The 57,671-nt window shown below is 47.6% G+C and carries 49 protein-coding genes, 1 tRNA gene and 3 rRNA genes (2 of these 53 cut by a window edge); 28 read left to right on the top strand and 25 right to left on the bottom strand.

Annotation, left to right across the window (positions count from 1 at the left end):
• A protein-coding gene (gene glyQ / locus AC5YB3_RS11680; RefSeq protein ID WP_006083814.1) for a glycine--tRNA ligase subunit alpha crosses the window boundary here: on the bottom strand, positions 1-517 show its 5' portion. The gene continues 389 nt to the left of window position 1, outside the view; only the first 517 of its 906 coding nucleotides appear in the window; the start codon lies at positions 515-517; the stop codon falls past the left edge of the window.
• Between the two features lie 117 nt (positions 518-634).
• Between glyQ and AC5YB3_RS11675 the strand changes: the two genes are divergently transcribed.
• A complete protein-coding gene (locus AC5YB3_RS11675) occupies positions 635-1,237 on the top strand; it encodes a DNA-3-methyladenine glycosylase I (RefSeq protein ID WP_006083813.1) in 603 nt (200 codons plus the stop codon).
• 201 nt (positions 1,238-1,438) lie between these two features.
• On the opposite strand, the gene AC5YB3_RS11670 is transcribed toward AC5YB3_RS11675, so the two are convergent.
• From AC5YB3_RS11670 to fadB, 6 genes are all read right to left on the bottom strand, one after another.
• Positions 1,439-4,627 carry an amidohydrolase family protein gene (locus AC5YB3_RS11670; RefSeq protein ID WP_494527155.1) on the bottom strand — a complete coding sequence of 1,063 codons (3,189 nt, stop codon included), beginning with the start codon at positions 4,625-4,627 and terminating at the stop codon, positions 1,439-1,441.
• A gap of 264 nt (positions 4,628-4,891) precedes the next feature.
• Entirely contained in the window at positions 4,892-5,338 is a 447-nt protein-coding gene (locus AC5YB3_RS11665) for an MOSC domain-containing protein (protein ID WP_311891274.1), read from the bottom strand.
• A gap of 47 nt (positions 5,339-5,385) precedes the next feature.
• Positions 5,386-5,631, bottom strand: a complete 246-nt coding sequence (tusA, locus tag AC5YB3_RS11660; protein WP_259512326.1) for a sulfurtransferase TusA — start codon at positions 5,629-5,631, stop codon at positions 5,386-5,388.
• A 170-nt stretch (positions 5,632-5,801) separates the two neighbouring features.
• Entirely contained in the window at positions 5,802-6,965 is a 1,164-nt protein-coding gene (locus AC5YB3_RS11655) for a diguanylate cyclase domain-containing protein (RefSeq protein ID WP_006083809.1), read from the bottom strand.
• A 243-nt stretch (positions 6,966-7,208) separates the two neighbouring features.
• Positions 7,209-8,372, bottom strand: a complete 1,164-nt coding sequence (gene fadA, locus AC5YB3_RS11650; protein ID WP_006083808.1) for an acetyl-CoA C-acyltransferase FadA — start codon at positions 8,370-8,372, stop codon at positions 7,209-7,211.
• 22 nt (positions 8,373-8,394) lie between these two features.
• Complete coding sequence (gene fadB / locus AC5YB3_RS11645) at positions 8,395-10,545, bottom strand: fatty acid oxidation complex subunit alpha FadB (protein ID WP_494527154.1); 2,151 nt, start codon at positions 10,543-10,545, stop codon at positions 8,395-8,397.
• A 490-nt stretch (positions 10,546-11,035) separates the two neighbouring features.
• Between fadB and pepQ the strand changes: the two genes are divergently transcribed.
• The 4 genes from pepQ to hemG (AC5YB3_RS11625) all read left to right on the top strand — a co-directional run bounded on the left by pepQ (position 11,036) and on the right by hemG (AC5YB3_RS11625) (position 15,062).
• Positions 11,036-12,358: a Xaa-Pro dipeptidase gene (pepQ, locus tag AC5YB3_RS11640; RefSeq protein WP_494527153.1), complete on the top strand. Its 1,323-nt coding sequence runs from the start codon at positions 11,036-11,038 to the stop codon at positions 12,356-12,358.
• Between the two features lie 27 nt (positions 12,359-12,385).
• Positions 12,386-13,000: a YigZ family protein gene (locus tag AC5YB3_RS11635; RefSeq protein ID WP_006083805.1), complete on the top strand. Its 615-nt coding sequence runs from the start codon at positions 12,386-12,388 to the stop codon at positions 12,998-13,000.
• Between the two features lie 77 nt (positions 13,001-13,077).
• Positions 13,078-14,535, top strand: coding sequence for a TrkH family potassium uptake protein (locus AC5YB3_RS11630; RefSeq protein ID WP_006083804.1), 1,458 nt, complete (start codon positions 13,078-13,080; stop codon positions 14,533-14,535).
• A 2-nt stretch (positions 14,536-14,537) separates the two neighbouring features.
• Positions 14,538-15,062 carry a menaquinone-dependent protoporphyrinogen IX dehydrogenase gene (gene hemG, locus AC5YB3_RS11625; RefSeq protein WP_115335900.1) on the top strand — a complete coding sequence of 175 codons (525 nt, stop codon included), beginning with the start codon at positions 14,538-14,540 and terminating at the stop codon, positions 15,060-15,062.
• Between the two features lie 63 nt (positions 15,063-15,125).
• On the opposite strand, the gene AC5YB3_RS11620 is transcribed toward hemG (AC5YB3_RS11625), so the two are convergent.
• Entirely contained in the window at positions 15,126-15,434 is a 309-nt protein-coding gene (locus AC5YB3_RS11620; RefSeq protein ID WP_006083802.1) for an ArsR/SmtB family transcription factor, read from the bottom strand.
• A 200-nt stretch (positions 15,435-15,634) separates the two neighbouring features.
• On the opposite strand from AC5YB3_RS11620, the gene hemG (AC5YB3_RS11615) reads away from it, so the two are divergent.
• The gene (gene hemG, locus AC5YB3_RS11615; protein WP_006083801.1) at positions 15,635-16,186 is read left to right on the top strand and encodes a menaquinone-dependent protoporphyrinogen IX dehydrogenase; all 552 of its coding nucleotides are present in this window, start codon (positions 15,635-15,637) and stop codon (positions 16,184-16,186) included.
• A 70-nt stretch (positions 16,187-16,256) separates the two neighbouring features.
• On the opposite strand, the gene AC5YB3_RS11610 is transcribed toward hemG (AC5YB3_RS11615), so the two are convergent.
• From AC5YB3_RS11610 to def, 5 genes are read right to left on the bottom strand one after another with little or no spacing between them, the layout of a single operon-like run.
• Entirely contained in the window at positions 16,257-17,699 is a 1,443-nt protein-coding gene (locus AC5YB3_RS11610; protein ID WP_006084792.1) for a TrkH family potassium uptake protein, read from the bottom strand.
• 20 nt (positions 17,700-17,719) lie between these two features.
• Positions 17,720-19,129, bottom strand: a complete 1,410-nt coding sequence (gene trkA, locus AC5YB3_RS11605) for a Trk system potassium transporter TrkA (protein ID WP_006083799.1) — start codon at positions 19,127-19,129, stop codon at positions 17,720-17,722.
• Between the two features lie 15 nt (positions 19,130-19,144).
• On the bottom strand, positions 19,145-20,431 hold the full coding sequence (gene rsmB / locus AC5YB3_RS11600) for a 16S rRNA (cytosine(967)-C(5))-methyltransferase RsmB (protein ID WP_259561417.1): 1,287 nt from the start codon (positions 20,429-20,431) through the stop codon (positions 19,145-19,147).
• A 1-nt stretch (position 20,432) separates the two neighbouring features.
• Positions 20,433-21,389 (bottom strand): methionyl-tRNA formyltransferase, encoded by a 957-nt coding sequence (fmt, locus tag AC5YB3_RS11595; protein ID WP_107403103.1) that lies wholly within the window; start codon positions 21,387-21,389, stop codon positions 20,433-20,435.
• 8 nt (positions 21,390-21,397) lie between these two features.
• Complete coding sequence (gene def / locus AC5YB3_RS11590; protein ID WP_071939881.1) at positions 21,398-21,910, bottom strand: peptide deformylase; 513 nt, start codon at positions 21,908-21,910, stop codon at positions 21,398-21,400.
• 125 nt (positions 21,911-22,035) lie between these two features.
• Between def and AC5YB3_RS11585 the strand changes: the two genes are divergently transcribed.
• The 6 genes from AC5YB3_RS11585 to hemF all read left to right on the top strand — a co-directional run bounded on the left by AC5YB3_RS11585 (position 22,036) and on the right by hemF (position 27,052).
• A complete protein-coding gene (locus AC5YB3_RS11585) occupies positions 22,036-23,166 on the top strand; it encodes a LysM peptidoglycan-binding domain-containing protein (RefSeq protein ID WP_006083795.1) in 1,131 nt (376 codons plus the stop codon).
• A gap of 83 nt (positions 23,167-23,249) precedes the next feature.
• Positions 23,250-24,266 carry a DNA-processing protein DprA gene (gene dprA / locus AC5YB3_RS11580; protein WP_494527152.1) on the top strand — a complete coding sequence of 339 codons (1,017 nt, stop codon included), beginning with the start codon at positions 23,250-23,252 and terminating at the stop codon, positions 24,264-24,266.
• A 2-nt stretch (positions 24,267-24,268) separates the two neighbouring features.
• A complete protein-coding gene (locus AC5YB3_RS11575; protein ID WP_006083793.1) occupies positions 24,269-24,742 on the top strand; it encodes a DUF494 family protein in 474 nt (157 codons plus the stop codon).
• A 119-nt stretch (positions 24,743-24,861) separates the two neighbouring features.
• The gene (locus AC5YB3_RS11570) at positions 24,862-25,425 is read left to right on the top strand and encodes a DNA topoisomerase family protein (protein ID WP_006083792.1); all 564 of its coding nucleotides are present in this window, start codon (positions 24,862-24,864) and stop codon (positions 25,423-25,425) included.
• A 126-nt stretch (positions 25,426-25,551) separates the two neighbouring features.
• Positions 25,552-26,118 (top strand): L-threonylcarbamoyladenylate synthase type 1 TsaC, encoded by a 567-nt coding sequence (tsaC, locus tag AC5YB3_RS11565; protein WP_011845357.1) that lies wholly within the window; start codon positions 25,552-25,554, stop codon positions 26,116-26,118.
• Between the two features lie 25 nt (positions 26,119-26,143).
• Positions 26,144-27,052: an oxygen-dependent coproporphyrinogen oxidase gene (hemF, locus tag AC5YB3_RS11560; RefSeq protein WP_006084800.1), complete on the top strand. Its 909-nt coding sequence runs from the start codon at positions 26,144-26,146 to the stop codon at positions 27,050-27,052.
• A gap of 34 nt (positions 27,053-27,086) precedes the next feature.
• Here the strand turns inward: hemF and AC5YB3_RS11555 are convergent, their stop codons facing one another.
• Positions 27,087-27,524 (bottom strand): group II truncated hemoglobin, encoded by a 438-nt coding sequence (locus AC5YB3_RS11555; protein ID WP_006083789.1) that lies wholly within the window; start codon positions 27,522-27,524, stop codon positions 27,087-27,089.
• A gap of 153 nt (positions 27,525-27,677) precedes the next feature.
• Between AC5YB3_RS11555 and aroE the strand changes: the two genes are divergently transcribed.
• Together aroE and AC5YB3_RS11545 are read left to right on the top strand one after the other, a co-directional pair.
• Positions 27,678-28,526: a shikimate dehydrogenase gene (gene aroE, locus AC5YB3_RS11550; protein WP_494527151.1), complete on the top strand. Its 849-nt coding sequence runs from the start codon at positions 27,678-27,680 to the stop codon at positions 28,524-28,526.
• A 5-nt stretch (positions 28,527-28,531) separates the two neighbouring features.
• Positions 28,532-28,807, top strand: a complete 276-nt coding sequence (locus tag AC5YB3_RS11545) for a DUF1488 family protein (protein ID WP_006083787.1) — start codon at positions 28,532-28,534, stop codon at positions 28,805-28,807.
• A 133-nt stretch (positions 28,808-28,940) separates the two neighbouring features.
• Here the strand turns inward: AC5YB3_RS11545 and AC5YB3_RS11540 are convergent, their stop codons facing one another.
• A complete protein-coding gene (locus AC5YB3_RS11540) occupies positions 28,941-29,489 on the bottom strand; it encodes a gamma carbonic anhydrase family protein (RefSeq protein WP_432341853.1) in 549 nt (182 codons plus the stop codon).
• A 587-nt stretch (positions 29,490-30,076) separates the two neighbouring features.
• Here AC5YB3_RS11540 and AC5YB3_RS11535 point away from each other — a divergent pair.
• The 6 genes from AC5YB3_RS11535 (at position 30,077) to AC5YB3_RS11510 (ending at position 36,353) form a co-directional block, all read left to right on the top strand.
• Positions 30,077-31,621, top strand: a 16S ribosomal RNA gene (locus AC5YB3_RS11535).
• 368 nt (positions 31,622-31,989) lie between these two features.
• Positions 31,990-34,892, top strand: a 23S ribosomal RNA gene (locus AC5YB3_RS11530).
• Positions 34,893-35,082: 190 nt separating this feature from the next.
• A 5S ribosomal RNA gene (gene rrf / locus AC5YB3_RS11525) occupies positions 35,083-35,198 on the top strand.
• The 16S, 23S and 5S rRNA genes sit together here with 1 tRNA gene alongside, the layout of an rRNA operon.
• 36 nt (positions 35,199-35,234) lie before the next feature.
• Positions 35,235-35,311 (top strand) — tRNA-Asp (locus tag AC5YB3_RS11520).
• A gap of 309 nt (positions 35,312-35,620) precedes the next feature.
• On the top strand, positions 35,621-35,875 hold the full coding sequence (locus AC5YB3_RS11515; protein ID WP_006083785.1) for a YkgJ family cysteine cluster protein: 255 nt from the start codon (positions 35,621-35,623) through the stop codon (positions 35,873-35,875).
• Between the two features lie 22 nt (positions 35,876-35,897).
• Positions 35,898-36,353, top strand: a complete 456-nt coding sequence (locus AC5YB3_RS11510; protein WP_006083784.1) for an Rrf2 family transcriptional regulator — start codon at positions 35,898-35,900, stop codon at positions 36,351-36,353.
• Here AC5YB3_RS11510 and AC5YB3_RS11505 read toward each other — a convergent pair.
• From AC5YB3_RS11505 to gpmM, 4 genes are read right to left on the bottom strand one after another with little or no spacing between them, the layout of a single operon-like run.
• On the bottom strand, positions 36,328-37,092 hold the full coding sequence (locus AC5YB3_RS11505; protein ID WP_494527150.1) for a divergent polysaccharide deacetylase family protein: 765 nt from the start codon (positions 37,090-37,092) through the stop codon (positions 36,328-36,330). The genes AC5YB3_RS11510 and AC5YB3_RS11505 overlap by 26 nt on opposite strands.
• Positions 37,093-37,104: 12 nt before the next feature.
• Positions 37,105-38,310, bottom strand: coding sequence for a S41 family peptidase (locus AC5YB3_RS11500; protein ID WP_011982005.1), 1,206 nt, complete (start codon positions 38,308-38,310; stop codon positions 37,105-37,107).
• A gap of 32 nt (positions 38,311-38,342) precedes the next feature.
• The gene (locus tag AC5YB3_RS11495; protein ID WP_006083781.1) at positions 38,343-39,476 is read right to left on the bottom strand and encodes a murein hydrolase activator EnvC family protein; all 1,134 of its coding nucleotides are present in this window, start codon (positions 39,474-39,476) and stop codon (positions 38,343-38,345) included.
• Between the two features lie 10 nt (positions 39,477-39,486).
• Positions 39,487-41,031 carry a 2,3-bisphosphoglycerate-independent phosphoglycerate mutase gene (gene gpmM, locus AC5YB3_RS11490; protein ID WP_494527149.1) on the bottom strand — a complete coding sequence of 515 codons (1,545 nt, stop codon included), beginning with the start codon at positions 41,029-41,031 and terminating at the stop codon, positions 39,487-39,489.
• A 267-nt stretch (positions 41,032-41,298) separates the two neighbouring features.
• Between gpmM and AC5YB3_RS11485 the strand changes: the two genes are divergently transcribed.
• The 4 genes from AC5YB3_RS11485 to AC5YB3_RS11470 all read left to right on the top strand — a co-directional run bounded on the left by AC5YB3_RS11485 (position 41,299) and on the right by AC5YB3_RS11470 (position 44,957).
• Positions 41,299-41,733: a rhodanese-like domain-containing protein gene (locus AC5YB3_RS11485; protein ID WP_006083779.1), complete on the top strand. Its 435-nt coding sequence runs from the start codon at positions 41,299-41,301 to the stop codon at positions 41,731-41,733.
• Positions 41,734-42,028: 295 nt separating this feature from the next.
• Entirely contained in the window at positions 42,029-42,514 is a 486-nt protein-coding gene (secB, locus tag AC5YB3_RS11480; protein ID WP_006083777.1) for a protein-export chaperone SecB, read from the top strand.
• Positions 42,515-42,518: 4 nt separating this feature from the next.
• Positions 42,519-43,535, top strand: coding sequence for an NAD(P)H-dependent glycerol-3-phosphate dehydrogenase (gene gpsA, locus AC5YB3_RS11475; RefSeq protein ID WP_006084809.1), 1,017 nt, complete (start codon positions 42,519-42,521; stop codon positions 43,533-43,535).
• Between the two features lie 237 nt (positions 43,536-43,772).
• A complete protein-coding gene (locus AC5YB3_RS11470; RefSeq protein WP_494527148.1) occupies positions 43,773-44,957 on the top strand; it encodes a BaiN/RdsA family NAD(P)/FAD-dependent oxidoreductase in 1,185 nt (394 codons plus the stop codon).
• A gap of 112 nt (positions 44,958-45,069) precedes the next feature.
• Here AC5YB3_RS11470 and AC5YB3_RS11465 read toward each other — a convergent pair whose 3' ends face one another.
• The 6 genes from AC5YB3_RS11465 to AC5YB3_RS11440 all read right to left on the bottom strand — a co-directional run bounded on the left by AC5YB3_RS11465 (position 45,070) and on the right by AC5YB3_RS11440 (position 52,699).
• Positions 45,070-47,040, bottom strand: coding sequence for an RNA/DNA-binding domain-containing protein (locus AC5YB3_RS11465; RefSeq protein WP_012586359.1), 1,971 nt, complete (start codon positions 47,038-47,040; stop codon positions 45,070-45,072).
• Between the two features lie 620 nt (positions 47,041-47,660).
• Positions 47,661-49,022 (bottom strand): TrkH family potassium uptake protein, encoded by a 1,362-nt coding sequence (locus AC5YB3_RS11460; protein WP_259563527.1) that lies wholly within the window; start codon positions 49,020-49,022, stop codon positions 47,661-47,663.
• Position 49,023: 1 nt separating this feature from the next.
• Positions 49,024-49,722, bottom strand: coding sequence for a potassium channel family protein (locus AC5YB3_RS11455; RefSeq protein ID WP_006084814.1), 699 nt, complete (start codon positions 49,720-49,722; stop codon positions 49,024-49,026).
• Positions 49,723-49,768: 46 nt separating this feature from the next.
• Positions 49,769-50,458: a response regulator transcription factor gene (locus tag AC5YB3_RS11450; protein ID WP_494527147.1), complete on the bottom strand. Its 690-nt coding sequence runs from the start codon at positions 50,456-50,458 to the stop codon at positions 49,769-49,771.
• Positions 50,459-51,505 carry a sensor histidine kinase gene (locus tag AC5YB3_RS11445; protein ID WP_259528816.1) on the bottom strand — a complete coding sequence of 349 codons (1,047 nt, stop codon included), beginning with the start codon at positions 51,503-51,505 and terminating at the stop codon, positions 50,459-50,461.
• Between the two features lie 270 nt (positions 51,506-51,775).
• Positions 51,776-52,699 (bottom strand): pirin family protein, encoded by a 924-nt coding sequence (locus tag AC5YB3_RS11440; protein WP_259567333.1) that lies wholly within the window; start codon positions 52,697-52,699, stop codon positions 51,776-51,778.
• 527 nt (positions 52,700-53,226) lie between these two features.
• Between AC5YB3_RS11440 and AC5YB3_RS11435 the strand changes: the two genes are divergently transcribed.
• From AC5YB3_RS11435 to AC5YB3_RS11420, 4 genes are all read left to right on the top strand, one after another.
• Positions 53,227-54,900, top strand: coding sequence for a sensor histidine kinase (locus tag AC5YB3_RS11435; RefSeq protein WP_006083765.1), 1,674 nt, complete (start codon positions 53,227-53,229; stop codon positions 54,898-54,900).
• The gene (locus AC5YB3_RS11430) at positions 54,894-55,625 is read left to right on the top strand and encodes a LytR/AlgR family response regulator transcription factor (RefSeq protein WP_006083764.1); all 732 of its coding nucleotides are present in this window, start codon (positions 54,894-54,896) and stop codon (positions 55,623-55,625) included. The genes AC5YB3_RS11435 and AC5YB3_RS11430 overlap by 7 nt, the downstream gene beginning before the upstream one ends.
• A 107-nt stretch (positions 55,626-55,732) precedes the next feature.
• Entirely contained in the window at positions 55,733-56,977 is a 1,245-nt protein-coding gene (locus AC5YB3_RS11425; protein WP_494527146.1) for an L-lactate MFS transporter, read from the top strand.
• A 134-nt stretch (positions 56,978-57,111) separates the two neighbouring features.
• Positions 57,112-57,671, top strand: the 5' portion of a protein-coding gene (locus AC5YB3_RS11420) for a sulfite exporter TauE/SafE family protein (RefSeq protein ID WP_006084819.1). The gene runs 178 nt beyond the window's last position; the window shows 560 of its 738 coding nt (coding positions 1-560); the start codon lies at positions 57,112-57,114; its stop codon lies off the right edge, out of view.

Genomic DNA, 57,671 nt, shown 5'->3' with positions numbered 1-57,671 from the left:
TAGCCAGACGCTCTAGGCCATAGGTGATTTCACCTGTGACTGGGCTGCATTCGATGCCGCCAACCTGTTGGAAGTAAGTAAACTGAGTTACTTCCATACCATTAAGCCAGATTTCCCAGCCTAAGCCCCAAGCACCTAGTGTTGGTGATTCCCAGTTATCTTCAACAAAGCGGATATCGTGGATTTGAGTATCGATACCCAGCGCTTGCAGTGAGCCTAAATACAGCTCTTGAATATTGTCAGGTGAAGGCTTCAACACGACTTGGAATTGGTAGTAGTGCTGCAGACGGTTAGGGTTTTCACCGTAACGACCGTCCGTAGGGCGGCGCGATGGCTGCACATAGGCACTGCTCATAGGTTCTGGCCCTAGAGAACGTAGGAAAGTTTGTGGGTGGAATGTTCCCGCGCCGACTTCCATATCTAGAGGTTGAACGATTGCACAGCCTTGCTGTGCCCAATATTCCTGCAGGGTGAGAATGAAACCCTGAAATGTTTTTACGTCGTGTTTTGTCGTCATGTCTACTTGTCTACTGCCGTCAGCCTGAATAGAAAATGGGTTCGATTATACCTTGTAGATATCTGCTTATGTAGGTTATTTTTTACCTTCTTAATTAAAACAATAAGGTTATATACCATGGAAGAGATCCGTTGTGGCTGGGTAAGTGATGATCCCTTGTATCGTGAGTATCATGACAAAGTGTGGGGGCGGCCGGTTTATGATCCTAAGGAGCTGTTTGCTAAGTTGTGTTTAGACGGTCAACAGGCCGGATTATCGTGGATTACGATCCTGAAGAAACAGCAAAACTATGAGCAGGCCTTTGCCAATTTTGAACCAGAAGTGATTGCTGGCTTTGATGAGGCGAAAGTGGAGGAACTTATGTTGAATCCCGGCATAGTGCGCAATCGCTTGAAGGTGAACTCTATCATCAAGAATGCCAAAGGATATTTGGCCTATACTGCCGATGGGAAGGATTTCTCTGCATTCTTATGGAGCTTTGTTGGGGGTAAGCCCATAGTGAATCAGTTTACTGCTATGTCGCAGGTTCCAGCACAAACGCCAGAATCTGAAGCCATGTCAAAAGCGTTAAAGAAGCTTGGATTTAATTTCGTCGGCCCAACAATTTGTTATGCCTTTATGCAGGCGGTGGGTATGGTGAATGACCACCTTGTAGAGTGTATTTCCTACCAGGCCTGTGTTGATTCCTGTGCCGGTCAGCATAACTGCGAACATCAGTAATCGCTCATCTTGCTGATGTGATGTAGGACAGTACTCATAGCAATATTTGAGTTCTTGTCCATATGCACAATAAACAATGCACAAAATGTAAAAAAGCATGTTCCACGTGGAACATGCTTTTATCTTTATTGGTGATATCTGGTTAATCCAAATAATTAAAACAGGAAAGCGAATCTCCCATTCTAGCCTTGATGATAGAGTTTAGATTTTCTCAAAGAAAAATGGCTTACGTTTTTTCTTATCCCCATTAAGCTCATTCATCGTCTCAGCATCAAAAAGCTTACCGTTGACCATGGTATAAGTGACTTTATCTGTAACGCGAATATCGGCTAATGGATCACCATCAATAACGATTAAGTCTGCGAGCTTACCTTCTTTAATCGAGCCTAGCTGTTGTTCCATACCAAAGGTTGTCGCAGGATTAATGGTGGCCGTTTTCAATACTTCCATATTGCTCATGCCGCCTTGGGCGAACATCCACATTTCCCAATGTGCCGCTAAACCTTCACGCTGACCGTGGGCGCCAATATTAGGGTGGACCCCTAACTTATTGAGCTCGTTAGCCACTTTAGCAACATTGAAATGATTGTAGTGGCCATCTGGAGCATGCGGGCGTCGCATTGATCTCGCCTGTAATATATCGGCGGGGACATACATGGACAAGCGTGGATGTGCCCATACATCAGTTTTGTCGTACCAGTAGTTTTCGCCTGAAATACCACCATAGGCGACCACTAAGGTTGGAGTGTAACCGACTTTAGTTTGGCTCCAGAATTGTTTGATGTCGTTATAAATCGCCGCAACTGGCAGAGAGTGCTCAACCGTTGTATGGCCATCGGCGACCATAGTGAGATTGTGTTGCAGCAAACTGCCACCCTCAGGCACGACCATCATTTCGAGTTCACGTGCGGCAGCGATGACTTGCTGCCTCTGGTTACGTCGCGGTTGGTTGTAGCTTTTTACGCTAAACGCCCCGACTTTTTTCAGACGTTCAAGATGAAACTTGGCATCATCGAGGGAGTCTATGTGCGATGTGTAGCCAGGCGCATTGGCACCATACAATATGGTACCAGTAGAGAAAATACGTGGGCCAACTATGTGTCCTGCTTTTTGCTGTTCAGAAGCGGCAAAAATTTCTGTCGTGTCATTCGAGGGATCGTGAATCGTGGTGACACCCAAGGAAAGGCCAGAATACAGCGCCCAGTTCTGTTGTGGCACAATTTCATCATCTGCTTGCGGTCCATGGGCGTGGGCATCGAATAGCCCTGGCATGATCGATTTTCCTTTGATGTCGATGATCTGTGCATCTTTTGGAATCGCGATATTGGCATCACCTACGGCCACAATACGATTGTCTTTGACTATGACCACGCCATTATTGATGACTTGGTCATTTTCCATTGTAATTACTTTGCCACCGATGAAGGCGATTGTTCCACGTGGAACATCTGCCTTTTCGGTAAAGCCTAAATTGATAATACTTGGTTGAGCCTTTTCATCTTTATTGAGATATTGAGTATCAACCTTGGCTTGATAAAGTTCGGGGCCAAGCGTCCAATACAGTTGGTTGCTTTTACTGTTCCAACTGATACTTTCACCCGCACGGACACTCAATTGGCTTACGGGTAGATTGTTGGCATTGGGTCCAATCTCTACAGTTTCGCCGTGTTTAGCAAATGGAGTCACCCAAACCTTAAAGCGTTCGGCGAAGGCGAGTTGCTCACCATCGGGTGAAACCCTAAACTCAGTCGCATGCTTACTGCTGTAATGAACTCGCTTATCGAAGCCATCTAAGTTGATAGATGATAACTGTGGCGTTTCATCTTCGCTGCTATTCATAAAAAAGACGCGATCGGCATTGGCACCGAATTGAGCTTGGTAGCCATCGGCACTGATTTTCTTATTTTGTTTGCCTTTGATATCGACTTTATATAGTCCAGGCTCCTGCGACCAAGTTCTTGGTGTGAGGTTACCACCTTGGGTTTTACGATACACCACAAGTTCACCATCGGGTGAAAAGGTGGGTTCTACGTACTTTCCTGGCTCAGATGTTAGCTGCTTAGGTTTGCCACCTTTGGCACTAATGACTTGCACTGTTCCTTGTTCTTGGTCATTCCAAGTGGTGAAAACAATATTTTTGCCATCGCGTGACCATTGGGGATACAGTTCTTCAATCCCATTATTGAGTTCAGTTAAGCGCGACATTTTTCCATCGGGTAATGATTTTAACCAAATCTTACCCAGCGCTTCGAAGGCCACTTTACTGCCATCGGGAGAGACCTGCGCCATACGTAGCATTTTGACATCGAAAACATCTTTATCTATATCTTGCTTAAAGCGCACTGAGGGTTGTACTGCTAACTCAGTTTTTACGCTAAAGGGGATATCTGTGAGTGTTTTGCTGGCAACATTCAGGCGGTTAATCTTTCCCTTCGCCCAGAAGAAAATATCCTTGTTATCTTGAGTCCATGCCATTGTCGGATAGACACCATGAATCGCCCAAGTCTCTTGCATATCACGGCCTAGTTCGCCAAACAGTTTAGTGGTTTCACCAGACTTGAGGTCGAGCAGGTAGAGTGACGAATTAAAATCATCGCGCTTTATATAGGCGAGCTTAGTGCCATCAGGACTCGGGGTTGGTCGAATTGCGCCACCGGTACCTTCAATCAAAATTTCAATGTCACCGGTTTGGGTATCATAACGTTTGATTTTGTAGATACCGTTAACTGAGTCCTTTGAATAGTGGAATGTTTTGCCTGGCGTATCATCTTGGCTAAAGTAGATATAACGGCCATCGGGCGAGTACGCGGGTTCGCCTAAATCTTTCTGATCATTTGGGCGTTCAGTTAGTTTGACGCCTTCGCCGCCCGCTACGTGGTATAGCCACACTTCACCCGCACCTAAACTGCGGCTGGCGGTAAAATGCTTACGTGCAACAAGATACTGAGAGTCAGGGCTCCAAGCGGGACTGTTTAGCAGCCTGAATGTTTCTTGGGTGACAGTTCGTGGATTGCTGCCATCGGCATCCATGATCCAAATGTTGTCGCCGCCATCGGCATCTGAGGTAAATGCTATGTGTTTGCCATCTGGGCTATAGACGGGCTGCATCTGCCAAGCAATACCTTGGGCTAATGGCTTAGCTTCACCGCCTGATACTGGGATTTGATAAATGTCGCCGAGTAAGTCGAAGACAATATGCTTGCCATCTGGACTAACACTAAGGTTCATCCAAGTGCCTTCATTCACATCAATTTTGACTTGCTCTAAGGGCGCATTTGCTGGAGCGTTAACATTCCATTCGGCCTCCTTAGTTTCTACTGCGTTAACGGCGAGGGTATTCATCCCTAGAGCGAGGGCGATATAAAGCGGGGTCAGTTTAGATTTCAACATGTCACTTCCTGTTATCGTTCTTATGGACTGCTTGAGTGGTATTAATTTTAAGATGAACTTTTGTTAATACTCAGTCTAGTTATCGCATAAATAGGAAAGAAGGAAAACGTAAATACTGTTTCAATTGATGACCGAGGGAAGGGAAAAGTAACGGCGATATGGATAAGAAAGCGGGCATAGCAGAAATAGAACCAAGTCACTTGGTTCTATTTACTGAGGAGTATGGATATTTTGCTAAGAGTGGCTGAATAGCTGGGAATAAAATTAGCTTGGAATAACCAGAGTGATCTCATCGCCTAAGTGGATCATGGCATCATTCAATACTCGGCAGGTTACACCACCTCGCCAATCTGGCGTGAGCGCGGCCTCTAAACCGACATGTGCTATTTCCATTTTTTTACAGGGGTCGGTCTCACCCGTTATTTCAAGTCGCAACTCGCCGATCTGTAAATGTTTACCAACATCGGCACTGCTAAATACGAGATCATCAACCAGAAGATTTGCTCTGCGAGTCGTCCAAGGTAAATCTGCCTCGATACTATGGCAGGCCTGTTGCCACTGAATTTTAGAAAGCACAGTGACTTGGCGTTTGCCTGGGCGACCAAACACATCTTTCTCTACGCCACTGAGTTGGGTGACATTGGCACAGAGAACTTCATTCATTGGGCCGCGTTTTACAGTTTTATAGGCAATCGCCAGCAGTTTTGGCATAGTTTCTCACATCCTTTGTTCATGATTAAGTCGTTAACGAATACGACTTAAAGTCCTTTTTTGATCAAATATTGATATGGCGTTTGTGTGGTTTCACTGGCAATTAAGGTGTGATCCATAAATTCACAAAAGCTTGGAATATCGCGCGTCGTAGCAGGATCATCGGCAATGATCAGCAGTGTCTCGCCGGTAGCCATTTGTCTTACGGTTTTACGCACCATCATTACAGGCTCTGGGCAGCGTAAACCAAGAGCATCGAGTCTATGCTGCGCGGTTGAGAAAGCGTCGTTCATATTACCTCTACTGAACGGTTAAGCAGAATTAGCTAATGTTACTCTAGCCCCCATGATAAACCAAGTTGGCGGTTTCAATTTGTGATCTGGTTTTATTGATGTGTTCTATCAATACGAATGTTAGCTATTGAATGTTCCACGTGGAACATGATGACGAATGGGTTTAAAAATTACTCGACGGCTTTATCAACGCTTTGAGATTGAGAGATTGAATGGACATCTGCGGTACTATTCTCAGGTGCTAAATCATTTGCTGCCGCCATAGTTTGTTGCTGCTGTTTGGATGCACGTTTGTAGCTATACATTCGCTGATCGGCTTTATGAATTAAGCTATTGGCTTCTTCATATTCGTAGGGTCCAGTATCAATAATGCCAAAGCTTAAGGAAATATTGTTTAAACTGAGTTTTATTTTTTGATTGAATCGAGTGATGAAATTATCCCGAGCTTGTTCTTCACGGCAGTTAGGCATAATGATACAGAACTCATCTCCACCATATCTAAAGCAATGGTCCTCGGCCCGAGTGATTTCTTTAATCGCTTTTGCTACAGCGCGCAGTACTTCATCCCCAGATCTATGGCCTTGGGTGTCGTTGAATGACTTAAAATCATCTACGTCTAAGTAGATCACGCTGACGGGTTCTGCACGCCTTTGGGCGGCCCTGAGTATGCGCGTTGCCGTTTCTTGTAAATGCCTAACGTTAAGCAGGCCTGTTAAGGGATCGGTTTGCGACAGTTCTTCTAACTGCTGTGTCCGCTCTTTGACTTTGCTTTCCATGCTTTGGGCATATTTTTCGGCTTTATCCTTAGCGTTCTCAATCTCGGATACTAAGCTGCGAATATAAGTATCAAATACCAGCGTGACATCAAACAGCACCAGTTTATCAATCGCGACACGGATACATTCGCCTTGATGTGTATCTTGCACTGAACAGTTGATCACGGCGTAGATAAGCTCTTTTAGCGTGTGTACCGCAGACAGGTAAAGCTTAGGCTCAACACCAATGCGTTTATGGACCAACCCAATCCGCAGGCGATTGTTTACGTACTCAAGATCATAAACACCATTAAATAAATCGAGCACATATCTTCTCTGTGCGGTACGTAAGCGGGCAAGGGTGTCTGAGTCTCCGATCAGCAGCGCAATTTCTGAAACGCTGGTTTGTAAGCCATAAAAGTCATCGACGATTTTATCTATGTTTTCTTCAATGATGGGCTTAAAGGATTGCAGGGCCTTTACGTCCGCCCCAGTAAAAGAGAAGAGCGCCTTACGAGACTCGATCTCCAGCTCAGTGATCCGCATTTGTTCGAAAAGGGTCTGTTCCGTTTGTAGCATCAGGCATTCCTCTTGTAAAACAACGAATTGCATCCTTGCACTACACTGTCTAGATTTGGCTGATGATTGCTTGCCTGTTGTCGTCCACAATAGCCAGTGATGCCCTTGTAGTTAAGTTGATAACGGACTGATTTTCAAATGAACAGCAGAAGAAATGAGAAATATTAATATTTACGCTGGCAGAAAATTTGGCATAAAAAAGCCGGAACAAGTTCCGGCTTTGACCATTATTCGAGTAACGAATTAAACGCGTTCAAACACGGTTGCGATACCTTGGCCTAAACCAATACACATGGTCGCTAACCCTAAGGTCGCGTCTTTGTCTTCCATTAAGTTGATCAGCGTCGTAGAGATACGAGCGCCTGAACAACCCAGTGGGTGACCTAGTGCAATTGCGCCGCCGTTGAGGTTGATTTTGTCATCAACCACATCTGCTAAACCTAAATCTTTCACACAAGGTAAAGACTGAGCAGCAAACGCTTCGTTAAGTTCAATCACATCTAAATCGGCAACGGTAATACCGGCACGAGCCAGTGCTTTTTGCGTGGCTGGCACTGGGCCGTAACCCATAATAGCCGCGTCACAACCTGCAACCGCCATTGAGCGAATGCGTGCACGAATTGGCAAGCCAAGTGCGCGCGCTTTAGATTCTTCCATGATCAACATGGCTGAGGCGCCATCAGACAGTGCAGAAGAAGTACCAGCAGTCACAGTACCGTTTACTGGATCAAATACGGGACGCAGTGCAGCCAAAGATTCCATGGTAGTTTCTGGGCGGATCACTTCGTCTTGCAGGACTTTAATTAAGGCGCCGTTAGCATCGTGACCTTCAATGCCATAGATTTCTTTGGCAAAGCGGCCTTCAACCGTCGCAGCATAAGCGCGTTGGTGTGAACGTACCGCAAAAGCATCTTGCTGTTCACGGGTAATGCCGTGCAGTTTACCCAGCATTTCAGCCGTTAAACCCATCATGCCAGAGGCTTTTGCCACGTTGTTAGCAAGACCAGGGTGGAAGTCGACACCATGGCTCATTGGCACGTGGCCCATGTGTTCTACGCCACCAATAATAAAGGTGTCGCCCATGCCAGTCATAATCGCACGTGCAGCTTGATGGATAGCATCCATTGATGAACCACATAGGCGGTTAACCGTCACAGCGCCAGCGGTCTTTGGAATGCCCGCTAATAGCGAAGCGTTACGGGCGATGTTGAAGCCTTGCTCTAGGGTTTGTTGCACACAACCCCAAATCACGTCTTCAATCAGGTTTGGGTCGAGTTGTGGGTTACGCAGCAACAGACCTTTCATTAGTTCGGCAGACAGAGTTTCTGCACGCACATTACGAAATACGCCAGCCTTTGAGCGGCCCATCGGAGTACGGATGCAGTCTACGATAACAGCTTGTTTCATGATTAAATTCCTTTCCCGCTAATTAGGCTTGGTAGTAGCTACCGTTATTGGCTGCTAATGTGCGCATCGCATCTGTGACTTGATACAGACCGCCCAAGTGAGCGTATTTGTCTGCTAAGGCTACAAAATTTGCGACACCCATGGTATCCAAGTAACGGAATACGCCGCCTCTGAATGGCGGGAAACCTAAGCCATAAACTAGGCCCATATCCGCTTCGGCAGGCGATGCGACAATACCTTCTTCTAAACAGCGCACGGTTTCGATGATCATAGGGATCATAGTACGAGCAATAATGTCATCGGCTTCGAATGCTTTTAACTCGCCAAAGGCATCTTTCAATAGGCTGTAGCTCGTTGGATCGACATCTTTCTTCGGCTTGCCACGGCTATCGACTGAATAGACATAGAAACCTTTACCATTTTTCTGGCCAAGACGTTTGTTCTCAAACATCACATCAATCGCGTCAGTACCAGATTTACCCATGCGATCAGGGAAACCTTCAGCCATAACAGCTTGGGCGTGGTGACCTGTGTCTAAACCGACTACGTCGAGCAGGTAAGCTGGACCCATTGGCCAACCGAATTGTTTTTCCATCACTTTATCGATTGCGGCAAAGTCGCCACCTTCGGCAAGTAAGCCGTTAAAGCCTGCAAAGTAAGGGAAGAGTACGCGGTTAACGAAGAAGCCTGGGCAATCATTAACAACGATTGGGGTCTTGCCCATTTTGCTGGCATAAGCCACAACAGAGGCGATGGTTTCTTCGGAGCTGTGCTCGCCACGGATAACTTCGACCAACGGCATTTTGTGCACAGGGTTAAAGAAATGCATACCGCAGAAACGCTCAGGTTTCTTCATGCTCTTAGCGAGCAAGTTGATTGAAATGGTTGAAGTGTTTGAGGCGATAATTGCATCTTCACTCACATAGCCTTCAACTTCGGCTAAAACCTGTGCTTTGATTTTTGGATGTTCAACAACGGCTTCAACGACAACATCACTGTGTTTAATCGCGGCATAATCTAACGAAGGCGTGATGTTGTTCAGCACTTTGGCCATTTTTTCTGGCGTTGAACGGCCACGGGCGACTTGGGCAGACAGCAGTTTAGCGGCTTCATTGAGGCCTAAATCTAATGCTGGCTGGGCAATGTCTTTCATGACAATCGGTGTGCCTTTGCTGGCGCTTTGGTAAGCGATGCCGCCGCCCATAATGCCTGCACCTAATACGGCCGCGTTGTTGACTTCTTTTGCTGACTTGCCGGCTTTCTTCGCTTTACCTTTAACAAATTGATCATTAAGGAAAATACCGATAAGTGCCTTAGCTACGTCAGTTTTAGCCAGCTTGATAAAGGCTTGATGTTCGATTTGTAATGCTTCAGCACGACCCTTAGTCGATGCTTGCTCAATCACGCTTACAGCAGCCATTGGTGCAGGGTAGTGTTTACCCGCAACCGCAAACACCATGCCTTTGGCTGTGGTGAATGACATCATAGCTTCAAGTTTTGGCAGTGTTAGCGCAGACAGTTTACGGTTACGACGCGCTTGCCAATCCAGCTTTTCAGCTACAGCATCTTTCAGCATTTGAATCGCAGCAGCTTCTAACGCTTGTGGTGCAACCACGGCATCAACAGCGCCGACTTTCAGTGCATCTTCAGCGCGTTGGTCTTTACCTGTGGTGATCCACTCAAGTGCGTTATCTGCACCAATCACACGTGGCAGGCGAACTGTGCCGCCAAAACCTGGGATGATGCCGAGTTTAGTTTCAGGTAAACCGATTTTGGCTGTGGTGTCTGCGATACGGAAATCGGTTGCCAGAATGGTTTCACAGCCGCCACCTAAGGCAAAGCCTTTGATTGCTGATGCAGTAGGGAAAGGCAAGTCTTCGAGTTTGTTGAAGACTGCGTTGGCTTGTTCAACCCAAGAGAGCAATACGGCGTCATCTTGTGCGAACAGGCCTAAAAATTCGGTAATGTCTGCGCCCACAATAAAGGTATCTTTACTTGAGGTCAGCACTAACGCTTTGATATTGGAATCTTGCTTGATGCTGTCTAATGCCGCATCGAGCGAGGCGAGGGTTTCTCTGTCGAATTTGTTCACCGAACCGGGTGCGTTAAAGCACAGCTTGGCAATATTATCCTCGAGTAACTCAACCTGAATTGTAGGACTTTGGTAGATCATTGCTTGCTTCCTTTTGGCTTAAAAGTGATACCCACCATTATGTGTTGGTGCTAGTACGACTCTCTATCTCACAGCAGCTTCGGCCATCATTTGACCAGTTGTGTGCCAGTGTGCTTCGAAATTCGATAAATTACAACACCCAATTTAAACGACTGTTTAATTTCTTGTCGGCTAGAGTGATTTTTCACCTTTGTGATACACTGCACAGAGTGTAGAACACCTAGAATGCGTTAAATCACTTTGCGGATAAATAGGTCTTTGTGGCTGTTTACCTTAGACGTTTAAACGCTGCAGCCATGCTAGGGTTGAACATAACTCTTAAAGATAATCATGATGTTATCGCTTTAATGTTCTTTGTTCCGCGGCCATGTATTTTAGATTGAGTGACAGTTTAGTGTTTTGATTGAATCTGTTGTTCATGATCAGATTAAGAATATGTGAGCAAATTCGGCTCATATTATTAACTTTTATTCATTGCAGGAGATGACAAATGGATCAGTTGGCTCATCACTATCGTGCCCATATTGCCGAGTTAAACCGTCGAGTCGCAGAGATTTTGTCTCGAGAAGCCTTGTCTGGTTTAGTGATCCATTCGGGTCAGCCGCATCGGATGTTTTTGGATGATATCAATTATCCCTTTAAGGCAAACCCGCACTTCAAGGCATGGTTGCCAGTGCTAGATAATCCGAATTGCTGGTTAGTGGTTAACGGCCGTGATAAGCCGCAGCTGATTTTTTATCGTCCTGTGGATTTTTGGCACAAAGTGTCTGATGTGCCTGATATGTTTTGGACTGAGTATTTCGATATTAAGCTGCTGACCAAGGCTGATAAGGTCGCTGAGTTTTTACCGACAGATATCGCCAATTGGGCCTATTTAGGTGAGCATTTAGATGTGGCCGAAGTGCTGGGTTTTACCAGTCGTAATCCCGATGCTGTGATGAGTTATTTGCATTACCACAGAACCACTAAAACCGAATATGAGCTGGAATGCATGCGCCGCGCGAATCAAATTGCGGTGCAGGGACATTTGGCGGCTAAAAATGCCTTTTATAATGGTGCGAGCGAGTTCGAAATCCAGCAGCACTATTTATCCGCCGTAGGCCAGAGCGAGAATGAAGTGCCCTATGGCAATATCATCGCCCTTAACCAAAATGCGGCGATTTTGCATTACACCGCACTTGAACACCAAAGCCCTGCGAAACGTTTGTCATTTCTTATCGATGCCGGCGCGAGTTACTTTGGCTATGCCTCTGATATCACCAGAACCTATGCATTCGAGAAGAATCGTTTCGATGAATTGATCACTGCGATGAACAAGGCACAGCTAGAGCTTATCGATATGATGCGTCCGGGTGTGCGTTATCCCGATTTACACTTGGCCACCCATACAAAAGTCGCGCAAATGCTATTGGATTTTGATTTAGCCACAGGTGATGTCCAAGGTTTGGTCGATCAAGGCATAACCAGTGCTTTCTTCCCACATGGCTTAGGCCACATGTTAGGCCTACAAGTACATGATGTTGGTGGCTTCTCCCACGATGAACGCGGTACTCATATCGCGGCGCCAGAGGCCCATCCATTCCTACGTTGCACCCGCATTTTAGCGCCAAACCAAGTGCTGACCATGGAACCTGGGTTATACATTATCGATACTCTGCTCAATGAGCTTAAACAAGATAGTCGTGGCCAACAGATCAACTGGCAAACGGTTGATGAGTTAAGACCTTTTGGCGGTATTCGTATCGAAGATAACGTCATTGTGCATCAAGATAGAAACGAGAACATGACCCGTGAACTCGGTTTGACCGATTGATCATAGGGTAAAGATTAGGGCGGATGTGTGCTCGAAAGTTATAGCGTTCCCTGTGCAGATATCGTGATTGAAGAAGAGATAAAGCATAGTCGCTTTATCTCTTTTCTGTTTCATTGCGATAGCTTTGAAAAATTTAAGTTAGTACTCACTGACATAAAGCGTGACTATCCCGGCGCAAGCCATTATTGCTCTGCTTTTGTGGCTGGCGCACCGGATGATAGCGTCTTGATTGGTTCGAGTGATGACGGTGAGCCAGCAGGTAGCGCTGGTCGCCCTATGTTAGCTGTGTTGCAAGGGGCGAATATCGGCGAAGTGGGTGCTGTTGTGGTGCGTTATTATGGTGGCACTAAGCTAGGCGTAGGTGGACTGGTTCGGGCTTATACGTCGGGCTTACGGCAAGGTTTGGTTCAATTGCCGACGCGACTTAAACAGTTACGTTATCCCGCCAAGTTGCATTGTGATTATGCGCAGCTGCGCGATGTTGAGCATCTATTACAACAAGTCGATGCCGTGATTATCGATAAGCAATTTGCCGAAGCGGTCGATATTGTGTTTGAGATTGGCAGGCAGCAACAGGCATTACTGTGTGAGTCGCTGGCGACGCTCAGTCAGGGAAGTTTGAGGCCTGAGTTTGAGCTGTGATGCCTGCGTAAATTATGCCAAAATAGCCCAAATGCTGAAAATACCTTTGCAGCCAATGGAATGATTGAACTCGCTTAATGCAATATAAAACCATAATACGAATCATAGGCCTGCTGATTGGTTTATTTTCAATCACTATGCTGCCACCAGCACTGATCGCTGTTTGGTATAACGATGGCGGCGGCACGGCGTTTATGCAGGCATTTTTTGTCAGCCTATTTATTGGTTTCTGGCTCTGGTATCCCAATCGCCACTGTAAAGAAGAATTGCGTACCCGAGAGGGTTTCTTGATTGTGGTCCTGTTCTGGACCGTACTGGGTTCTATCGGTGCTTTACCGTTTATCTTCTCGAGTCAACCCGACCTCAGCTGGACCGATAGCTTCTTCGAATCTTTCTCTGCGTTAACCACCACCGGAGCCACAGTGATTGTCGGGCTCGACTTCTTACCTAAAGCCATTCTGTTTTATCGCCATATGCTGCAATGGCTCGGCGGTATGGGGATTATTGTGCTCGCCGTGGCGATTTTACCTGTGCTTGGCGTCGGGGGAATGCAGCTCTATCGCGCTGAAATACCGGGGCCAGTGAAAGACAGTAAGATGACCCCGCGGATCGCCGAAACCGCTAAGGCACTGTGGTATATCTATTTATTGTTAACTATTTCCTGTGCTACCGCCTATTGGCTGGCGGGCATGAGTGTGTTCGATGCGGTTTGCCATTCATTTTCAACTATCGCTATTGGCGGTTTTTCGACCCACGATGCTAGCATGGGGTATTTCGATAGTTCAGTGATTAACCTTATTTGTGTATTCTTTTTAATCGTTTCTGCGGTTAACTTTAGCGTGCATTTTGCGGCATTTTCGCGGCGAGGAATTAACGTTAGAGTGTATTTTAAAGATGCCGAATTTAAGATGCTGGTGGCGATTCAACTCATTCTTACCGCGATTTGTTTCCTCACGCTTTATCATTCGGGCATTTATGATTCGCCGGAAGAAACCTTAGACCATGCCTTATTTCAGGCGGTTTCCGTGGCCACTACCGCAGGGTTTGGTACTGAAAGCTTCCACATGTGGCCGTTGTTTTTACCGATCTTATTGATATTTTCGAGCTTTATCGGTGGCTGTGGTGGCTCAACGGCGGGCGGGATAAAAGTGATTCGGGTTATTTTGCTGCTGTTACAGGGCTCGCGCGAATTAAAGCGGCTGGTTCATCCTAAGGCGATGTTCTCTATCCGTATCGGTTCTAAAGCCTTGCCCGATCGCGTTGTCGATGCCGTGTGGGGATTCTTCTCTGCCTATGCGCTGGTGTTTGTGATCTGTATGCTTGCACTCATGGCGATGGGATTAGATGATATTACTGCCTTTAGTGCCACCGCAGCTTGCTTAAACAACCTAGGCCCAGGCTTAGGCGCGGTAGCCAGTAACTACGCCAGTATTGGCGATGGCGCCAAATGGGTATTGGTCGCGGCTATGCTGTTTGGTCGCCTCGAAGTATTTACCTTACTGATTTTGTTTACGCCAACTTTTTGGAAGAATTAATCATGCAGACGTTAATAATCTATTCGACGATTGATGGCCAAACATTGGCAATTTGCCAAAAAATGAAGACGATTGCTGAGCAGGCGGGAGAGCAGGTTTCGCTGGTCACATTAGAGCAGGCTGAAGCGTTGAGCTTAGCTGATTTTGATAAAGTGCTGATCGGCGCCAGTATTCGTTATGGTAAGCATAGACCTGAACTTTACCAGTTTGTGAACCGCCACCATGCGGTGCTCGATACTAAGATTAATGGCTTTTTTACCGTTAATGTCGTGGCGCGCAAACCCTTAAAGAATACGCCTGAAACCAATCCTTATATGCAAAAGTTTCTGCAGCTTTCACTGTGGCAGCCACAGTTGCTTGAAGTGTTTGCGGGCAAGATTGATTATCCTAAATACGGTTTCTTCGATCGCACTATGATACGTTTCATTATGTGGATGACTAAAGGGCCAACCGATATCACAGGCACCTTTGAGTTTACCGATTGGGAAAAAGTCGACGCCTTCGGTAACCGCTTTAGCCAGCACTAAAAACCATTAAGCCCTAATCACTTGCAAGCGATTAGGGCTTAAATTTAAGCTAGCTTTACCGTGTTACACTGCGCAGTAGCGGCTATGCAGAATCGAAATCACTTGGGTGACTTGTTCGTTCTTGAGCTTGTAGTAAACAATTTGCGAGCTCTTACGGGTATCCACCAGATCTTCAGCGCGTAATACGGCTAAATGCTGGGATAGTGCCGACTGGCTTAATGGCACAGTGGCATTGAGTTCAGTTACGCTCAACTCTTTGTCTAGTAATAGGCATAAAATCATTAGGCGATAAGGGTTCGCTATGGCCTTAAGCCATTTAGCCGCACTTTCCGCATTAGTTACCATTGCAGCTACATCTATGTCATTTTGCATAAGGTCACTCACTTCATCGCTTTTGATTAGATAATTCTAATTGAACACCTGTGTTTACGCAATCATACTGCTCAGCCATGCAGATCTCAATTTTTGCATCTCAGAATATGAGATACGGCTGATTTGTGATCCTATCAGAGGTTTATTTAACGTAATCTTGCCACAATGGTGACATTAACTCAGTGGATCGGTAATTCCCTATGACACGCGTTCTCGTACTTTATTTTACCCGTGGTGGCCACACGGCCAAGATTGCCAATGCAATTGCCGACCAATTAACCTTTCGTGGCGCTAAGGTCGACCTTGTCGATATCAACAGTGCTGCCGCGACTTGTATCAATTGGCCCGATTACGAGGTCGTCGCCTTAGGTGCCTGCGTACTCTATGGCACCTATGATAAGAGTGTGTTCAAGTTTATCGAGCAGCATGCAGAGGCTTTGGGTGCATTGCCAAACAGTTTCTTCTGCGTCAACGTGGTGGCGAGAAATCCAGAAAAACGTATTCCTGAGAATAATAAATATCTGCAAAAGTTCATCGCCTTATCGCCGTGGACGCCAGCCGATCTTAAAATTATTGCGGGGAAAGTGGATTATCCTTCATGGCCTTGGTACGACAGGTGGATGATCCAGTTGATTATGAAGATGACCAAAGGCCCAACCGATCCTAAGTCGGTTATCGACTACACCGACTGGGCAGATGTGAAGGTCTATGCCGATCATCTGCTTGAACTCGTCGACGTTACCGCTATTTAGGACGGGTCAGGCTTAATAAAAAAGGCGCTTAACAAGTTAAGCGCCTTTTTAGTATCCGAGCTCTACTGAATTAATACTTCCAGAAACTCGGGTGGAATAACACTGCTACGGTTAGAATTTCTAAACGACCGAGTAACATGCCGAGTGACAACGCCCATTTCGCCACGTCGGGCAGGGTTGAGAAGTTACCCGCAGGGCCAATAATCGGCCCTAAGCCAGGACCTACGTTCGTGACCGCCGTGATAGCGCCCGTGAAACTGGTCATAGGATCGAGCCCTGTGAGCACTAAAATTACCGACAAGCCTACAATCACCATTACAAACAACAGCACGAAAGTGATCAGCGAGCGCACGATATCTTCACTGATGATGCGATTGTTGTAGCGTTCCCTAAAGATTCCGTTTGGATGACATTGTTGTTTCAATTGCTCACGCATAATGGCGCCAGCAATTTGAAAGCGGAAGATTTTAATCCCGCCTGAAGTTGAGCCAGAGCAGCTACCGACAAACATTAAGAACATAAAGGCGATGTTGGCAAAGGCGCCCCAAGCACCGTAATCCGTTAAGCCATAACCTGTAGTGGTCACCACAGAAACCACGTTAAAGCTGGATAAACGCAGCGCATCGAGGAGTTCAATGTCGCGGGTTTGCCACAGCCAAAAGCCAATAGAACAAGACACGAAGGTCAGGAAAAACAAGAAGCCTTTGACCTGAGCATCGTTCCAAATGCGCAGATCCCTTTGCTGTATGGTGTGCACAAACATAAGTAGCGGTAAGCCACCCGCCGCCATAAAGAACACGCCAACCCAGTGAGCCGAGTGCGAAAATGCGGCCATTGAGCTATCAGATGTTGAGTAGCCGCCGGTTGATAGGGTGGTCATGGCATGGTTGATGGCTTGAAACCACGTCATTCCCGCCAGATGATAAGCAACGCAGCAGGCAACAGTTAGCAAAATATAAATAAAGAATAAGTACTTAGCCATGCTCTGGGTACGTGGTACGGCTTTATCGCTCCAATCCGAAGATTCAGTGCGGAACAGCCGCATACCACCGACGTTCAAGAAGGGCAGAATGGCCACCGCCATCACAATAAAGCCAATCCCGCCAAGCCACTGCAATAAAGAGCGCCAGATTAAAATGCTGTGATCCATGGTATCCAACCCCGAGAGCACAGTAGAACCTGTGGTCGTGATGCCGGACATAGTCTCAAAGAAGGCGTCGGTATAGCCAATCCCGTGATATAGGGTAAAGGGCATGGCGGCAAACAGGCTTACGATCAACCACGTTAGGCTGGTCAGCAGGAACATATCGCGGATATTGAGGTTAATAGTCTTGCTCTGGCCATTGTGTAAACACAAGCTGGCACTAATGCCTGTCACTAACGCCGACAGCATGAAAGAGCCCACGGTTTCCTCGGCATTGAACACGGCGAGGAGCAGTGGGATCAACATGAAGGCTGTCAGCATGGACAAAAACAGCCCTAAAATAAACAATAGTGGTCTAAAGTTCAGCATAAGTTGGCTTACTTAGGTTCTTAGAAGAAGAAAGCACTTGGTTGGAAAAGCTTCTCGACTTCGCCGACAAACTTTTTATTCACTAGGAATAAGATCACGTGATCCCCTTGTTCTATCACGGTTTTGTCGTGAGCCATTAATACTTCGTCGTTGCGGACAATAGCACCAATGGTGGTTCCCGGTGGCAACTTAATATCGCCAATGGCTTTGCCAACCACTTTAGACGTGCTGGCATCCCCGTGGGCAATCGCTTCAATTGCCTCGGCGGCGCCGCGACGTAGGGAGTAAACGTTACAGATATCACCCTGACGGATATGGGTTAACAGTGCCGAAATGGTGGCTTGCTGGGGTGAGATAGCAATGTCGATATTAGCTTCTTGGACGATATCCACATAGGCTTCGCGCTGGATCAGCACCATGACTTTTTTCGCGCCCATACGTTTTGCCAGCAATGCCGACATAATATTGGCTTCATCGTCATTGGTCACCGCAATAAATACGTCGGTTTGATCTATGTGTTCTTCGAGCAGTAATTCTTGATCCGAAGCGTCACCACAGAACACGGTTGTATTTTCCAGTTGCTCCGATAAGGCTTCAGCCCGCTCATACTTATGCTCAATCAGTTTAACTGAGTGGGTGCGCTCGAGGCGTTTGGCTAAACCTAAGCCTATGTTACCGCCACCGGCGATCATAATGTTGCGGTAGGAGTTATCGAGCTTTTGCATTTCGCTCATAACAGCGCGAATGTGGCGACTGTCGGCGACGAAGAAGACTTCATCATCGGCTTCGATAATAGTGGTACCGCGAGGCATGATAGGGCGGCCTTGGCGGAAAATCGCCGCAACCCGGGTATCAATATTCGGCATGTGTTCGCGCAGTGCCGCTAACGCATTCCCCACCAGTGGGCCGCCATAATAGGCGCGAACGGCCACTAGGCTTAGCCGTCCTTCGGCAAATTCGAGTACTTGTAGCGCGCCGGGATATTCAACAAGTCGCTGAATGTAAGCGGTCACTAACTGTTCAGGGGCGATTAATTCATCGATCACGAAGCCGCCGCGGGGGCGACCGTCGCTATTTTTGGTTTCACTGTCGATAAAGAGTTTATCGCGCATCGCCAGATAAGGTTCTGAACGAATACGGGCAATTTTTGTTGGCGTGCCGAAAAGGGTGTAAGCAATCTGGCAGGCGGCCATGTTGCATTCATCGCTATTGGTTACCGCGATCAGCATGTCGGCATCTTCTGCGCCCGCTTCTCTGAGCACATCAGGGTGGGCTGCATGGCCCGCCACAACGCGAAGGTCATATTTATCTTGCAGGGCGCGTAGTCTGGATTTGTCATGATCGACTATGGTGATGTCATTATTCTCACCTACCAAATTTTCGGCCAAGGTTCCCCCGACTTGACCCGCACCTAATATGATAATTTTCATGGCCTTGCTTACTTCCTAATCGGTCGCTTTTAATAAACGGGCGTAATAGAACCCATCCATATTGTCTTGTCCTGGCGTGATTTGCCAACCTATATCCTGTGGCGAATTTTGCTGGGAGAGTGTGTCTAGCTTAGCATCTGCCGTTCTCTCTAAAAACGCACTGATCTGGTCGCGATTTTCCTGCGGTAAAATCGAGCAAGTGGCATAAAGAAGCGTGCCACCGGGTTTGAGCCACTTCCAGCAATGCTCGAGAATTTGCTGTTGTAGTTCAGCCAATTCTTCGATGTCATGGTTTTTGCGTAACCATTTAATATCGGGATGGCGGCGGATCACTCCCGTGGCCGAGCATGGCGCGTCCAGTAAGATACGATCAAATTGTCCACCTTGCCACCATGAGTCAATATTGGCCGCATCGCCATGGATAAGCTCCGCTTTTAATGACAAGCGGTCAAGGTTCTGTTGTACGCGCTCGAGGCGTTTGGCATCAAAGTCGACGGCAACCAGTTTGATGCTTGGCTCAAGTTCGAGTAGATGACAGCTTTTACCACCGGGCGCCGCGCAGGCATCGAGGATTAATTCATTCGCTTGTGGCGCCAGTAATGTCGCCGCCCATTGCGCCGCGCCATCTTGCACTGAGGCCGCGCCTTCATGGAAGCGTGGCAGTGTGGCGACATCTTTTGGATGCGCTAAAAGGATGGCATCGGCACTGCTGCCTTCGCTCGCTTCAATCTCGAGTTCGGCTAAAGCAGCAAGGTATTCGGCACGGCTCTGGGATAAGCGATTGTTACGCAGCCACATAGGTGGGCGTTCATGGCTTTGTTGAATGATGTCTTGCCACTGCTCGGGATAGGCTTCTTTCAAACGCTTAATCAACCAAGCGGGCGTGTTGTAGCTTAAGGTATCTGACTCAGTGCTTAGCGGCGAAAGCTGACGCTGAATGTTGCGCAGTACACCGTTAACGACCTTAACCATGCCTTCAAATTTTAACTGGCGACAGGCTTCGGCGGTTTCTGAAATCGCGGCGTGGCTTGGAATGCGAGTGAAGTAAAGTTGATAGCAACCTATGATCAGCAACTGGTGGATAATCCTTTGCTTACCTTTGAGTGGTTTCGCTAGGCATTCACTGATGCGTTTCTCTATTTGCGGCAGAGTGCGCATCACGCCGTAACAGAGCTCGGCGAGTAGGGCTTTATCTTTGCCACTGGCAAGGTGCTTTTGTTGATCGGGCAATGCCACTGAGAGTGACACACCTTTTTCTAATACTTCGAAGATGGCTTTCGCAGCCAGCGCGCGCAAGTTCATACTATTGTGCCTCGTTTGCGAGGCGAGTATTCGGGCTAAACCATTCACCTCGAGCATTGAGAATATCGGCAACATTGAGCGGCTTTTTCCCCGGCAGCTGCATACTCAGCAGGGTTAATACGCCGTCGGCGGTGGCGACTTCTATGCCTTTTTTGCTGGCGCTGATAATAGTGCCCGGAGCGGCTGTGCTGGTGGTTTCACTAACTTGGGTTTGCCACACTTTAATAGTATTGCCTTGGTGCTCAAAGTAACTCACAGGCCAAGGATTAAAGGCACGGACTTCTTGCCAGAGTTGTTTGGCAGATTTATTCCAATCGAGTCTGGCTTCTTCTTTACTGAGTTTTTCTGCGTAGTTCGCTAAGGCTTCATCTTGTTTTTCAGCGGCTAAGGTGCCGTTTGCTAGACCTTCGAGGGCTTGCAATAGGGCAACAGGACCTTGTTCCGCCAATTTCTCGTAAAGGCTGGCTGAGGTGTCGCTATCTTCAATCGGCAGAGTGGTTTTCAGTAGCATATCGCCGGTATCTAAACCCACATCCATCTGCATAACGGTCACGCCGGTTTCTTTGTCGCCGGCCCAAAGCGCGCGTTGGATCGGTGCGGCACCACGCCAGCGTGGCAAAATAGAACCGTGAACGTTAATACAACCTAGACGCGGCGTATCTAATACGACTTTTGGCAGGATCAGACCGTAGGCAACCACCACCATGATATCGGCATTCAGCGCGGCAAGCTCTTGTTGCGCGGGTTCTTTACGTAATGAACCAGGTTGATACACAGGAATATTGTTGGCGACGGCGAGTTCTTTTACTGGGCTGGCGGTCAGTTTCTTGCCGCGGCCAGCGGGTCTATCGGGCTGAGTGTAAACGCCAATCACATTGTGGTGTGAGTTCAACAGTGCTTGTAAGTGGCGAGCGGCAAAATCCGGTGTTCCGGCAAAGATGATGTTGAGTGGTTTCAAATCTGATCCTATGCTTCTTTGGCGTCCAATCGGGCCGCTTTTTCAAGTTTTTGTTTGATCCGCTGACGTTTTAGCGGCGACAGATAATCGACAAACAATTTGCCTTTGAGGTGATCCATTTCGTGTTGAATACAGATAGCAAAAAGCTCATCGGCCTCAACAATAAATTCGTTGCCGTGCCTGTCTAAGGCTTTTACCGTAACAAATTCGGCGCGATCGACTTTGGCATAAATGCCTGGCACCGACAGGCAACCTTCTTCATTGCAGAAGTCGCCGCTGCTGGCGATAATTTCGGGATTAATAAACACTTTAGGTCGTTCGACTTCATCTTGTAAGTCCATGACAATAAGTTGTTTATGGTAATCCACTTGGGTCGCGGCCAGACCGATACCTTTTTCTTGGTACATGGTGTCGAACATATCATCAATTTGAGTTTGCAGCTCGGCATTAAACTCTGTGATGGGTGTGGCTCGTGTCCGCAATCTTTCGTCAGGAAATTGTAATACTTTTAATTGTGCCATACATAAACTCTTAACAAGTCTGTCAAATCTCTGCCAGTTAGTTATACTGACTGATGCTAATGGGTTAATTTTAATCTTTAGTGCCTATCAATAACAGTAAAAGCTCAAACTAAGAGCCAAACAACATGGAAATACCCATGAAACGGTTAATTTTACTCGCGTTAATGACATTCAATTGCACGTTTGTTGCCGCCGATACCCTTACGCTGAAAGCGGGGCATCCTGAGTCATATGTGGTGAAAAAGGGCGATACTCTTTGGGATATCTCCGCAGCGTTTCTAAATGATCCATGGAAATGGCCACGTCTTTGGGATGTAAACCCACAGATTGCCAATCCCCATCTTATTTATCCTGGCGATCAACTCACACTCGTGTTTGTCGATGGTCAGCCTCGGCTTGTGCGCAACGGCGACATGGTTGACAGTGCTAAACCCCATGTGAAGAAGAGTCCTGAAGGACGGATCATTGCTAAGAGCAATGCGATTCCTGCCGTCGACTTGGCCTTAATTGAACAGTATTTAGTGCAGAATCGCGTTGTCGCAACCGACTGGCTTGCCGAGCAACCTATGGTATTGGCAGGTGAAAGCCCATCGCGTCACCATATTGTGGGTGATGTGATTTATATCGATGCTGAACTGCCGATAAATCAAAAGTACGGTGTTTACGAACGTGGTCGCGAGTTTTTCAATAAAGCGTCAGGCGAAGCGATAGGACAAGAGGCCATTTTAGCCTCAACTGGGCAAGTGGTTGAGTCTGGTAAGGTTTCAAAAATTAAGTTGTTAACCAGCTTTCGTGAAACCAAAGCGGGTTTCAGAGTCATGCCGATGGAAAGTGATTCCTTGATGTCAGCTTACTTTACGCCAAAACCGGCAGAGTTAAAGACGCCAGCCGTCGTGCTTGCTATCGAATCAAAGATGCGTGAAGCGGGTAAGTTGGATGTGGTGTACTTAGATAAAGGCACCCAAGATGGGGTTGAGCCCGGAGTTGTGTTCTCTATTTACCGTGATGGTGAAGTCATCGTCATCAACAATGATGGTATGCCAGTGCCTGCCACTGAGCGCACCGCCTACGATAACCTGATGGCATCTGTCTCATCGGATCGCGCTATTCAAATGCCAGATATCTATCATGGTAAATTGTTGGTTTTCAAAGTATTCGACAAAGCGAGCTTAGGTTTGATTGTCTCCACCGAGCGGCCTGTGCGTGTCGACGATAAGTTAATTGCCCCTGAGTCTTTAGCTTTAAGAGGTCAGTAATATCTGAACATTTGGTCGATTGGTTAGTTGTTTGCGCTGTATCTGGGCTGGGACCCGCTCGGATCCAACAATTATTAACGCACATGGAAGTGGACGACCTCAGACAAAGGTTAGAGCACGAGAGAGAAGCGCTACCTTTATCTGACCATCTGCTCCATAGTCTTGCTATTGATTATCAAAAAGTCGATGTCGCCCTCGAATGGCAGCAGCAAGCCGCTGACCATCATCTCGTTTGTTTCTCCGATCCGCTTTATCCGCCGTTATTAAAACAACTCTCAGATCCGCCCGCCGTCCTGTTCGTTAAAGGTTGTTTGGAGGCGTTAGCCCTTCCTTATCTTGCGATTGTCGGCAGCCGTAATGCTTCTCCAGGCGGATTGCAGGTCGCTTATCAGCTGGCTGTGGAGATGTCCTCAATGGGATTTGGTATCTGCAGCGGTATGGCGATGGGGATTGATGGTGCTGCCCATAAAGCCTGTGTTGAACATCAAGGGCGAACCGTTGCTGTACTCGGGACTGGCATTGAGACTGTCTATCCACGAAAACATCGGCAGCTTTATCATGATATTCAGCAGCAAGGCTGTATACTTAGCGAGTTTTGGCCAGATGTCGGTCCCTTTGCGGGGAATTTCCCGAAACGAAATCGGATTATTAGCGGTCTTTCTTTAGGGACTCTTGTGGTTGAAGCCTGTCGTAAAAGCGGTTCTTTAATCACAGCGAGGTTGGCGATGGAGCAAGGGCGTGAGGTGTTTGCCGTTCCGGGCTCAATCTTGGGTGGTTACCATCAAGGCTGTCATGATTTATTACGTGATGGGGCAAAACTTGTGGAAACAGCCGCCGATATAGTGGAGGAGTTGGCAAGTTTAACCGCTTACCACCTTGAAGAATTGAAGTTATGCCACCATATACAGCAAGGCGAGATTTGTAATTTGCCATTTTCGTCTCTGTTAGCTAGTGTAGGTTATGAAACTACATCCATTGATGCAGTAGTTGAACATAGTGGGAAAACGATAGATCTGGTGTTAGAACAAATGCTTGAACTTGAGTTGCAAGGTTGGGTGATTGCAGTACCCGGTGGTTACGTCAGAGTAAAGAGGAGCTAGCCATGTTTGATATCCTCATGTATCTATTTGAAAACTATGTTCACAGTGAAGTTGAACTACTAGTTGATGAAGACGAGTTAACCAAGGAACTCACTCGTGCCGGATTTCATCAATCCGAGATTTTAAAAGCGTTAACTTGGTTAGAGCGCTTAGCTGAATTACAAGAAGGGGATAAACCTTATCTTTGTAATCACGATCAGCATTCGTTTCGTATCTATACAAAGGACGAAATGGACAAGCTGGATGTGGAATCCCGCGGTTTCTTGCTGTTTTTAGAGCAAGTTAAAGTGCTGAATGTCGAAACCCGTGAAATGGTGATCGATAGAGTCATGGAGTTGGATGAGCCAACCCTGATTTTAGAAGATCTCAAATGGGTTATCTTAATGGTGTTGTTTAACGCTCCTGGTCATGAGTCCGCTTATGAGCAAATGGAAGATTTAATCTTCGAACAGCCAGAAGGCCGACTACATTCTTAATCGTTGTGAAAGATGAATTATGAGAGAAAGGAGGCTAAGACCTCCTTTTTTGATGCCATAAATTCCTTGATGGCACTGCGCTTGATATTCTAATGCGCTACGACAGGTGGTGAATGATTATGTCTAAGATTGATGAACAATTATTTAGTGCCCACGAACACGCACTGGAAAAAGAATACGAACTTTGCCCTGAATGTGGCAGCGAGTTATCGGTCAAACACAGTAAGCACGGCGGTTTTATTGGCTGTAATAATTACCCTAGCTGTAATTACACTCGTCCCTTAGTGCAGCACGAATCAATTGAAACTCAAGTGATTGAAGGTTCTGTATGTCCTGAATGCGGCCACGAACTGGCGGTCAAGTCTGGGCGATTTGGGATCTTTATCGGTTGCACTCAATACCCTAGCTGCACGCATATTGAAAAACAGGATCAAGCGAGCGATAAGCCTGATATCCCTTGCCCAGAATGTAAAACGGGTAAACTGGAGCACAGAACGAGTCGCTTCGGAAAGAGTTTTTATGCCTGTAGCGCTTACCCTAAGTGCAAGTTTATTGTGAATTATCCTCCGGTTGCTGAAGATTGCCCGAGCTGTGGTTTTGGGATCTTAGTCGAGCGTAAAGGTGCGGCGGGGATGCGTTTAGAATGTCCGCAAAAAACCTGCAAGTACAAGCGCCCCTTGTAGCGAGGCCATTGCATAATATTTGTTGCCTTAGTGCGGCTTGAGTATAATCCCCAACCGACCGTTAGATGGGGCGGCGAAGATTCGGGTAATGACAAAAACTGATAAGACGCATAAGGTGATTTGATAATGTTGCAGCTACACCCATCCGATATAAAAGACATCATTCTTCAAGGTGGCGTTATCGCTTATCCAACCGAGGCGGTTTATGGCCTAGGTTGCGACCCTGATAACGACACTGCTATCCAAAAGTTATTGGCGGTAAAACAGCGCCCATGGCAGAAAGGACTGATCTTAGTCGCCAGTGATTTTCAGCAGCTTTTAGCCTATGTTGATGAATCGCAATTGACGGCTGAGCAGCTTGAATTTGCATTTTCCAAGTGGCCGGGGCCTTTTACCTTTGTCATGCCAATCAAAGCACATGTTTCAAAATACCTCTGTGGCGAATTTGACTCTATCGCAGTGCGAGTGTCGGCCCATGCTGGGGTACAAGCCCTGTGCCGCGCGCTTAATAAACCTTTAGTGTCGACCAGTGCTAACCTTGCAGGTGAAGATCCCGCATTAACTGCCGCTGAAATCCTCGCTGATTTTACCGGTAAAATCGATGCACTGGTATTAGGCGAACTCGGCGAACAACGTCAGCCCTCGACCATTATCGATGCACGAAGCGGCAAAATTTTACGAAATGGACAATGAGCAAACCAATAATAAGGATAACAAGATGAGTGTGCCTGATGCTGCAGTGGTAAAAGCGTTTTTACTCGATTTACAAAACCGAATTTGTGCCGGTTTACAGGCTCTGGATGGCCAAGCAACGTTTGCCGCCGATTCATGGACCCGCGCCGAAGGCGGTGGTGGCACGAGCCGAGTATTAACCCAAGGTGCAGTATTCGAGCAAGCTGGAGTTAACTTTTCCCATGTGACTGGCGCCGCTATGCCGGCGTCAGCTACGGCGCATCGCCCAGAATTGGCGGGTCGCAGTTTTGAAGCTATGGGGGTGTCTTTAGTGATCCATCCTAACAATCCGTATATCCCGACGACTCACGCCAATGTGCGCTTCTTCATCGCCCAAAAAGAGGGGGCCGATCCTGTGTGGTGGTTTGGCGGTGGTTTTGACTTAACACCTTATTATCCATTTGAGGAAGATGTGCGCGAGTGGCATCAAACATCTAAGGATATTTGTGCGCCTTTCGGGGATGAGGTTTATCCCAAATATAAGAAATGGTGCGATGAGTATTTCTTCCTGCCGCATCGTAATGAAACCCGCGGCGTGGGCGGACTGTTTTTCGATGACTTGAATCAAGCAGGATTCGAGCAAAGCTTTAGCTTTATGCAAGCCGTGGGCAATGGCTTCTTAACGGCCTATGCGCCGATTGTTGAGCGTCGTAAGGATACTGAGTTCGGTGAGCGTGAGCGTCAGTTCCAACTCTATCGCCGTGGTCGTTATGTTGAGTTCAACTTAGTCTACGACAGAGGCACGCTGTTTGGTCTGCAGACAGGCGGTCGTACCGAGTCTATCTTAATGTCGATGCCGCCATTAGTGCGTTGGCAATATGCTTATACGCCAGAGGCGGGAAGCCCAGAGGCAGATTTGTACGATAACTACCTCAAACCACGCGATTGGGTTTAGCCGTTAATCTTAAAAAGTGGATGCCATATCCACTTTATTGATTACGCATATGATCGGCCAGAGTTGAAATCGCCTCAAAGATGGCGGCTCGATGCTCTGGCTTTTTAATGTTCTCTTCAATCGCAAACTTCATACAAAACAGCCATTGATCGCGCATTGCCTCATCAATATCGACATGCATGTGTCGTGCTCGCAATGCGGGATGACCATATTTTTGCTGATAAAGCTGCGGTCCGCCGAGCCAGCCACTTAAAAATTCGAATAGCTTCTGCTCAGACTCCGCAATGGGCGCCCTATGAATGGCAAGCAGTGTTGTCGTTTCTGCCGAACTTGCCATCTTCTGATAAAAACATTTAGTGATAGCGCGGATCACCTTCTCGCCGCCGATTAAGTCATAGGCGTTAGATTGACTCGGATCGCGATCATCCTGCGGCGGAGTGTGTTTACTAAAAATCTTTTTAAGCCAGTTCATTGGAATAGTCGTTCACTAAAGTAGAGTGTATTGAGCCGATGGCGCATTATAGCGTGAAACCCAACGTGAAATTTAGTTGAACATAATTCGTCTTGCGTGGGCTCAAAAGCGCGGTAGACTGCAAAGCCATCGAACCTAAAATTTCATATCGCTATGACAGACAGATACGCAGTGTTTGGCAATCCAATTAGCCACAGTAAATCGCCGTTCATCCATGGACAATTTGCCGCGCCCACCCAAGAGTCATTAACCTATGAAGCCATTCTTGCTCCGGTCGATGGTTTTGAAGCCTCATTGACGGCGTTTTTCAATGCGGGCGGCAAGGGCGCCAATGTGACTGTGCCTTTTAAGGAGCAAGCTTTTGCGCTGTGTGACAGTATCAGCCCCGAAGCCAAACTCGCTGGCGCAGTCAACACCTTAAGTTTATTGGCCGATGGCACTATTCGCGGTGATAACACCGACGGCTTAGGGCTGGTGGCCGATCTCATCGCTAACTTAGGTAGCTTGCAACATCAGCGCGTGTTACTCATTGGCGCTGGCGGCGCGGCGCGCGGTTGTATTCTGCCGTTATTAACTGCGCGAATTGCACAGCTGACCATCAGCAATCGCACCCACACTAAGGCGCAGCATTTGGTCGATATCTTTACTTCTGTGGATAACGGCGCTTACGCGAGTAAAGTCACCGCCGTAGAAATGAGTGAGCTTGCGGGCGAGTTCGATATCATTATCAATTCAACCTCGGCTAGCCTTGCGGGCGAGTTGCCACCTTTGCCAGCACATATTATCACCACCCAAACCGTTTGTTATGACATGATGTATGGCGCCTCGGTCACCGCGTTTAACCAATGGGCACTCTCCCAAGGTGCGGCGAAAGTCATTGATGGGCTAGGTATGTTAGTCGGACAAGCGGCCAAGAGTTTTACCCTATGGCGAGGTATTGAGCCAGACACCCAAGTGGTGTTGACGCTTTTGCGGGACAAACTAATGGCAGAGCCTAAGTAGGAAGCATGAATCAAAGTATTCTTTTCCCCGATCTGCAATATTGGGACGATGCCCAAGGGCAAATCTGTTTTATGGCGCAATCGCAGGGGATGAACATCAAGTGCTATATCAGTGCTGCTAAATTACGTGAGCTGAATGATTTCTCTGAACAGCCGAGCACCGATGAAGCGGCTGCTATGCTGGCATTGTTTGATGCGGTGAGATTTGACGCCGAAGAAATGGCAGAAGACTTAATCGAAGCCGAAGAGTTTGATGAGTTTGGCGCAGTACGCCTAGGCTAGTTTCATCGCGAGTTTCAGTGGATAGATTTTGAATCAATAAATAGCAAAAGGCGGCAGAGACTGAATGAGTCTCTGCCGCCTTTCTTATATAGCGATACTAAGCGACTAACTATAAGAGATTAGCGCTAAGTGACTAGAGGTTTTGTAATTCAACTAAGTATTCGTTTTTCAGTCTGACATAGTTGTCGGCAGATTCTGGCAAAAAGGCAATTTCGGCAGGTGTTAATGGACGAGCCTGCTTAGCTGGGCTGCCTACATATAAATAGCCGCTCTGTAATACCTTGCCCGGTGGCACTAAAGAGCCCGCACCTAAGATCACATCATCTTCTAAAATCGCACCGTCAAGAATAATCGCGCCCATGCCCACTAATACTCGGTTACCGACTTTGCAACCATGAAGCATCGCCTTGTGACCAATAGTCACATCATCACCAATAATCAGTGGATGACCATCGGGACGAGCAGCTGACTTACGCGTTACATGCAATATGCTACCGTCTTGCACGTTCGAGCGCTTACCAATACGAATATGGTTAACATCACCACGCGCCGCCACCATAGGCCAAATACTGGCATCAGTATCTAGTGCAATATCACCAACAAGCACCGAAGCTTCATCTACATACACATTATTGCCTAATTGAGGATGAATACCTTGGTAAGTTCTGAGTGGCCCTGACATAGAAAAGTCCCTAATTGAGTGGTTTTTTGCATTATAAAGGTTAAAAACTAGCTGGTCAGGTCAAATATCCAACGAACAGTGAGAAAATGACAATTATCTTAAAAATAGGGGTTGCACACTTTCTCAATCTCCCTATAATGCGCATCCACTGACACGGCAGACAGCGAAAGCAAGCTGACGAGTTAGCTTGAATTGAATGGCTTACTCTCTATTGAGAATGGCACTTAATTCAATCGCAGCAAGAAGTTGAAAAAACTCCTTGACGCGAAACGGGAAATGCGTAGAATACGCAGCCCTAGCCACCTGGAAGCGTTCGGCGCTCAGTGTGGTACTCACGTCCTCTTACGGATATTGAGTTGCTCTTTAACAAGATAAAACAAGAAATCTGTGTGGACACTCACAGGTGTTGAGTTAATCGAAACTGCTTAACCTTAGGGTTGGCAGTCAAAAATTTAAATCAATGTAACAATGAGTGTTCATAGCAATATGTACAGTTTGTTTCAGCACTTCTTTTATAAGGAGTGCGAGAAACAAAAAATCAGAATTCATTGAGCCGCTGAAGTCGAAAGACGGAAGCAACAAAACTTTAATTGAAGAGTTTGATCATGGCTCAGATTGAACGCTGGCGGCAGGCCTAACACATGCAAGTCGAGCGGCAGCGGGAAGATAGTTTACTATCTTTGCCGGCGAGCGGCGGACGGGTGAGTAATGCCTAGGGATCTGCCCAGTCGAGGGGGATAACAGTTGGAAACGACTGCTAATACCGCATACGCCCTACGGGGGAAAGGAGGGGACCTTCGGGCCTTCCGCGATTGGATGAACCTAGGTGGGATTAGCTAGTTGGTGAGGTAATGGCTCACCAAGGCGACGATCCCTAGCTGTTCTGAGAGGATGATCAGCCACACTGGGACTGAGACACGGCCCAGACTCCTACGGGAGGCAGCAGTGGGGAATATTGCACAATGGGGGAAACCCTGATGCAGCCATGCCGCGTGTGTGAAGAAGGCCTTCGGGTTGTAAAGCACTTTCAGTAGGGAGGAAAGGTAGCAGCTTAATACGCTGTTGCTGTGACGTTACCTACAGAAGAAGGACCGGCTAACTCCGTGCCAGCAGCCGCGGTAATACGGAGGGTCCGAGCGTTAATCGGAATTACTGGGCGTAAAGCGTGCGCAGGCGGTTTGTTAAGCGAGATGTGAAAGCCCCGGGCTCAACCTGGGAATTGCATTTCGAACTGGCGAACTAGAGTCTTGTAGAGGGGGGTAGAATTCCAGGTGTAGCGGTGAAATGCGTAGAGATCTGGAGGAATACCGGTGGCGAAGGCGGCCCCCTGGACAAAGACTGACGCTCAGGCACGAAAGCGTGGGGAGCAAACAGGATTAGATACCCTGGTAGTCCACGCCGTAAACGATGTCTACTCGGAGTTTGGTGTCTTGAACACTGGGCTCTCAAGCTAACGCATTAAGTAGACCGCCTGGGGAGTACGGCCGCAAGGTTAAAACTCAAATGAATTGACGGGGGCCCGCACAAGCGGTGGAGCATGTGGTTTAATTCGATGCAACGCGAAGAACCTTACCTACTCTTGACATCCACGGAATTCGCTAGAGATAGCTTAGTGCCTTCGGGAACCGTGAGACAGGTGCTGCATGGCTGTCGTCAGCTCGTGTTGTGAAATGTTGGGTTAAGTCCCGCAACGAGCGCAACCCCTATCCTTATTTGCCAGCACGTAATGGTGGGAACTCTAGGGAGACTGCCGGTGATAAACCGGAGGAAGGTGGGGACGACGTCAAGTCATCATGGCCCTTACGAGTAGGGCTACACACGTGCTACAATGGCGAGTACAGAGGGTTGCAAAGCCGCGAGGTGGAGCTAATCTCACAAAGCTCGTCGTAGTCCGGATTGGAGTCTGCAACTCGACTCCATGAAGTCGGAATCGCTAGTAATCGTGGATCAGAATGCCACGGTGAATACGTTCCCGGGCCTTGTACACACCGCCCGTCACACCATGGGAGTGGGCTGCAAAAGAAGTGGGTAGCTTAACCTTCGGGGGGGCGCTCACCACTTTGTGGTTCATGACTGGGGTGAAGTCGTAACAAGGTAGCCCTAGGGGAACCTGGGGCTGGATCACCTCCTTACCTATACGACTAACTTAATGTTTGTTGAGTGTTCACACAGATTGCTTGTTTATCTTCTCTTAGGAGAAGTCAGAGCTGAATGCGCCGCTAGCCGGTACGCATTGTTCTTTAACAATTTGGAAAGCTGATAGTATGTAACGTGATGATGTCTGTCGTCATGTTACTTACAAACCGATGTAAACGTGGAAACGTTTGCATCATGAGTTCTCAAACACTTTATTAAGTGTCTTGAATATTCAAAAAGTAAATTATTCTTTATTGAATAGTTTACGTCTAAGGCGCGTCCACTTCTTTGGTCAGAAGTGAGACAAGTAAAACCAAGCTGGTCGCAATGCGGCTCAGGTGAGTGAAACTCATTTGGGTTGTATGGTTAAGCGACTAAGCGTATACGGTGGATGCCTTGGCAGTCAGAGGCGATGAAGGACGTAGTAACTTGCGAAAAGCGTTGGCGAGCTAGTAACAAGCATTTGAGCTAACGATGTCCGAATGGGGGAACCCAGCAGCATAAGCTGTTATCGCAACATGAATACATAGTGTTGCGAGGCGAACCCGGGGAACTGAAACATCTAAGTACCCGGAGGAAAAGAAATCAACCGAGATTCCCCTAGTAGCGGCGAGCGAACGGGGATTAGCCCTTAAGTCAGTGGGGTGTTAGTGGAATGTGTTGGAAAGCACAGCGGCACAGGGTGATAGCCCCGTACATGAAAACTAACCATTGATGAAAACGAGTAAGGCGGGACACGTGACATCCTGTTTGAATATGGGGGGACCATCCTCCAAGGCTAAATACTCCTGACTGACCGATAGTGAACCAGTACCGTGAGGGAAAGGCGAAAAGAACCCCTGTGAGGGGAGTGAAATAGAACCTGAAACCGTATACGTACAAGCAGTGGGAGCGGTTCTTGAGACCGTGACTGCGTACCTTTTGTATAATGGGTCAGCGACTTACATTTTGTAGCGAGGTTAAGCGAATAGCGGAGCCGTAGGGAAACCGAGTGTTAACTGCGCGTTTAGTTGCAAGGTGTAGACCCGAAACCCGGTGATCTAGCCATGGGCAGGTTGAAGGTTGAGTAACATCAACTGGAGGACCGAACCGACTAATGTTGAAAAATTAGCGGATGACTTGTGGCTGGGGGTGAAAGGCCAATCAAACCGGGAGATATCTGGTTCTCCTCGAAAGCTATTTAGGTAGCGCCTCGAGCGAATACCATTGGGGGTAGAGCACTGTTAAGGCTAGGGGGTCATCCCGACTTACCAACCCTTTGCAAACTCCGAATACCAATGAGTACTACTCGGGAGACAGACGGCGGGTGCTAACGTCCGTCGTCAAAAGGGAAACAACCCAGACCGTCAGCTAAGGTCCCAAAGTACTAGCTAAGTGGGAAACGATGTGGGAAGGCTTAGACAGCTAGGATGTTGGCTTAGAAGCAGCCATCATTTAAAGAAAGCGTAATAGCTCACTAGTCGAGTCGGCCTGCGCGGAAGATGTAACGGGGCTAAGCTAGTCACCGAAGCTACGGGTGCACAGTTTACTGTGCGCGGTAGAGGAGCGTTCTGTAAGCCGTTGAAGGTGAAGGGGTAACCCACGCTGGAGGTATCAGAAGTGCGAATGCTGACATGAGTAACGATAAAGGGGGTGAAAAACCCCCTCGCCGAAAGACCAAGGGTTCCTGTCCAACGTTAATCGGGGCAGGGTGAGTCGACCCCTAAGGTGAGGCCGAAAGGCGTAATCGATGGGAAACAGATTAATATTTCTGTACTTCCGCTAACTGCGATGGAGAGACGGAGAAGGCTAGGCTAGCGCGGCGTTGGTAGTCCGCGTTTAAGGTGGTAGGTTGATTTCTTAGGCAAATCCGGGGAATCGCACTTTAGTGTGCAGACTGAGAGCTGATGACGAGGTCCTAAGGGACTGAAGTAGTTGATGCCATGCTTCCAGGAAAATCTTCTAAGCTTCAGGTTAGCGGGAATCGTACCCCAAACCGACACAGGTGGTCGGGTAGAGAATACCAAGGCGCTTGAGAGAACTCGGCTGAAGGAACTAGGCAAAATGGTACCGTAACTTCGGGAGAAGGTACGCTCCTGTTGGTGATGAGACTTGCTCTCTAAGCTGACGGGAGTCGCAGATACCAGGTGGCTGCAACTGTTTATCAAAAACACAGCACTGTGCAAACTCGCAAGAGGAAGTATACGGTGTGACGCCTGCCCGGTGCCGGAAGGTTAATTGATTGGGTTATCGCAAGAGAAGCTCATGATCGAAGCCCCGGTAAACGGCGGCCGTAACTATAACGGTCCTAAGGTAGCGAAATTCCTTGTCGGGTAAGTTCCGACCTGCACGAATGGCGTAATGATGGCCACGCTGTCTCCAGCCGAGACTCAGTGAAGTTGAAATTGCGGTGAAGATGCCGTATACCCGCGGCTAGACGGAAAGACCCCGTGAACCTTTACTATAGCTTGGCACTGAACATTGAACCTACATGTGTAGGATAGGTGGGAGACTTTGAAGTTGTGACGCTAGTCATGATGGAGTCGTCCTTGAAATACCACCCTTGTAGTTTTGATGTTCTAACCTAGGTCCCTTATCGGGATTAGGGACAGTGCCTGGTGGGTAGTTTGACTGGGGCGGTCTCCTCCCAAAGAGTAACGGAGGAGCACGAAGGTTGGCTAAGTACGGTCGGACATCGTACGGTTAGTGCAATGGCATAAGCCAGCTTAACTGCGAGACATACACGTCGAGCAGGTACGAAAGTAGGTCATAGTGATCCGGTGGTTCTGAATGGAAGGGCCATCGCTCAACGGATAAAAGGTACTCCGGGGATAACAGGCTGATACCGCCCAAGAGTTCATATCGACGGCGGTGTTTGGCACCTCGATGTCGGCTCATCACATCCTGGGGCTGAAGTCGGTCCCAAGGGTATGGCTGTTCGCCATTTAAAGTGGTACGCGAGCTGGGTTCAGAACGTCGTGAGACAGTTCGGTCCCTATCTGCCGTGGGCGTTGGATGATTGAAGGGAGCTGCTCCTAGTACGAGAGGACCGGAGTGGACGAACCGCTGGTGTTCGGGTTGTCATGCCAATGGCATTGCCCGGTAGCTACGTTCGGAATCGATAACCGCTGAAAGCATCTAAGCGGGAAGCGAGCCCTAAGATGAGTCATCCCTAGGAATTTAATTCCTCTAAAGAGCCGTTCGAGACTAGGACGTTGATAGGCATGGTGTGTAAGCGTTGTGAGGCGTTGAGCTAACATGTACTAATGACTCGAGAGGCTTAACCATACAACCCAGATGGGTTTTACTGAAAATGTTCCAGACATTTTCTAGCACTTCCTCCATCCATGGAGGTCGTACGAAAAGCCTTAGACAGAATATCGACACTTGATGAAGTGCGAACTCAAACAAAGCAAATCAGCTTTCCGAATTATTATTAACGTGGTCCAGCGATGGACACGGTAATAAACAGAATTTGCTTGGTGACAATAGCCTTGTGGAACCACCTGATCCCATCCCGAACTCAGAAGTGAAACGCAAACGCGCCGATGGTAGTGTGGGGTCTCCCCATGTGAGAGTAGGTCATCGCCAAGCGCCTAATTTAGGTTAACGTGCAAACGTTAGACTAAAGGAGCGGTAGTTCAGTTGGTTAGAATACCGGCCTGTCACGCCGGGGGTCGCGGGTTCGAGTCCCGTCCGCTCCGCCAACATTTCGATAAGCCCTAACAGCAATGTTAGGGCTTTTTCGTATCTGGAATTTATCTATTTCAATCGTCGCGGCCGTCCCGTCCAACAGCATCCCTGCTTAACAGCCCAGTTCGGCATCGCTACCTCACATTCGTCGGCGTAAAATTTAAATCTCAGCCTACTTTTGTCTAAGTTTGTCCCACTTATTTCATATTATGTCTTTCTCGCACAGAATGGCGCTTGTGCGCGACTTGGCAGTATTGACCTGTGACACTGATCTCGGACAAATTAAACGGTATAATGCCTTATGTCTTTCATGAGTAACGAAAATGAATTGTCGTCTTGGGTGTGGTGCTTGCTGTATTGCGCCTTCAATTAGCAGCGGTATTCCTGGTATGCCAAATGGTAAGGCTGCGGGTGAGCGTTGTGTGCAGCTGAGTGATGCCAATTTATGTTTGATCTTCGGCTCGCCCGATCGTCCCGCGGTTTGTAGTGATTTTGATGCATCCGAAGATGTATGTGGTCATTCGAACGAAGAGGCGCTTTGGTTGATTACCCAACTCGAAGCTCAAACCTCTCATTAAGTTTATCGCTGACAGGTGAAATATGCAGTTAACTCGTTATACCGATTTTGGCGTTCGTACCTTGATGTATTTGGCGGTTCAGCCAGACAGAACCACTTTATTTAGAATTGCTGAAATTACTCAGGTATTTGATCTGTCTCCAAATCATGTCTCTAAGATAGTGCATCATTTAGGCAAGATGGGTTACCTCGAAACCATTCGCGGTAAGATGGGCGGTTTCCGTTTGGGTAAGCCTGCGAGTGAGATTAACTTAGGTCAGTTAGTTCGGGTATTAGAAAACTCGTTGGCGCCGATTGATTGCAGCAAACCTTACTGCCGATTCACGCCTGCCTGTAAGCTGAAAGGCGTGTTAGCACAAGCAGTTGAAGCGTATTTGAATGTGCTCGATCAATATACTCTGCTGGACATTGTGAGTAATCGTGATGAGTTACTTGCTTTGTTGCCTGACATGTCTATCTCAGTGTTACAGTTGGATTAGTTCCATTTTTGTGTGCAATGCCGATGGGGAGCAAGCTTGATGCAGGTACTAGATCAATCCCCTCGGTTTTTAGTCTTTGTAGATTGGCCTTTAAGAAGCGCATGGTTTCTGGATAAGGATGGGCAATCGCCACTAGGTTACCTTGAGTCTGTGCCTGACTTATCATTAAGCTAAATTGTCTTTCGAGTGCTTTAGCACTGATATCATTGTCTAGAAACAGTTGGCGTTTTAATAACGGCACTCCTAACTGATCCGCTGTCTCTCCCGCCTTAGTGAACCTTGTTGTCATACTATCGATAAAATACAGATGCTTTTGTTTGAGGGTTTCCATCACCCACAGCATAGGATCATCGAGTTGAGTCAGTAAGCTCCCCATGTGGTTATTGGCACCTTTAGCAAAAGGAACGCTGTTAATTGCATCGACAACACTGGCGCGAATTTGTGCCTCAGTCATAGTATTGGTCAATCCACCCAAGCCTAACGCCTTACCATTAAGCGCTTGCATAGGCAGATGCAGCATGATTTCGTGGCCCTTTTTATGGCCAGCATTGGCGAGTTCTTTGCCAAGAGGTGTATGAGGCAACACTGATAATGTGACTGTGCTGGGCAGTGCCAGCACGGCTTGATCGGTATGACGATAACCTATGTCATCAATAATGAGGGCAATTTGAGCAGCATGACTTTGAGAAATGCTTAGGGCCAATAGGGCCAATAGGGCCAAGGAATAAAGTAAGCGCACAGTTTCTTCTTATTAGTCATGATGCTGTATCCATGCAATGGCTGAGGTCACTTGATGATCTTGGGCCAGAGATGCATGGGCGGATAGGGCGTCGATTATAGCCAAATTACCCGCGCCGGAACCAGTTTCTGCGGCAATTTTTATGTCTGGGACGATTCCTATGTTGTGAATGTTTTCACCTCTGGGGGTATTGTACTGAGCAATGGTGAGTTTTATCGCGTTACCGTCTTCTAAGATGGGGATCAGGCTTTGTACTGTGCCTTTACCAAAACTGGTTTCACCTAACAGCTTAGCCCGACCATTTTCTTGCAGTGCGGCGGCGAGCACTTCGGATGCAGAGGCCGAGCCTTTGTTGATCAACACTAGCATGGGCACGTTAGTCAGCATGGTTTGTGGTGAGGCGTAGTAGTCGGAGTTGGCATCGAAGAAGCGGCCAGAGGTTGAGACTATGCGCCCCTTGGCGAGGAATAGGTCGGCAATTTTAACGGCTTGGTCGAGCAGGCCACCGGGATTATTACGTAAATCTAAGATGAGTCCGGCGAGCGGTTTATTTTGCCATTGGCTAAGTGAGCGCACCATATCTTCGGTCGAGTTTTCTTGGAAGCTACTTAATCTGACATAACCAATATTGTCATCAAGCAGTTGAGTGGTGACAGATTCGATAGTGATAGTGCTCGGCTTGAGTGACACCTCAAAGGTCGTATCGTCATTGCTGTGCTTGAGCACTAGCTTAATACTTTGATTGCTGAGGCTATGTTTTTTTATCTCGGCAAGGATATTGGCGAGGTTAGTCTCGGTCGCCAGTGTGTCGTTGAGCTTAACAATAATGTCGCCTGCGCGTATTCCCGCTTGTTCTGCTGGGGAATGGGCGAAGGGGGCGATGATGTTGATGTGGTCATTTTGGGTTGCGACTTCGAAGCCGAAACCAAAATATTCGCCGCGATTGGAGTCTTTGAGATCGAGTAATTCTTGGTGATTCAAAAAGCTGGAATAGGGATCTAAGTGCTCAAAAATACCTTTGATTGCCGCTTGTACTAACTCTTCTTTCGAAACGGTTTTCACATAATAAGTTTCAACGGTTTCAAGCACATCTTGCAGTAACGGATAGTCAAAATCACTGCGATAAGACTTAGCGTTCTCTTGACTAGAGAGGCTGATGGATAGGCCCAAAGTCAGGCCTAATCCAACGCAACTGATATAGCGGATCATGTGTTTCATAGCCGTCCCCTGTGATGAGGGGACCGTTATGATTAGCGACAGTATTTCGCTGGATCGACGGCTTGCCCCTTGTGCCTTATTTCAAAGTATAGGCCAGCCTCGCTCTGTCCACCCGAACGTCCGACTAAAGCTATCGCTTCGCCGCTTTTTACCATGTCGCCAGGGCTTTTTAATAGGGTTTGAGCATGGCCGTAAAGGCTCATATAACCTTTGCCATGATCGATGACCATCACCAGACCAAAACCACGTAACCAGTCGGCATAAATAACCTTACCACCTGAAACGGCTCGAATATTTTGCCCTTCTGGCGCGGATAACATAGTGCCTTTCCATACCACTTGGCCGGAACGCTGGCTGCCAAAGCTGGCACTGACGCGACCTTTAGTTGGCCATTTGAGTTTGCCACTTTGTTTACCAAAACCTTCCATCGAAGGATTGTCTTTCATGGCTCGCAGCGCTTGTTCGACCACGCGCTTTAAGCTGGCCTCTTCAATTTGCAACTGCTCCAGCTCAGCGCCCTTAGAATTTAAGGTGCGTTGTAGCTCTTTAATGGTCAGTTGTCGCTGATCTTGCTCTTGGCTCAAACGTTTGGCTTGGACCTGTTGTTCGGCGACGAGTTTGGTTAATTGCTTTTGCTTACTCGTTTGCGACACCTTGATCTCATCTAGCTCGGTCAAGGTTTGCTTTAATTCGTTGATCGACTTCATCCGCGCTTTATTGAGGTATTGGTAATAGGCCAACATACGCTCGATAGTGGCAGGACTTTGCTGATTGAGCATCATCTTAGTGTAATCGTGATTACCGGCAAGATAGGCGCTCGACAGCTGTTTCGACAGTGTTTGTTGCTGACTCACTTTAAGCGTTTCTAACTCATCTTGACGTTGTTTCAGCTCGGTCAGCTTAGTATCGATTTGCGCTAAGCTATTTTTGGTGCTGTTGACTTTTTTGGCCGCTGACGCAATCGCTTCCTCATCGCTACGCAGCAATGACAGCAATTTTTCTCTTTGTTTACTGGTGGTTTTTAACGCGCTTTGTTGTTGATTTATTTGCGATTGGATTGATTTTAACTCGGACTGACGCTTCTCCAAATCAGAAGCGTTGGCCGAGAAAGATAACATCATAAAGCCAGCAAGAATGCTGGCTTTAACAAGGAGTCGAGTGCTCACTAGGTACCGGTTACTCTTTAATGTGGATTAAGGGCTTGCCCGTCATCTCTGTTGGAATGGCTTCGCCAATCAAGGTCAAGATGGTCGGTGCGACATCGCTGAGTTTACCACCTTCATCTATGGTCGCATCGCGGCCCACAAAGACAAAAGGTACCAGTTCACTGGTGTGGGCTGTGTGCGCCTGACCTGTGGTTTCGTTGGTCATTTGCTCGGCGTTGCCGTGGTCGGCGGTAATAATGCATTCACCACCCACTTTCGCCAGTGCATCAACTACACGGCCGATACAAGCGTCAACCGCTTCACAGGCTTTAACGGCGGCATCGAAATTACCCGTGTGGCCAACCATGTCGCCATTCGGATAGTTACAGATGATCACGTCGTACTTGGTCGACTCAATCGCCGCCACTAACTTGTCGGTCAGCTCGGCTGAACTCATCTCAGGCTGTAGATCGTAAGTCGCCACTTTAGGTGAGTTGATTAGGATGCGATCTTCACCTTCGAATGGCTCTTCTTTGCCGCCGTTGAAGAAGAAAGTCACATGGGCGTATTTCTCAGTTTCAGAGATACGCAGTTGAGTGCGACCTTGTTTTTGCAGCACTTCACCTAAGGTATTCACCAAGTTTTCAGATGGATACGCGATAGGTGCTTTGATGTCGCCGGCGTACTCAGTCAGAGTGACAAAGTGCATTTTCGGCACTACAGCACGTTCGAAACCATCGAAGTCTGGGTTGATAAAGCTACGGGTGATTTGGCGGGCACGGTCGGCACGGAAGTTCATAAATATCAGTGCATCGCCATCTTGCAAGGTCGCAACTTGGCCGTCAGCATCTGTAATTGCCGATGAAGAGACGAACTCGTCGTTCTCGTTACGCTCGTAAGCCGCTTCTAATGCAGTAACCGCATTGTCGTATTGGAATTTTGACTTGCCTTGGGTGATTAAATCGTAGGCTTGCGAGACGCGATCCCAACGATTATCCCTGTCCATTGCAAAGTAACGACCAATAATCGAGGCGATACGGCCATGGCCTAATGTAGTAAACAGATCATCAAAATGGCTCAAGCTGCCCTTAGCGCTGCGCGGTGGTGTATCGCGGCCATCGAGGAAAGCGTGCAGATAAACCTTAATTGCGCCACGGGCAACGGCCATACGGCACATAGCTTCGATATGCTCTTCATGGCTGTGAACACCACCGGCAGAAAGCAGACCCATAATGTGCACTGCGCCGCCGGCTTTAATGGCCGAGTCAACCGCATCACACAGGGCTGGATTTTGTTCAAACTCATGATCTGCAATGGCTTTACTGATGCGAGTGAGTTCTTGATATACCACACGGCCAGAGCCTAAGTTTATGTGGCCAACTTCAGAATTTCCCATCTGGCCATCAGGTAAGCCCACATCTAAGCCAGAACCTGAAATCAAACTATGGGGATATTGAGCGTTGAGACGGTCGAGTACCGGAGTATTGGCGTGGAAAATCGCATTGTTATGCGTGTTTTCACGGTAGCCCCAGCCATCGAGGATCAACAACGCGAGCGGACGTTTAGCTGTCGTCATAGTGATACCTTTAAGTTTTATAGAAGCGATAGAAATCTGAAATTGGTCAAATATTACTACGTTAGCGGGGTATGAAAAAGCGCTTTACCCCGATTAAGGTCATCGAATCACTAATTCGTCCGATTCTGTGGCTGGCATGTAACAAGCACCTAGGCAATTGCGCTAAAAGTGCGATCTCGAACTGTGACTAAACTGCTGCAATCTGCCAAGGCAATCGGTATACTCTGTGCCCTTATCGAATTTTCGCCATTTATGCGGGCAATCATCATGCAAGAATATATCGAATTTTTTAAAGCTCACTCAATGTTAAGTCTGGCCTGGGTGGGATTATTTGTTGTGCTTGTCGCGAGTATCATCAAATCGAGCATGTCAAAAATCAAAAGTATTTCTCACCAAGAACTGACGATTATGGTGAACAGACAAGATGCTAAAGTGGTTGATGTGCGCTCTAATGACGAGTTCCGCAAGGGGCATATTGTTGATGCAATTAACGTTACGCTAGCAGATATTAAAAATAATCAGATATCTGCCCTTGAAAAGTTTAAAGCCAGTCCCATTATATTGGTATGCAATGCTGGCATGACCTCGTCTCAAGCCGCTCAGCTTTTAAGTCAACAAGGTTTCGAAAACCTGTATAACTTGAAAGGTGGTATGGGTGAATGGCAGGCAGCAAATATGCCTGTTTCAAAAAGCAAAAGATAAGTTGTCGGCGGCAGTTATGATTTAAGCTGCACCCTATCCTTTAGGCAGTGCAGCAATACAGTCATCATTGTTTGGCATACTGATCCTGCGGTCGCTAAGGGCTTAATGTAAGTTTTTAGACTGGTTCGATCGATACCCGAATATGGGTGCAAGTTGGGATGATACCGAGATCTGATACAGGCCTTGAGTAACATAAGCCCCGAGCCAATTTACGTTCAAAGATGAATTGGCTTTCAAATAATAATTGGCTTTCAACGAAAAGCCGATACAACATTGATAGGATAGGTAGGAAATTATGGCTGAAGTAGCAAACAACGAACAACAAGCCCCACAATTCAACATCCAACGTGTTTACACTAAAGATGTGTCTTTCGAAACGCCTAACAGCCCAGCTGTATTCCAAAAAGAATGGAACCCAGAAGTTAAGTTAGATTTAGACACGCGCAGCGCTAAATTAGCTGACGATGTGTATGAAGTTGTCCTGTCTTTAACTGTAACTGCACAAAACGGTGGCGATACCGCTTTCCTATGTGAAGTACAACAAGCCGGTATCTTCTCTATCACTGGTCTGACTGAGCCACAACTGGCACATTCATTAGGTGCATACTGCCCTAACATCCTATTCCCATATGCTCGCGAAACCGTGGGTAGCTTAGTCGGTCGTGGTACTTTCCCACAACTGAACCTAGCACCAGTTAACTTCGACGCGCTGTTTGCCCAATACGTGCAACAACGTCAAGCTGCTGCGACTGCACCAGCCGCCGAAGAAGCTAACGCTTAATTACATGAAAAACTCTGCCGATATCACGGTATTAGGGGCGGGCTCTTATGGCACCGCCCTTGCCATTTCTTTAGCCAGCAACGGTCATAAGACCTTGTTATGGGGACACGATCCTGTCCACATGCAAACGCTCGCTCAAGACAAGTGCAACCAAGCTTTTTTGCCTGGTATTGCGTTTCCTGATTGTTTACAGATCGAAGCCGATTTAGCCAAAGCCTTAGCTGCCAGTAACAATGTGTTAGTGGTAGTACCAAGCCATGTGTTTGGAACTGTGCTTGAGCAAGCTAAACCGTTACTCCGTAGCGATGCGCGCATCGTATGGGCAACGAAAGGGCTCGAACCTGAAACCGGACGTTTGCTGCAAGATGTGGCCCGTGATGTGTTAGGTGAGCAATATCCGCTGGCGGTGTTATCTGGGCCTACCTTCGCGAAAGAATTAGCCATGGGTTTACCTACGGCCATTTCGGTCGCGGGCACTTGTCCTACATTCACCAACGATCTCGTCGAGCTGTTACACAGCCCTAAACGTTTGCGGGTTTACGCCAACGACGACTTTACCGGACTGCAACTTGGCGGCGCGGTAAAGAACGTGATCGCGATAGGTGCGGGCATGTCTGACGGTATCGGCTTTGGTGCCAATGCCAGAACAGCCTTGATCACCCGTGGTTTAGTCGAGTTAACTCGTTTAGGCGAAGCCTTAGGTGCTAATGCGGCCACCTTTATGGGCATGGCGGGGTTAGGCGACTTAGTGTTGACCTGTACCGACAACCAATCCCGTAACCGTCGTTTCGGTTTAGCCTTAGGTAAAGGCTGTGATGTGATCACAGCACAGGCTGAAATCGGCCAAGTGGTTGAAGGTTATCGCAATACCAAGGAAGTGTTTACGCTTGCGAAACGCCTTGGGGTTGAAATGCCAATCACCGAGCAGATTTACCAAGTCTTGTACCAAGGTAAATCGCCCGTCGATGCTGCGAAAGAATTGCTCAGCAGAGAAAAGAAATCAGAAACGCCGGCGCAATAAACCGCGAGCCGTGATGATGCTGAATAAAGGAAAGGGTGCTAAAATAGCGCCCTTTTTTATACACGGAAGTATTTATCCCCGGTCGCCAGGGATGGTGAAAGAGGGGATTTGTGCCTAGCGTTTGAGTGTATCTTTGCTCCGTTTAGCGGTTGCTGGCTTGCTTGCTAAAGGTTCGCGAGTCAGCAAACTGCCCGTTGGCAGCCAATACCAATCAATTTATCTGTGTGGAGTAAGAGCGTGAAACATCATGATGTCATTATTATCGGAGCCGGCGCCGCGGGATTGATGTGTGCAGCGACCGCAGGTTACCGAGGCCGTGATGTACTCGTACTCGACAATGCCAAGCAAGCCGGGCGTAAAATCCTCATCAGCGGCGGCGGGCGTTGTAACTTCACCAACCTTAAAGTCGAGCCCGCAAACTTCCTCTGTGGTAATCCTCACTTTGTTAAGTCGGCACTCGCGCGTTATCCGTCGCAGCAGTTTATTGAATTGGTCGAGCGCCACGGCATTGAATACCACGAACGCGATCACGGCCAATTGTTTTGCAATGACTCGGCCAAAGAGATAGTCACTATGCTATTGGCCGAGTGCGAATGGGCGGGCGTTACCATTAAGCTGCGCACCGATATTCTGGCCGTTAAAAAGACCGAAGCAGGGCGCTTTGAGCTCAATACTTCTAACGGCGAATTGAGCTGTGACTCACTGGTTATCGCCACCGGCGGTTTATCCATGCCAAAGCTGGGCGCCACGCCTTACGGTTATCAACTGGCCGAGCAGTTTGGCCTTAAAGTATTAACCACTCACGCGGGTTTAGTACCGTTTACATGGCACAGTGAAGATAAAATTCGTTTCGAACCTTTGTCGGGCATAGCCGTGCCGAGCCGCATTACCGCCAAAGATGACACTGCGTTTAGCGAAGCGTTGCTATTCACTCACCGCGGCTTATCCGGCCCTGCAATTTTGCAAATTTCCAACTATTGGAAAGCAGGCGAAACCATAGAAATCGATCTCTTGCCGAATATGGATTTGGCGCAATTGCTAGAGCAACAGCTCACCGCGCATCCAAAACAAAGCCTGCGCAATACCCTCAGCCAATGGTTACCTAAACGTTTGGTCGAAGTGCTATTCGATGAAGCCCTGTTGAACAAAGCCTTAAATCAGCTAGTGCACGCCGAGCGCGCAAAATTAGTCGATGATATCCACCGTTGGACACTATTAATGAACGGCACTGAAGGCTACCGCACCGCAGAAGTGACCTTAGGTGGTATTGATAGTAATGAGTTGTCATCCAAAACCATGGAAGCCAGCAAAGTCGCAGGACTCTACTTTATTGGTGAAGTTATGGACGTAAGTGGTTGGTTAGGTGGGTTTAATTTTCAATGGGCCTGGGCATCCGGCGCCGCCGCAGGGCAAGCGGTGTAGTTTAAGTAGGGAATTAGAACGAAGACAAAGTAGATTTACTTAGTTGTAATTCCGCCTATTGATGTTAGAGATATAAGCCTACTTATACTAGAAGTCGATTCCTAACGTAAAATTAGTCCGCCGTGGTATACCCCTGCTTTGGTGAATTAGGCTTATGAGGAAACGCCATTTTTAGCAACCCTTCTGAAATCATAGGCTTCAAGTAATTTTGTCGTAAGCTCTGAGGCTTACGATCTAATATCATTTCCAAAACAGAAACAGAGATGTAATGTTCTTGGCAGAGGCCAGAAATCAGTGACTTCATCGTAACTGTATCTAATCGACGCTGTTCTCTTGCAGGAGCAGCTAAAGCGTTAAGTTCTTGTCGAAATGATTCGCTTAACACATCAAGGCTATCGACAAATGGTTTGTCAATTAAAGAGCTGATAAACCTGCCTTTATCATCTCTAGTTTCGTTCGAGTCAATAGCATTACTGTTGTTATGCGTTAAGTTACCAATGCTATGCGTTAAGCTTCTGGCGTTATGCGTTAAGTTATTTATAGGAGTTAACGCATTAGAAAAAACTTCCTCTGGGGATGGCAACTCCATTCCTGGTAAGCTGTATGACTTATCTCTTTTCTTTCCACTTGCGACAAGAAAGCCCTTATCGACTAGTCGAGGTAAAGCCAGCGTAACATCACGAGAATGCTTGCTGGTTAGCTGACAAGCTCGTTCGTGGTTTACCCAGCCTTCAATTGCTGCGGTTACAACAATCATCTGCTCAAGTTCGTTGAGTGAATAAAAGGTGGTGTTGCCAAACTTAACCGCTAACAACTGAGTTACTTCTTCTGGGATAAGGCTTGCGGTTGATAACTCTAAGAGGGTTTGCTCTGACGGTTCATATTTTTCGTACAACTTCGGGGTTCGCCACTTTGCCCATTCCCATCCACTATATATTTTGGGAATTCCTGAACCAGCACGCTCTCCCGCACCAATCATCAGAAACATTTGATGCATCCTGCGGTTTCTACAATCGCTTTCACCACCTTTTACTGCTATTTCTGGGGGGACACGCATCAACCCTGGGTTGCGAAAACCAAATAAATCAGGCCGCTTTACGATAAGGATTGAGCTTCGTCCTGTGTAATCTGCATGAACAAGCGTATTCACTAATGCTTCACGAATAGCTTCGTGGGCTTTTGAATCATCCAAGCGAATACCATTTTGAAGTTCAAATGGTACTTTTAAGTCCGTGACCAATTTCCGGTATGTACGACGATAGAAATCAAACACGTTTCCAGACCAAGATCCATCGGGGTAAAGGCGGTCCACCCAACGCTCAACACTGGCTTCATCTCGTTCACGATAGTCAACAAAATAATTCGGAACAGCGTCTTGAATGGCATCCCAAGTACCGAACATCAATACTCCAGCTAACGTTATACCTTCAACGCTAGTCTGACGATCTTTTCTCCATCCACCCAGCTTTTTAAACAGTTCAAAAAGGTCTAATTCCAGCCAAGGATGTTGCGGTTTAGCAACTGAAAATAAGTTCTTGTATGCTTTGAGACTGTCCATGTCGATATCAGAGAAGTCAAAACCAGTGAGAATTTTATCATCTCGGCTATCTTCTACCTGCTCTGCCATCATCCGCTTAACCTGTTCTTCACTACAGCGGTGATCACCTTCGTGTAGACGAGTGTAAGTCTCCTTCATAGGCTGATTTTTCAGATAAATAGGCTTTTGGTCACGACGAGCTGTTGGAATTTCTATAACTAGTAGTGATTTTCCTTCAATGTTCACCGTTTGAACACTATCATTTGTCAGTAAGTTTATGTTTACTTTGGCATTATTACCTGCGATATCAAACAATTGTTTGTGAACAATCTCTATATCTTCAATCCCAGCTAATGTCAGTTGTCCTTTTTTCTCACGCACACCGAGAACAACATAGCCACCACGAGAATTGGCCATTGCGCTGTAAGTTGGCCAAAAATCATCAGGTAATTTACCTTTACCATCTTGTCCTTGAGCCAATTTAAATTCCAACTCCGCTGACTCTGATAAGGCTTGAAGGTCGACTAAATCCTGTATTTGAAACATATCTATCGCTACCACCCGACTTTTTAGTTAATAAACATACTTATTAGCTTCAGTTATTGATCAACTCAAAGTTCTTGCTTAATTAGCAACAGTCTTCATTCAAACCTTAGCTTTTCTTGTTCTACTAATGGGTTTAACTGCTACAAATAAAAACAAAGCCACTGATAGTATGGAATATAACCTACAGTATCTTTCGTGCTATCACCAAGCGTATTTCTGCTAAGGTCTAAAAGTCGAACTTTGATAGAGCGAAGGTGAGTTATTTATTCATTGGCAATGAGTTAGCTGGAGTTTGGTCAATGGAATATTATGCAACATCCACTATAGCGGATAAAGGTTGAAGTGGATAATCAATGGATAGCTTATGCCATCAGATATTTAGATATATGGCGGGAGTGCTTTCGTCGTTTTTCAAGGTGATCACAATGGGTGGCTTAGAAAGAATGACTCAGTTGGGGGAATTCTGAGATATAGAGTGCCACTGATATGGTTTTCGATGGCATGAAGCCATCGAATCGCCTATCGGAATAGTTCTTTTAAAAGAAACGGAAAGTGTTATAGCGGTGAACAGACTCGAAGGGCGGCACTGACTTGCAGTGCCGGCCTTCCAACTAATTTCTTTAACCAATCGCCAGTTTGGTTTCTGCATAGCGCAGTTTTTTCACCCTTGGATTCGCGAGGAAATAGGCGAGCATGAGTGGGCCGAGGCGACCCATGAACATCATAAAGATGATGATGGCTTGGCCTAGGCTAGTTAAGTTACCAGTTAAACCTCGGGATAAACCGACAGTGCCCAGTGCGGATATGGCCTCGAAAACGATATCGATTAACGGCGCTTTCTCGCTTAATACCAATATGAAGATGGCCAGCCAAGATACGACCAGAGAGATGATGGTCAGTGCTAAGGCTTTGCTGACGGTATCTTTGGGGATTTCCCGTTTAAACACATAGATGGCTTCGTCGCGGCGTAAATAACCATAAGTGGCCAAAATCAGCACCATAAAGGTGACGACTTTAATGCCGCTAGCGGTACTTAATGAGCCGCCGCCGATAAACATCAGCACGAGTATGAGCAAGGTGCTGGCGTCTTCGAGTTGGTCAATCGCTAGGGTATTAAAGCCTGCGGTGCGCGGTGTAACGGCTTGAAACCATGAGGCTAACCATTTACCAAGTTCGCTTAAGGGCGCCAAGGTGTTGGGGTTGTTGTACTCAATAAAGTAAATCGCAATCACGGCGACCGCGTTGATGACAATAGTGCCGGTGATCATCATGCGGCTGTAAACGCTGAGTTTTGACCAACGTTTGTTCCTACGCAGATCTATCCACACCGAAAATCCTAAACCACCAATGATAAATAAACCTGTGATGGTTAGGTTGATCACGGGATCGGCCACATAGGGCATTAGGCTGTCGGCACTGAGGGCAAAACCTGCGTTATTAAAGGCGCTAATGGTATAGAAAAAGCCGTGGAATAAGCTAGTTTGCCAGCCGAGTTCATGGCTCCAATGCACTGATAAAATCAGCATGCCTACGGCTTCAACCAGCAGCGAAAACACAAATACGGCTTTGGCGGTTGAGACTAATGTCGATGTATCGGTTTGATTAAACGCCTCTTTTGCGACGGTTTGCTGTAGAAAGCCAATCTTACCGCCAAGGGCTATAAGGGTGACAATCGCAAAGGTCATCAAGCCTAAACCACCGCATTGAATTAGCAGCGCGATTATCACTTGGCCAAAGGGCGTGAACACACTGCCAGTATCGACGACCACTAGCCCTGTTACTGTCACCGCCGAGGTGACGGTAAACAGGCTTTGCAGCCAAGTAATGGGCGACACAGTGGCGATGGGCAGTTTAAGTAAACATGTGCCGACGAGGATTAACAGAGCAAAGCTTGCACTTAAGATAAAGGGCGGCGCGCCAAAGAGTTTTTTGCCGGTTTTAGGAGTGTGCTCTAGGGTGAGCGAAGGATGCCATTGAACCACCTTACACCAACCTTGGCGCGAGCTGTTTTAACTCGGCACGGCTACCGCAAAGGAATAAGGCATCCTCTGTGTGCAAGGTAAAATCGCTATCAATCTTGCTAAATACGCTCTGCTCACGTTTGACCATTAACGGCGCGACTTTGCCCTTAGGGCTGCGTTGCACGTTAGTTTGCTCATCAGTGTTTTTCTCTTGCAAGTTCCCCAGCAGCTGGCCAACTGTGGCTTGATGCAAATGGGCTTTAATATGGATTTCAACAATATAGAGCCCATCGCCGATAGCGAGAAAGTTATTAACCATAGGGTAGTTTAGCGACTGGGCGACGCGGACCCCCATATCTTCTTCAGGGTGGATAATCCGAGTAACATCGAGTTTAGACAATATGGTGTGGTGCGCCTTATTGCTGGCTTTAACCCAAATATTTTGCACGCCGAGATTTTTCAGTGCCAGTGTGCACAGCAGGCTCGATTGCATATCAAAACCGATAGCGACAATCACAACTTCACTACTGGCAAGATCGAGTTCCCTTAGTGACGCCTCATCGGCGCAATCGCAAATTACGGCTTCTGTAAGAACTTCTACATATTTTTCAACAGCTTTATGGTCATTATCGACACCTGTAACCGTATGACCTAAGTGGATCAGTTCTCGGCTCACTGCGACGCCAAATCGCCCTAATCCAATAACGGTAAAATGCGCCATACAAACATCCTTTTATGATTTTTTGAAAGTGTTGATGATAAAAACGTTATTTGTGACTCATGTCAGTCAAGCGATAGCCGAGTCCCGCTTCTGTCTTGATCAGCTGTTGCTCTGTGCTGTCGTTGAGCTTTTTGCGTAACTGACTGACCAAGATCCGCAGATAATGACTGTCATCGGTATGGGTTTCGCCCCAAATATGCCGCAGTAATTCGGTTTGTTTCACTAATTGACCGGGGTGAGCCATTAAGGTCTCAATCAGAGCGAATTCCTTTTTAGTTAAGGCGATTTCTTGCTGGTCGAGCCAAAGCTGGTGGGTACTTTTTTGCAGCTTAAGTGCGCCAAATTGCAGCACATCACTCAAGGCGGGTTCGTCCACTAAGTCGCGGACTAATACCTTAATGCGCGCGATTAACTCCCTGATCCCAAATGGCTTGCTGAGATAATCATTGGCGCCCGCTTCCAATAGGCGGATTTTCTCTTCCTCTTGATCGCGGGCGGTTAAGATAAGCACGGGCACTTTGTCATGCTGCCGTAGGGTTTGCAGCAAGCAGATGCCATCGCCGTCGGGTAAGCCAAGGTCGAGCACTAACACGTGTGGCCGCTGTGCTTGATATTGGGCGAGGGCAGAGGCAATCGAGGCGGCGCCATGATATTCAAAGCCTTCCGCTTCTAACGATATCCGCATAAAAGTGTGAATTTGCGCTTCATCATCGACAACCAGCACCTTGTAAGCCATTTATTGCTCCCCCTTTTTAATCGGCAAAGCAATACGAATAAGGCTGCCCTTAGCCACAGGTTCGGCGCTGATCTGGCCGCCATGGGCGGTAATAATGCCCTTAGCAACGGCAAGCCCAAGGCCTGCGCCACCATCGGTGGAGGGATGCTGACGATAAAAGAGTTCAAAAATAGCCTGCGCCTCAGCGGCGGCGATGCCTACGCCCTCATCTTGAATATCTAACCGCAGCATATCGCCCTGCTGGTAAGCCTTTACTGTGACGGGTTTATCTAAGGGCGAATAGCGCAGCGCATTATCCAGCACATTAAATATGGCCTGTTCAATCAAAGAGCTGCTGATCATCAGCGGCGGCAGTTCGGCCTCGCTGTCGATGACAATTCGCGGCTGCGCAGCGGGAAAACGGCCGATAGCTTGGTGCAGCACATTCATCATTGCGTCTTCACTCAGGCTGAACTTGAGGGCGCCGTGTTGTAACTTAGTGGCCTGTAATAGGTTTTCGATATATTGATGCAGACGATGACTCTCGGCGGCCGCGCTATCGATAAGCTCAGTCTTTTGCGACGCACTGAGCTTAGGCATGTATTCCTTCAGGGTCGTCAGGGTGCCTATGATGGTTGAGAGCGGGGTGCGTAAGTCATGGGAAACCGACAATAAGATGCTGTTGCGTAACTGAGCTTGTTCGAGTGCAGCTTGCTGGCGGCGATAAAGTTCGGCCAATTTGCTGGTGGTCAGAGCGACAAGTAGAAACACAGTTAGATTGAGGATGTCCTCAAGATTGAACATCTGTAGCGAATAGCGCGGCGTGGTAAACAGAAAATTAAAGCTGGTCGCCTCAAACACAGCTGCAAAGTAGGCAAAGTTAGCGTTGCATTGCAGGGCCACAGCGACCACGGCCAATTGTAAAATCAGCAGCACGGCTATGGTGGAGCCAGCAAAATAATCGATAAAAGCACTGCTAAAAATCGCTATCACCAGCACTATGCCGGTAAAAAATGTTGGGTGCGAACGCCAGTATTGAGTCATGGGAGCCGCTATGGATGAAGTCATGGATAGAAAGACGCATATAAAGAAAGTGTCTGTACTCTAGCAAAGCCATTTTAAGATAGCGCGTAAAAAATCCGTAAAATTTATAGTCCTGTGAGTGGCTTAGCGTGCAGTTTACTCGGGCTGTTCTCGCGCACTCATATCAAGCTGCGAGCTAATAATCAGGCTTACCCCATAGACTCATGGGGTAAGCCATCCTAGGCGTGGGCCGTTATCGGATTGACGCTAATGGGCTAGCTATCAAGTATTTGCCTGCCATTCTTTAGCTGAAGATCACCAAGGTATCGGCGGTGGCACTAAGCGCTTGCCCTCATAGCCGGGCACAGTATCAAAACGTGTCGAGTGGGCTTCCCAATCTGCTTGAGCCTTAGCAATTTCGTCTTTGCTGTGGCCGACAAAGTTCCACCAAATACTGACAGGGTCGGCCAGTGGTGCGCCGCCGATTAGCAATATGCGGCAACCCGCGTCGAGTTCGACCGTGACGCTTTCGCGTAACATCCCCAGATAGGCGAGGTCATTATTGTTGAAGCTTTGATCATCGATACGGAAAAAGCCTTCGAGTGGCATGAGGGCATATTCAAAACTCGGGTCGAGAGTCAGGGTGAGCTCAGTGTTTTCGGCGGCAAATAAATCCATCGCCACTATCGGCGAGAAGTGCAATGTGGGTGCCTGTTGATGCTGCCAACTGCCAATTAGTAGGGTGAAATCAACGCCCGCATCGTGCCAAGTGGGTAGTTCGGGATAGTGATCGAATCTCGGCGCTGTGTCTTTATGCTCAAGCGGCAGGGCAATCCACAGCTGCGCCGCGTGCATAGTGCTATGGCCTGCGACGGATTCTTCGGTGTGGGCGATACCGTGTCCGGCGGTCATCAAGTTAACTTGTTTAGGGCGGATCACTTGGGCGCTGCCGAGACTGTCCTTGTGCATGATTTCGCCTTCGAGCATCCAAGTAAAAGTTTGCAGCCCAATGTGCGGATGCTGGCCAACGTTTAACTCTGGGCCGTCGGTGACTGGGCCAATATGGTCGAGGAAACACCAAGGGCCGATAAGACGACGCTCTTTTTGTGGGATCGCCCGTGCGACCGGAATGCCGCCGACATCACTGATTTTTGGGGAAATTCGTTGAACTTGAATGCGGCCATTTTCAATAGGGCATTCCTTAGGGCCACCATAAAACTGTGCTTGAACTTCACTCATGTTCGCTCCTTACTTCCTTTGCGAGGACACACTTAGTTAGTGTTAGTCTGGCATGCTGAACTGGTTTCAGATCCCATCTTGCATTCGAGCCGAAGGTTTTAGCTTCGGGTATTCCCGTGGATTTTGCAAATCGACGCAGTCATATGACTGGGTAATTGAGCTGTTAAAATCGCCCTTGGATAACTCTGTTAACCCAATTCAAACGTGAATCTGTGACTGAGCCCGCGTGTATGGGAGTTTTTGCTGTCCTTTACTTTAGCAAGCCTGTATTTATGTGGGGCATTAGCGTTTGATGTTTTACTCGAGCCGTAATAGCGGACGAGTTCTGGGTTAGTCTCGGTGATTTTTATCCTTCACGCGTTAATTCAGATCTGCAAAATCGAGTCTATCTTTTATCGGTACAGGTGTTGGCGGCGACATTGCCAGCCTAAGCCGTAATCCATTCAGCATACTGCTTAACACTAACACAGATAGAATTCACATATAGAATTAGGCTGTCACTCAGCGTGATTGATTAAGGGGAAAGCGTGCTCGAAAATCAAATGATGTTACTGGCGGTATTTGAACGGGCAGCCTTGATGCTGATGACCTTGTTCTTTTTAACCCGCACTCGACCGTTCCAGCGTTTATTCCAAAAGCGTAATCACACTCCCGCAGAGCTGGTCTCAGTGGCGGCGATATTTTGCTTATTTGCGGTGTTCAGTACCTATACCGGCATTGAGGTTGAAGGCGCGTTGGTCAACGTGCGGATTATCGCGATTATTTCCGGCGGGATATTATTTGGCCCTTGGGTTGGTATTCCCGCGGGCGTGCTGTCGGGGCTGCATAGATATCTGATTGATATGGATGGTGATACCTCGATTCCGTGTTTAATCGCCAGCATTATTGCCGGTCTAATGGCGACCTGGATTTACTACAAATGCCCCAAATCTAAGTTATGGATTTATGGCATTGTGGCGGGCATGTTGTGCGAAACACTGACCATGTTGTTGATTTGGCTACTGACAGAGCCGCACCAAGTGGGTGTTGAGATTGTGAGTCACATTGCCTATCCCATGATTGCGGGCACTGTGTGTATCGGACTGATTATCAAGCTAGTGCAAGATCTCGACGATGAGAAAGAGCTCATTGCCGCCAAGCAGGCCAAGCTAGCGCTGGATATTGCCAACAAAACCTTACCTTTCTTCCGCAAAATTGATCGCCATGCCTTAGAGCAAGTGTGCGGCGTGATCCGTAATGAAATTCACGCCGATGCCGTGGCCATTACCGATACTCGCGATGTATTGGCCTATATGGGCGTTGGCAAAGATTACTACGAGGTCGATGGTCATCAAGCGATTAGCGAGATGACTCAAAGGGCGATAGAGCTAGATCAAAACATTATTAACAACGACTTACGCCAATATCATTTATCGGATTTTCATTCGGTCATCATAATCCCGCTGCGTGAAAACGGCACTGTGAGCGGTACGCTGAAGATTTATTATCGCAATAACTATCGGATTACCAGCTCGCTGCGAGAGATGGCGGTGGGCTTGTCGCAGTTGATTTCGACCCAGATGGAAGTGTCGCGTATCGAGCAACTGCAAGAGATGACCCGCAAGGCGGAGTTTACTGCGCTGCAGAGCAAGATTAACCCGCACTTTTTGTTTAATGCCCTCAATGCGATTTCTTCTTTGATCCGTATTCGGCCACAGCAGGCGCGGGAGTTGATTGCCAATCTGGCCGATTATCTGCGCTATAACCTAGCCAAGGGCGATGAGCTGATTGATATCCAAGAGGAAGTCAAACAAGTCCGCGATTATGTGGCGATCGAGCAGGCGCGCTTTGGCGACAAGCTTGAAGTGGTGTTCGATGTCGACGATGTGCATTTTTGTGTACCTTGCCTCTTGTTGCAGCCGCTGGTGGAAAACGCCATTTTGCACGGCATTCAGCCGCGCAGTGCACCGGGCAGAGTGACCATAGAAGTGAAAAAACTTGATTCTGGCATTCGCGTGGCCGTGCGTGACACTGGTTATGGCATCAGCCAAGAGGTGATAGATGGCGTCGCCGCGGGTCGCATAGAAAGCAGCAGTATTGGGTTGATGAATGTGCACCAGAGGGTGAAGTTATTGTACGGCGAAGGGCTGCAGCTTAAACGGCTGGAGCCTGGGACTGAAGTCAGCTTTTATTTACCGGAAAATGAGGCGCAAGTATGTTAAAAGCCATCATAGTTGAAGATGAATATCTGGCCCGTGAGGAGCTGGAGTATTTAGTAAAGAGCCACAGTGAAATAGACATAGTGGCAAGCTTTGAGGATGGCTTGGAGGCCTTTAAATATCTGCAGGATCATGAGGTTGATGTGGTGTTTTTGGATATCCAAATTCCGTCCATCGATGGCCTATTGCTGGCGAAGAATCTGCATAAATCGACCCATCCACCCCATGTGGTGTTTGTGACTGCATATAAAGAATTTGCGGTAGAAGCGTTCGAGCTCGAAGCCTTCGATTATATTCTCAAGCCCTATAATGAGCCGCGGATCATCAGCTTATTGCAGAAGATTGAACAGGCGGGGCGACAAGCGCCAAAGCCGCAACATGAAGCGGCGAGTAATGCCAGTCGTACCGTGAACTTAGTCAAAGGTGAGCGGATTATCGTTACGCCTTGCGAGCAAATTTATTACGCCGAGGCTGATGAAAAACTCACCTATGTCTATACCCGCACCGACCGTTATGTGATGCAAATGACCATTAGCGAGTTTGTCAGCCGCTTGCCCGCCGAGGGCTTTTTCCGTTGCCACCGTTCCTATTGCGTCAATATCAACAAGATCCGCGAAATCGTGCCTTGGTTCAATAGCACTTACCTGATCCGCTTGCATGATTTGTCGTTCGAGGTGCCCGTTAGCCGTAGTAATATTAAGGCTTTTCGACAGCTGATGAGGCTGTAATTGTCATTCATTCCTGCAGATCTGTATTTCATGCCTTAATTGATCGGCGCGAATAGCATCTCTCTTATAGTGGACTCAATTCCTGATCCCCTAAAGCGAGATGCATCATGACTAAAGAGATGAACCGTACTCGGTGCCTGACCTTAGTTGGTACTATTATCACCCAGTTTGCACTCGGCTCAGTTTACACTTGGAGCCTGTTCAATGCGCAGTTGGCCGCTAAGCTCGACGAGCCTGTCAGCCAAGTGGCGTTTGTATTTGGTTTGCTGAGTTTGTCTTTGGCCGTGGCTTCTTCCATGGCGGGCAAATTACAGGAACGCTTCGGTGTGCGTAATGTCACCTTAGGCGCAGGCCTATTACTCGGGCTGGGATTCTTACTCACTGCCCAAGCCAGTAACTTGATGATGCTTTACCTGTGTGCCGGGATTTTAGTGGGCTTTGCCGATGGCACTGGCTACTTAATGACTTTATCTAACTGTGTGAAGTGGTTCCCCGAACGCAAAGGGCTGATTTCGGCGTTAGCGATTGGCGCTTATGGTCTAGGTAGCCTTGGATTTAAGTACATCAACGTGCTGTTACTCGAAAATACTGGCCTTGAAACTACCTTCCAACTGTGGGGCTTAATCGCCATGGCGCTGGTGTTGTGTGGCGGCATGTTGATGAAAGATGCACCTGCACAATCAGCCGCAAGTCAGCAAGCCGAAAGCCGCGACTTCACCCTCGCAGAAGCCATGCGTAAACCGCAATATTGGATGCTGGCATTGATGTTCCTGTCCGCCTGTATGAGTGGTTTGTATGTGATTGGTGTAGCGAAAGATATCGGCGAGAAGATGGTCGACTTGCCAGTATTGGTCGCTGCTAATGCGGTTGCGGTAATTGCCATGGCGAACCTCAGTGGTCGTTTGGTGCTGGGTATCCTGTCGGACAAAATCCCCCGCATTCGGGTTATTTCGCTGGCGCAGATCATCACTTTAGTCGGTATGGTGTTACTGCTGTTCATCCCTTTGAATGCTAACCTGTTCTTCGTTGCCGTTGCCTGTGTTGCCTTTAGTTTTGGTGGCACAATTACTGTTTATCCATCATTGGTGAGCGACTTCTTCGGCCTGAATAACCTGACTAAAAACTATGGGGTTATCTATTTAGGTTTTGGTGTCGGCAGCATTATCGGTTCGATTGTCGCCTCGTTATTCGGTGGCTTTATTGCGACCTTCAACGTGATTTTAGTGCTGCTGGTGGTGGCGTTAGTGATGTCATTAACCATACGTTTACCAGAACCTAAAAACCCAGTGTCAGCCAAGAAAGCGACTAAGAGTACACCGCGCTTAGTGAACATGACGGCAGAATCGGCTTAAGCACACACACTTAGTCCGGCTTAGCCAAAAGCTAAAACAAAAATCCGCAGCTAAATGGCTGCGGATTTTTTGCTTTTTTATCACCTCAACAACAGGTAACTTGATAGCCATAAAGCGTTATTCAGGATGTGTTGATGTTAACGGACCCTCTTTTTTGGTTGGTGGCTATACCCGCAGTGTTGATTACGGGGATTTCTAAATCCGGTTTTGCGGGTGGCGTGGGCGGCTTAACTGTCCCGCTATTGGCGCTGGCCATTAGCCCTACCACAGCGGCGGCGCTTATGTTGCCGCTGCTGATTTATATGGATTTTTTGAGTGTGCGTTCTTGGTGGGGGCAACATAATCCGCGTCATTTATGGATATTACTGCCCGCGGCGATAGTGGGTATTTTTATCGCTTATCTGTTGTTTGATAGGTTGAATGAAGAATATCTTCGGGCGATTTTAGGTTGTGTGTCCCTTGGTTTTGGTTTGTATGGTTTGATTCTGGGGGATAAAACCCAAGCATCACCTTCACCTCTAGTAGGACGCTTGTGTGGCTTAACAGCGGGATTTACTAGCTTTGTTGCCCATGCGGGCGGGCCGCCACTCAACGCTTATTTGTTGCCGCTGCGTTTGGCTAAGGCAGAATTTTTAGCCACGGCTGTGGTATTTTTTGCTGTGGTAAATCTGGTCAAGCTTATCCCCTACAGTTT

It is taken from the genome of Shewanella sp. 1311 (assembly GCF_059338235.1).
Note: the sequence above shows the minus strand (reverse complement) of the source record. Positions and strands in the feature narration are given on the sequence as shown.

Coding starts and splice junctions, on each gene's coding strand:
- AC5YB3_RS11675 (WP_006083813.1), top strand. CDS start 635: ATGGAAGAGATCCGTTGTGGCTGGGTAAGTGATGATCCCTTGTATCGT.
- AC5YB3_RS11670 (WP_494527155.1), bottom strand. CDS start 4,627: ATGTTGAAATCTAAACTGACCCCGCTTTATATCGCCCTCGCTCTAGGG.
- AC5YB3_RS11665 (WP_311891274.1), bottom strand. CDS start 5,338: ATGCCAAAACTGCTGGCGATTGCCTATAAAACTGTAAAACGCGGCCCA.
- tusA (WP_259512326.1), bottom strand. CDS start 5,631: ATGAACGACGCTTTCTCAACCGCGCAGCATAGACTCGATGCTCTTGGT.
- AC5YB3_RS11655 (WP_006083809.1), bottom strand. CDS start 6,965: ATGCTACAAACGGAACAGACCCTTTTCGAACAAATGCGGATCACTGAG.
- fadA (WP_006083808.1), bottom strand. CDS start 8,372: ATGAAACAAGCTGTTATCGTAGACTGCATCCGTACTCCGATGGGCCGC.
- fadB (WP_494527154.1), bottom strand. CDS start 10,545: ATGATCTACCAAAGTCCTACAATTCAGGTTGAGTTACTCGAGGATAAT.
- pepQ (WP_494527153.1), top strand. CDS start 11,036: ATGGATCAGTTGGCTCATCACTATCGTGCCCATATTGCCGAGTTAAAC.
- AC5YB3_RS11630 (WP_006083804.1), top strand. CDS start 13,078: ATGCAATATAAAACCATAATACGAATCATAGGCCTGCTGATTGGTTTA.
- hemG (WP_115335900.1), top strand. CDS start 14,538: ATGCAGACGTTAATAATCTATTCGACGATTGATGGCCAAACATTGGCA.
- AC5YB3_RS11620 (WP_006083802.1), bottom strand. CDS start 15,434: ATGCAAAATGACATAGATGTAGCTGCAATGGTAACTAATGCGGAAAGT.
- hemG (WP_006083801.1), top strand. CDS start 15,635: ATGACACGCGTTCTCGTACTTTATTTTACCCGTGGTGGCCACACGGCC.
- AC5YB3_RS11610 (WP_006084792.1), bottom strand. CDS start 17,699: ATGCTGAACTTTAGACCACTATTGTTTATTTTAGGGCTGTTTTTGTCC.
- trkA (WP_006083799.1), bottom strand. CDS start 19,129: ATGAAAATTATCATATTAGGTGCGGGTCAAGTCGGGGGAACCTTGGCC.
- rsmB (WP_259561417.1), bottom strand. CDS start 20,431: ATGAACTTGCGCGCGCTGGCTGCGAAAGCCATCTTCGAAGTATTAGAA.
- def (WP_071939881.1), bottom strand. CDS start 21,910: ATGGCACAATTAAAAGTATTACAATTTCCTGACGAAAGATTGCGGACA.
- AC5YB3_RS11585 (WP_006083795.1), top strand. CDS start 22,036: ATGGAAATACCCATGAAACGGTTAATTTTACTCGCGTTAATGACATTC.
- dprA (WP_494527152.1), top strand. CDS start 23,250: ATGGAAGTGGACGACCTCAGACAAAGGTTAGAGCACGAGAGAGAAGCG.
- AC5YB3_RS11575 (WP_006083793.1), top strand. CDS start 24,269: ATGTTTGATATCCTCATGTATCTATTTGAAAACTATGTTCACAGTGAA.
- AC5YB3_RS11570 (WP_006083792.1), top strand. CDS start 24,862: ATGTCTAAGATTGATGAACAATTATTTAGTGCCCACGAACACGCACTG.
- tsaC (WP_011845357.1), top strand. CDS start 25,552: ATGTTGCAGCTACACCCATCCGATATAAAAGACATCATTCTTCAAGGT.
- hemF (WP_006084800.1), top strand. CDS start 26,144: ATGAGTGTGCCTGATGCTGCAGTGGTAAAAGCGTTTTTACTCGATTTA.
- AC5YB3_RS11555 (WP_006083789.1), bottom strand. CDS start 27,524: ATGAACTGGCTTAAAAAGATTTTTAGTAAACACACTCCGCCGCAGGAT.
- aroE (WP_494527151.1), top strand. CDS start 27,678: ATGACAGACAGATACGCAGTGTTTGGCAATCCAATTAGCCACAGTAAA.
- AC5YB3_RS11545 (WP_006083787.1), top strand. CDS start 28,532: ATGAATCAAAGTATTCTTTTCCCCGATCTGCAATATTGGGACGATGCC.
- AC5YB3_RS11540 (WP_432341853.1), bottom strand. CDS start 29,489: ATGTCAGGGCCACTCAGAACTTACCAAGGTATTCATCCTCAATTAGGC.
- AC5YB3_RS11515 (WP_006083785.1), top strand. CDS start 35,621: ATGAATTGTCGTCTTGGGTGTGGTGCTTGCTGTATTGCGCCTTCAATT.
- AC5YB3_RS11510 (WP_006083784.1), top strand. CDS start 35,898: ATGCAGTTAACTCGTTATACCGATTTTGGCGTTCGTACCTTGATGTAT.
- AC5YB3_RS11500 (WP_011982005.1), bottom strand. CDS start 38,310: ATGAAACACATGATCCGCTATATCAGTTGCGTTGGATTAGGCCTGACT.
- gpmM (WP_494527149.1), bottom strand. CDS start 41,031: ATGACGACAGCTAAACGTCCGCTCGCGTTGTTGATCCTCGATGGCTGG.
- AC5YB3_RS11485 (WP_006083779.1), top strand. CDS start 41,299: ATGCAAGAATATATCGAATTTTTTAAAGCTCACTCAATGTTAAGTCTG.
- secB (WP_006083777.1), top strand. CDS start 42,029: ATGGCTGAAGTAGCAAACAACGAACAACAAGCCCCACAATTCAACATC.
- gpsA (WP_006084809.1), top strand. CDS start 42,519: ATGAAAAACTCTGCCGATATCACGGTATTAGGGGCGGGCTCTTATGGC.
- AC5YB3_RS11465 (WP_012586359.1), bottom strand. CDS start 47,040: ATGTTTCAAATACAGGATTTAGTCGACCTTCAAGCCTTATCAGAGTCA.
- AC5YB3_RS11455 (WP_006084814.1), bottom strand. CDS start 49,722: ATGGCGCATTTTACCGTTATTGGATTAGGGCGATTTGGCGTCGCAGTG.
- AC5YB3_RS11450 (WP_494527147.1), bottom strand. CDS start 50,458: ATGGCTTACAAGGTGCTGGTTGTCGATGATGAAGCGCAAATTCACACT.
- AC5YB3_RS11445 (WP_259528816.1), bottom strand. CDS start 51,505: ATGACTTCATCCATAGCGGCTCCCATGACTCAATACTGGCGTTCGCAC.
- AC5YB3_RS11440 (WP_259567333.1), bottom strand. CDS start 52,699: ATGAGTGAAGTTCAAGCACAGTTTTATGGTGGCCCTAAGGAATGCCCT.
- AC5YB3_RS11430 (WP_006083764.1), top strand. CDS start 54,894: ATGTTAAAAGCCATCATAGTTGAAGATGAATATCTGGCCCGTGAGGAG.
- AC5YB3_RS11425 (WP_494527146.1), top strand. CDS start 55,733: ATGACTAAAGAGATGAACCGTACTCGGTGCCTGACCTTAGTTGGTACT.